General features: G+C 36.1%; 46 protein-coding genes (1 of these 46 cut by a window edge). 21 read left to right on the top strand and 25 right to left on the bottom strand.

The genetic code is table 11. The features are described from left to right. Positions 1-63 precede the first annotated feature (63 nt). The 9 genes from IIF7_RS17225 to IIF7_RS17185 all read right to left on the bottom strand — a co-directional run bounded on the left by IIF7_RS17225 (position 64) and on the right by IIF7_RS17185 (position 10,351). On the bottom strand, positions 64-285 hold the full coding sequence (locus IIF7_RS17225; protein WP_084842927.1) for a DUF6095 family protein: 222 nt from the start codon (positions 283-285) through the stop codon (positions 64-66). A 72-nt stretch (positions 286-357) separates the two neighbouring features. Next, positions 358-1,575 (bottom strand): multidrug effflux MFS transporter, encoded by a 1,218-nt coding sequence (locus IIF7_RS17220; protein ID WP_084842926.1) that lies wholly within the window; start codon positions 1,573-1,575, stop codon positions 358-360. 259 nt (positions 1,576-1,834) lie between these two features. Continuing rightward, the gene (locus IIF7_RS17215) at positions 1,835-4,057 is read right to left on the bottom strand and encodes an NADP-dependent isocitrate dehydrogenase (protein ID WP_084842925.1); all 2,223 of its coding nucleotides are present in this window, start codon (positions 4,055-4,057) and stop codon (positions 1,835-1,837) included. Positions 4,058-4,253: 196 nt separating this feature from the next. Continuing rightward, the gene (rplS, locus tag IIF7_RS17210; RefSeq protein WP_013073002.1) at positions 4,254-4,607 is read right to left on the bottom strand and encodes a 50S ribosomal protein L19; all 354 of its coding nucleotides are present in this window, start codon (positions 4,605-4,607) and stop codon (positions 4,254-4,256) included. A 118-nt stretch (positions 4,608-4,725) separates the two neighbouring features. Next, entirely contained in the window at positions 4,726-5,406 is a 681-nt protein-coding gene (gene trmD, locus IIF7_RS17205; RefSeq protein ID WP_084842924.1) for a tRNA (guanosine(37)-N1)-methyltransferase TrmD, read from the bottom strand. A gap of 45 nt (positions 5,407-5,451) precedes the next feature. Beyond that, complete coding sequence (locus IIF7_RS17200; RefSeq protein ID WP_084842923.1) at positions 5,452-6,042, bottom strand: hypothetical protein; 591 nt, start codon at positions 6,040-6,042, stop codon at positions 5,452-5,454. A gap of 133 nt (positions 6,043-6,175) precedes the next feature. Beyond that, positions 6,176-7,270, bottom strand: a complete 1,095-nt coding sequence (locus IIF7_RS17195; RefSeq protein ID WP_084842922.1) for a DUF748 domain-containing protein — start codon at positions 7,268-7,270, stop codon at positions 6,176-6,178. A gap of 108 nt (positions 7,271-7,378) precedes the next feature. Beyond that, positions 7,379-8,827, bottom strand: coding sequence for a glyceraldehyde-3-phosphate dehydrogenase (locus IIF7_RS17190; protein ID WP_084842921.1), 1,449 nt, complete (start codon positions 8,825-8,827; stop codon positions 7,379-7,381). A 126-nt stretch (positions 8,828-8,953) separates the two neighbouring features. Further along, positions 8,954-10,351, bottom strand: a complete 1,398-nt coding sequence (locus IIF7_RS17185) for a S1C family serine protease (RefSeq protein ID WP_084842920.1) — start codon at positions 10,349-10,351, stop codon at positions 8,954-8,956. Between the two features lie 139 nt (positions 10,352-10,490). Here IIF7_RS17185 and dapF point away from each other — a divergent pair, with 139 nt between their 5' ends. The 4 genes from dapF to IIF7_RS17165 all read left to right on the top strand — a co-directional run bounded on the left by dapF (position 10,491) and on the right by IIF7_RS17165 (position 13,730). Next, positions 10,491-11,282 carry a diaminopimelate epimerase gene (dapF, locus tag IIF7_RS17180; protein ID WP_084842919.1) on the top strand — a complete coding sequence of 264 codons (792 nt, stop codon included), beginning with the start codon at positions 10,491-10,493 and terminating at the stop codon, positions 11,280-11,282. Beyond that, positions 11,276-11,809: a GNAT family N-acetyltransferase gene (locus IIF7_RS17175; protein ID WP_084842918.1), complete on the top strand. Its 534-nt coding sequence runs from the start codon at positions 11,276-11,278 to the stop codon at positions 11,807-11,809. The genes dapF and IIF7_RS17175 overlap by 7 nt, the downstream gene beginning before the upstream one ends. Beyond that, positions 11,799-12,842: an endolytic transglycosylase MltG gene (mltG, locus tag IIF7_RS17170; protein ID WP_084842917.1), complete on the top strand. Its 1,044-nt coding sequence runs from the start codon at positions 11,799-11,801 to the stop codon at positions 12,840-12,842. Before IIF7_RS17175 ends, mltG begins: the two co-directional genes overlap by 11 nt. Before the next feature lie 210 nt (positions 12,843-13,052). After that, entirely contained in the window at positions 13,053-13,730 is a 678-nt protein-coding gene (locus tag IIF7_RS17165) for a peptidoglycan-binding protein LysM (RefSeq protein ID WP_084842916.1), read from the top strand. An 8-nt stretch (positions 13,731-13,738) separates the two neighbouring features. Here the strand turns inward: IIF7_RS17165 and IIF7_RS17160 are convergent, their stop codons facing one another. Genes IIF7_RS17160 through dnaA form a run of 3 tightly spaced genes read right to left on the bottom strand, consistent with a single transcriptional unit; the run spans position 13,739 to position 16,415 of the window. Continuing rightward, the gene (locus IIF7_RS17160) at positions 13,739-14,464 is read right to left on the bottom strand and encodes an SAM-dependent methyltransferase (protein WP_084842915.1); all 726 of its coding nucleotides are present in this window, start codon (positions 14,462-14,464) and stop codon (positions 13,739-13,741) included. Then, positions 14,464-14,934, bottom strand: a complete 471-nt coding sequence (locus IIF7_RS17155; RefSeq protein ID WP_084842914.1) for a low molecular weight protein-tyrosine-phosphatase — start codon at positions 14,932-14,934, stop codon at positions 14,464-14,466. Before IIF7_RS17155 ends, IIF7_RS17160 begins: the two co-directional genes overlap by 1 nt. Before the next feature lie 53 nt (positions 14,935-14,987). Next, positions 14,988-16,415 carry a chromosomal replication initiator protein DnaA gene (dnaA, locus tag IIF7_RS17150; RefSeq protein ID WP_084842913.1) on the bottom strand — a complete coding sequence of 476 codons (1,428 nt, stop codon included), beginning with the start codon at positions 16,413-16,415 and terminating at the stop codon, positions 14,988-14,990. Positions 16,416-16,623: 208 nt separating this feature from the next. Between dnaA and IIF7_RS17145 the strand changes: the two genes are divergently transcribed. Further along, entirely contained in the window at positions 16,624-17,016 is a 393-nt protein-coding gene (locus IIF7_RS17145) for an acyl-CoA thioesterase (RefSeq protein ID WP_084842912.1), read from the top strand. A gap of 272 nt (positions 17,017-17,288) precedes the next feature. Here the strand turns inward: IIF7_RS17145 and IIF7_RS17140 are convergent, their stop codons facing one another. Genes IIF7_RS17140 through ribD form a run of 3 tightly spaced genes read right to left on the bottom strand, consistent with a single transcriptional unit; the run spans position 17,289 to position 19,583 of the window. Further along, complete coding sequence (locus tag IIF7_RS17140) at positions 17,289-17,903, bottom strand: IMPACT family protein (protein ID WP_084842911.1); 615 nt, start codon at positions 17,901-17,903, stop codon at positions 17,289-17,291. 35 nt (positions 17,904-17,938) lie between these two features. Further along, complete coding sequence (locus tag IIF7_RS17135; RefSeq protein WP_084842910.1) at positions 17,939-18,550, bottom strand: HAD family hydrolase; 612 nt, start codon at positions 18,548-18,550, stop codon at positions 17,939-17,941. Then, positions 18,543-19,583 (bottom strand): bifunctional diaminohydroxyphosphoribosylaminopyrimidine deaminase/5-amino-6-(5-phosphoribosylamino)uracil reductase RibD, encoded by a 1,041-nt coding sequence (gene ribD, locus IIF7_RS17130; protein WP_176218986.1) that lies wholly within the window; start codon positions 19,581-19,583, stop codon positions 18,543-18,545. The genes IIF7_RS17135 and ribD overlap by 8 nt, the downstream gene beginning before the upstream one ends. Positions 19,584-19,612: 29 nt before the next feature. Here ribD and IIF7_RS17125 point away from each other — a divergent pair, with 29 nt between their 5' ends. The 5 genes from IIF7_RS17125 (at position 19,613) to IIF7_RS17100 (ending at position 25,586) form a co-directional block, all read left to right on the top strand. After that, the gene (locus IIF7_RS17125; protein WP_084842908.1) at positions 19,613-20,098 is read left to right on the top strand and encodes a GNAT family N-acetyltransferase; all 486 of its coding nucleotides are present in this window, start codon (positions 19,613-19,615) and stop codon (positions 20,096-20,098) included. Between the two features lie 379 nt (positions 20,099-20,477). Next, positions 20,478-21,329, top strand: a complete 852-nt coding sequence (gene prmC / locus IIF7_RS17115) for a peptide chain release factor N(5)-glutamine methyltransferase (RefSeq protein ID WP_084842906.1) — start codon at positions 20,478-20,480, stop codon at positions 21,327-21,329. A gap of 13 nt (positions 21,330-21,342) precedes the next feature. Further along, positions 21,343-21,951, top strand: coding sequence for an LOG family protein (locus IIF7_RS17110; RefSeq protein WP_084842905.1), 609 nt, complete (start codon positions 21,343-21,345; stop codon positions 21,949-21,951). A gap of 351 nt (positions 21,952-22,302) precedes the next feature. Continuing rightward, positions 22,303-24,741, top strand: coding sequence for an NAD-dependent DNA ligase LigA (gene ligA / locus IIF7_RS17105; protein ID WP_084842904.1), 2,439 nt, complete (start codon positions 22,303-22,305; stop codon positions 24,739-24,741). Next, positions 24,738-25,586 (top strand): exonuclease domain-containing protein, encoded by an 849-nt coding sequence (locus IIF7_RS17100; protein WP_084842903.1) that lies wholly within the window; start codon positions 24,738-24,740, stop codon positions 25,584-25,586. The genes ligA and IIF7_RS17100 overlap by 4 nt, the downstream gene beginning before the upstream one ends. A 25-nt stretch (positions 25,587-25,611) precedes the next feature. Here the strand turns inward: IIF7_RS17100 and IIF7_RS17095 are convergent, their stop codons facing one another. After that, positions 25,612-26,256 (bottom strand): helix-turn-helix transcriptional regulator, encoded by a 645-nt coding sequence (locus tag IIF7_RS17095; RefSeq protein ID WP_084842902.1) that lies wholly within the window; start codon positions 26,254-26,256, stop codon positions 25,612-25,614. A gap of 87 nt (positions 26,257-26,343) precedes the next feature. Here IIF7_RS17095 and IIF7_RS17090 point away from each other — a divergent pair, with 87 nt between their 5' ends. The 11 genes from IIF7_RS17090 (at position 26,344) to IIF7_RS17040 (ending at position 41,330) form a co-directional block, all read left to right on the top strand. Then, positions 26,344-26,955 carry a superoxide dismutase gene (locus tag IIF7_RS17090; protein ID WP_084842901.1) on the top strand — a complete coding sequence of 204 codons (612 nt, stop codon included), beginning with the start codon at positions 26,344-26,346 and terminating at the stop codon, positions 26,953-26,955. A 148-nt stretch (positions 26,956-27,103) separates the two neighbouring features. After that, positions 27,104-28,195 (top strand): efflux RND transporter periplasmic adaptor subunit, encoded by a 1,092-nt coding sequence (locus IIF7_RS17085; protein WP_139801351.1) that lies wholly within the window; start codon positions 27,104-27,106, stop codon positions 28,193-28,195. An 83-nt stretch (positions 28,196-28,278) separates the two neighbouring features. Next, positions 28,279-31,410 carry an efflux RND transporter permease subunit gene (locus tag IIF7_RS17080; protein WP_084842899.1) on the top strand — a complete coding sequence of 1,044 codons (3,132 nt, stop codon included), beginning with the start codon at positions 28,279-28,281 and terminating at the stop codon, positions 31,408-31,410. Beyond that, positions 31,400-32,863: an efflux transporter outer membrane subunit gene (locus tag IIF7_RS17075; RefSeq protein ID WP_084842898.1), complete on the top strand. Its 1,464-nt coding sequence runs from the start codon at positions 31,400-31,402 to the stop codon at positions 32,861-32,863. Before IIF7_RS17080 ends, IIF7_RS17075 begins: the two co-directional genes overlap by 11 nt. A gap of 33 nt (positions 32,864-32,896) precedes the next feature. After that, on the top strand, positions 32,897-33,838 hold the full coding sequence (locus IIF7_RS17070) for an adenylate/guanylate cyclase domain-containing protein (protein WP_084842897.1): 942 nt from the start codon (positions 32,897-32,899) through the stop codon (positions 33,836-33,838). Positions 33,839-33,883: 45 nt separating this feature from the next. Then, positions 33,884-34,426, top strand: a complete 543-nt coding sequence (locus IIF7_RS17065) for an NADPH-dependent FMN reductase (protein WP_084842896.1) — start codon at positions 33,884-33,886, stop codon at positions 34,424-34,426. Continuing rightward, a complete protein-coding gene (locus IIF7_RS17060) occupies positions 34,423-34,899 on the top strand; it encodes a hypothetical protein (protein ID WP_084842895.1) in 477 nt (158 codons plus the stop codon). The genes IIF7_RS17065 and IIF7_RS17060 overlap by 4 nt, the downstream gene beginning before the upstream one ends. A gap of 181 nt (positions 34,900-35,080) precedes the next feature. Then, positions 35,081-35,497 (top strand): hypothetical protein, encoded by a 417-nt coding sequence (locus IIF7_RS17055; RefSeq protein ID WP_084842894.1) that lies wholly within the window; start codon positions 35,081-35,083, stop codon positions 35,495-35,497. Positions 35,498-35,835: 338 nt separating this feature from the next. Continuing rightward, positions 35,836-38,082: a TonB-dependent receptor gene (locus IIF7_RS17050; protein WP_084842893.1), complete on the top strand. Its 2,247-nt coding sequence runs from the start codon at positions 35,836-35,838 to the stop codon at positions 38,080-38,082. 11 nt (positions 38,083-38,093) lie between these two features. Further along, complete coding sequence (locus IIF7_RS17045) at positions 38,094-38,981, top strand: alpha/beta hydrolase (RefSeq protein WP_084842892.1); 888 nt, start codon at positions 38,094-38,096, stop codon at positions 38,979-38,981. 3 nt (positions 38,982-38,984) lie between these two features. Beyond that, complete coding sequence (locus IIF7_RS17040) at positions 38,985-41,330, top strand: beta-glucosidase family protein (RefSeq protein ID WP_084842891.1); 2,346 nt, start codon at positions 38,985-38,987, stop codon at positions 41,328-41,330. Between the two features lie 582 nt (positions 41,331-41,912). On the opposite strand, the gene IIF7_RS17035 is transcribed toward IIF7_RS17040, so the two are convergent. The 9 genes from IIF7_RS17035 to IIF7_RS16995 all read right to left on the bottom strand — a co-directional run. Continuing rightward, on the bottom strand, positions 41,913-42,632 hold the full coding sequence (locus IIF7_RS17035) for a LytR/AlgR family response regulator transcription factor (RefSeq protein WP_084842890.1): 720 nt from the start codon (positions 42,630-42,632) through the stop codon (positions 41,913-41,915). Positions 42,633-42,642: 10 nt separating this feature from the next. Beyond that, the gene (locus IIF7_RS17030; protein WP_084842889.1) at positions 42,643-42,969 is read right to left on the bottom strand and encodes a histidine kinase; all 327 of its coding nucleotides are present in this window, start codon (positions 42,967-42,969) and stop codon (positions 42,643-42,645) included. A 6-nt stretch (positions 42,970-42,975) separates the two neighbouring features. Beyond that, positions 42,976-44,022 carry a sensor histidine kinase gene (locus IIF7_RS17025; protein ID WP_084842888.1) on the bottom strand — a complete coding sequence of 349 codons (1,047 nt, stop codon included), beginning with the start codon at positions 44,020-44,022 and terminating at the stop codon, positions 42,976-42,978. A 1-nt stretch (position 44,023) separates the two neighbouring features. Then, positions 44,024-45,160 carry an FIST signal transduction protein gene (locus tag IIF7_RS17020; RefSeq protein ID WP_084842887.1) on the bottom strand — a complete coding sequence of 379 codons (1,137 nt, stop codon included), beginning with the start codon at positions 45,158-45,160 and terminating at the stop codon, positions 44,024-44,026. Beyond that, the gene (locus IIF7_RS17015; protein ID WP_084842886.1) at positions 45,157-47,526 is read right to left on the bottom strand and encodes a PAS domain S-box protein; all 2,370 of its coding nucleotides are present in this window, start codon (positions 47,524-47,526) and stop codon (positions 45,157-45,159) included. Before IIF7_RS17015 ends, IIF7_RS17020 begins: the two co-directional genes overlap by 4 nt. Continuing rightward, positions 47,504-48,064, bottom strand: a complete 561-nt coding sequence (locus IIF7_RS17010) for a heme NO-binding domain-containing protein (RefSeq protein ID WP_084842885.1) — start codon at positions 48,062-48,064, stop codon at positions 47,504-47,506. The genes IIF7_RS17015 and IIF7_RS17010 overlap by 23 nt, the downstream gene beginning before the upstream one ends. A gap of 6 nt (positions 48,065-48,070) precedes the next feature. Continuing rightward, a complete protein-coding gene (locus IIF7_RS17005; RefSeq protein WP_013072970.1) occupies positions 48,071-48,484 on the bottom strand; it encodes a response regulator in 414 nt (137 codons plus the stop codon). 210 nt (positions 48,485-48,694) lie between these two features. Further along, the gene (locus IIF7_RS17000; protein ID WP_084842884.1) at positions 48,695-50,290 is read right to left on the bottom strand and encodes an MDR family MFS transporter; all 1,596 of its coding nucleotides are present in this window, start codon (positions 50,288-50,290) and stop codon (positions 48,695-48,697) included. Positions 50,291-50,293: 3 nt separating this feature from the next. Then, positions 50,294-50,412, bottom strand: the 3' portion of a protein-coding gene (locus tag IIF7_RS16995; RefSeq protein ID WP_084842883.1) for an HlyD family secretion protein. Its footprint extends 964 nt past the window's final position; the window shows 119 of its 1,083 coding nt (coding positions 965-1,083); the start codon falls outside the window, past its right edge — the gene reads right to left on this strand; it ends in the stop codon at positions 50,294-50,296.

Genomic DNA, 50,412 nt, shown 5'->3' with positions numbered 1-50,412 from the left:
CTGCTGCCCATTAAGTATTTATCTACGTGGTAAATTGCGTTGTAAGAATGAAGTTTTTATTTCTTAATCGAAAATAGCTTTCATAACGATCATAATTCCGCGGAAAATTAAGAAGATGGCTGTAATCATTGCTATGATGCCTAAAGTTAAGATTGGAATGAATAATGGCTTGTCCTGATTCTGAAAAGAACTGGTTATAATTACTGGTCCTGCTACCGCAAGCGGTAAGGAACCCGCTAAATGTTTTATTCCTTTTCCTAGAAGTCTGCGATCTGTATGTTTCATTATTAAAATGGATTCAGATGATTTTTGTGCAAATTTAAGGAATCTATAGCCTATCAAGTTCAATTTATAAAACTAGTATTCTTTTATCTGTTTATTTTTTGCAGAATATTGAAAAAGTAAAAGGCTACTAATTCCGAGAGAAACTAATAAAATTATTCCTAAAGGAACTATGCTGTCGCTATGGAATAAACTTACAACAAATGAAGCTAAGGCTCCCAGGATCATCTTCATGCTTCCTATTAGTGCAGAAGCTCTTCCTGCTCGCTTTGTAAACGGAGTAAGGGATAAAGCTGTTGTGTTAGGGTTTTGAAATCCCAGCAGGAATAATATTAAAAATATAAGAATTACGATCACATAGAAGTTTGGATCAAAACTTCCGGCAATTAAAAAAAGAAAGGATAATATAACTAATAACACACTGTTGATTATTGTAATCTTCAGTATGTTGAATTTCTTAAGAACGAAACGATTAATCTGACTTCCCAGAATTAAGCCTCCTGCGTTTATTCCGAATAAAATTCCAAACTCACTCTGACTAAGATCAAAGATATTCATGAATAATTTAGGTGCAGAAGAGATGTATGAGAACATTGCTCCAATTGCAAAACTCCCTGCAAAGGCAAAATTCCTAAATTTAGGATGAATTAGAATTCCGTAGTAATTTTTTAAAACACTTTTTGGAGTAAGCTGAACTTTATTATCTGGTGTGATACTTTCCGGTAAAAAACTAGAAACACTAATAAGCATCAATACTGCAAAACCTCCCATAAATAAAAATACAATAGGCCAGCCATAAGATTGTATGATAAAGCCTCCAATGGTGGGCGCAATAATTGGTGCTCCACCCATTATTAGCATTAAGATTGAAATAGCACCGGCAACTTCCTCAACAGGAAAAATATCCCTTACTATGGCTTTAGATGCAACCATTCCTGCTGATGCTCCTAAAGCTAAAAAGAACCTTGAAATTATTAAGAAAGTTAAGTTTGGTGAATAGTAGCAGGCTAAAGCTGCAAGAATATAAATCACTAAACCAATCTGTAATGGTCGTTTTCTACCGAATTTATCCATTATTGGTCCGTAAGCCATTTGACCTAGTGAAATCCCAATAAAATAAGAGGTAAGAGTTAAGCCAACTTTTGCAACGCTAATATTGAAATCTTCAGCTATATTTTCAAAACCTGGTAGGTAGGAATCTATGGAGAATGGACCTAAAGCTATTAGGGTTCCCAAAACCAATAAAATAATGTATTCTTTTTTCTTGTTTCTTTCGCCGGGCGTATAATTCATTCTGCAAATTTCGGTAAGAAAATACTTTTTGAAACTACGAAAATGAGGTTTAACCTAAGATTAATAGAATTATTGTGTGGATTTGAAGCAATAATACTAAGACTTAAAAAAGAAAGGCCGAAATTATACAATTTCGGCCTTTAATAAAATTTATTGGCACCGCCAACGGGTGTAATACTCCGAGGCTTGCCTCGAAATTAAAAAAAATTCTAGTGAATGTCTCGTGGGCTTGCCCCGAGATAGTTTACTTTTTCAGGATTTAGTTTCCTAAAATCTTATTTAGCGTTTCACTAGGTAGCATCGCACTGCTAGTTTTTTGATCGTCCATTTTGTAATATCCACCGATATCCTGAGGAGATCCCTGTGCGCCATTCAACTCTTCCATAATTTTAGCTTCATTCGCTTCAAGTTCTGAGGCTATCTTACCAAAATGGTCTTTTAAATCGGCATCTTTATCTTGACTTGCTAAAGCTTCAGCCCAATATAAAGCAAGATAAAAATGACTTCCGCGGTTATCAATTTCATTTACCTTTCTGGAAGGAGATTTTCCGTTTTCAAGGAATTTTTCAGTAGCCTTATCTAAGGTGTCTGCTAGTACAAGAGCTCTTTCGTTGTTGTATTTATTTCCTAAGTGCTCTAAAGAAACCGCTAATGCAAGAAACTCTCCTAAAGAATCCCATCTTAAGTGTCCTTCTTCAATAAATTGTTGTACGTGCTTTGGTGCAGATCCACCAGCACCAGTTTCAAATAAACCTCCGCCATTCATTAAAGGAACAATAGAGAGCATTTTTGCACTGGTTCCTAATTCTAGAATTGGGAATAAATCGGTTAAATAATCTCTAAGTACGTTACCAGTTACAGAGATGGTATCTTTTCCTTCTTTTACTCTTTTTAGAGTAAATTCAGTTGCTTTTACTGGAGACATGATCTCGATCTGAAGTCCTTCAGTATCATGCTGTGGAAGATACTTTTGTACTTTTTCAATTAATTGTGCATCATGAGCTCTCTCGTTATCTAACCAGAATACGATTGGCATTCCACTATCTTTTGCACGATTAACTGCTAATTTTATCCAATCTTGGATAGGAGCATCTTTTACCTGGCACATTCTCCAAATATCGCCTGCTTCAACTTCGTGTTCGATTAAATTTTCGCCTTTAAGGTCTACAACTTTTACAGTACCAGCTTCAGGTAATTCGAAAGTTTTATCGTGAGAACCGTATTCTTCAGCTTTTTGAGCCATAAGACCTACGTTAGGAACAGTTCCCATTGTAGTAGGATCAAAAGCACCGTGTTCTTTACAGAATTCGATAGTGGCCTGGTAAATTCCGGCGTAACTACTATCTGGAATTACCGCTTTAGTGTCCTGAGTTTTATTGTCTTTGTTCCACATTTGCCCAGAAGTTCTAATCATTGCTGGCATAGAAGCATCAATAATTACATCACTAGGTACGTGTAGATTGGTAATTCCTTTATCTGAATTTACCATTGCCATATCTGGACCGTTATCTATAGCGGTTTGAATAGCATCACTAATTTCTTTGCTTTTATCTTCAGGAAGTGTTTCAATAGCACTTAAGATATCTCCAAGACCACTATTTGGATTTCCTCCTGCTTTTTTAATATCGTCACCATATTTTTCGAAAACATCAGCAAAAAATACTTTTACAGCATGCCCAAAAATAATAGGATCTGAAACCTTCATCATGGTTGCTTTCATATGAAGGGAGAAAAGAACTCCTTTGTCTTTAGCATCCTGAACCTGCTCTTTTAAGAATTTTTCTAATTGAGCAACATGCATTACTGTACCATCGATAATTTCGCCAGCAAGTAATTTAATTCCCTTTTTAAGAACAGTCTCTTCTCCAGAAGCTGAAGTGAATACGATATCTACGCTATCGTCTTCGTTAAGAGTAACAGATTTTTCGTTATGGCAAAAATCTCCGCTATCCATAGTTGAAACGTGAGATTTAGAGTCGGCACTCCATGCTCCCATCGAGTGTGGATTCTTTTTTGCAAAATTCTTTACCGCTTTTGGAGCTCTACGATCTGAGTTTCCTTCACGTAAAACCGGGTTTACCGCACTACCTTTTACTTTATCGTACTTAGCTCTAATTTCTTTTTCTTCCTCAGTTGCTGGTTCATCTGGATATTCAGGAAGTTTGTATCCTTTTTCCTGAAGTTCTTTAATTGCTGCTTTTAACTGTGGGATAGAAGCACTAATATTAGGTAGTTTAATAATATTTGCTTCTGGTTTTTTTGCTAGTTCACCAAGTTCAGTCAATGCATCTGCAACTTTTTGATCTTCTTCTAGAAATTCTGGGAATTGAGAAAGTATACGTCCCGCTAGAGAAATATCTTTTGTTTCTAAAATTACATCTGCTGCTTTGGTATAAGTCTGTACAATTGGAAGTAATGAGTATGTGGCTAAAGCCGGAGCTTCATCTGTTTTTGTGTAAAAAATCTTGGTGTTTTCTGCCATTATTCAATTTTTTTGATTTGTCAATTTTTGCAAAAACCCTGTAAAGACACAGGGTTTGAAGCCTCCGCAATATACTATTTTTTAGGCATTTTAGCTAGTGAAATATAGGTAAAGCCTGTTAAGAAATATTAAAAATAGGGTATAAAAAAACTCCGTTGGAAACGGAGTTTTTAAATTGTATTGTAAAAAGTAAAAATTAAGCTCTTTTTGCTTCTTTAATACGAGCTTTTTTACCAGTAAGTTCTCTAAAGTAGAAAATTCTAGCTCTTCTAACGCTACCTCTTTTGTTGATCTCGATCTTTTGGATCGCAGGAAGGTTTACTGGGAAGATACGCTCTACACCAACAGTACCACTCATTTTTCTAATGGTGAATGTTTGTGAGCTACCTGTTCCTCTTTTTTGGATTACAACTCCACGGAAGAACTGAGTTCGGGTTTTTTGCCCCTCTTTAATTTCGTAATAAACTGTAATAGTATCTCCAGCTGAAAATTCAGGAAGATCTTTCTTAGTAACGAATTCGTCTTGAACGTATTTAATTAACGATTCCATAGTTAAATATTTAAGATACAAGCTAAAACAACGTTCACGGTTCTCGCCAGAGGTTATTTTAGAACGGATGCAAAATTATAAATTTTATTTTTATAAATATAAGTTTTGTTGAAGAATTTTAATCTTCATCTAAAAGATCTGGTCTAAGTCTTTTTGTACGTTTAAATGCTTCATTTTCACGCCACTCTTCGATCTTTGGGAAATTACCTGTAGTTAAGATTTCAGGTACTTTCCATCCTTTATATTCTGCAGGTCTTGTGTAAACAGGAGGAGCTAATAAATTATCCTGAAACGAATCTGTTAATGCTGAAGTTTCATTCCCTAGAACTCCCGGGATAAGCCTTATTACTGCATCGCACAAAATTGCTGCGCCTAATTCTCCGCCAGAAAGTACATAATCTCCAACTGAAATTTCTTTGGTGATAAAATGATCCCTCACACGCTGATCTACTCCTTTATAATGGCCGCAAAGAATGATAATGTTTTCCATCATCGAAACTCTGTTTGCCATTTTTTGATTTAATGTTACACCATCTGGGGTCATGTAAATTACTTCGTCGTAATTTCGTTCAGACTTCAGCTTAGTGATACACTTATCAATCGGCTCGATCATCATTACCATGCCTGCGCCGCCTCCAAATTGATAATCGTCAATTTGCTTATAGTTATCGGTTACATAATCTCTTAAATTATGTAAATGGATTTCTACATGCCCTTTTTCGATAGCGCGTTTAAGAATCGAAGCTTCAAACGGACTTTTTAGAATATCTGGAACAACAGTGATAATGTCTATTCGCATGGCGGTTTATTTTTAGGACTGCAAAGATGCGAATAATTGCAGAATTTAGCTGTTCATTCTATTTACCTTATTTTTTTCATCCTGAAGTAATCGACCAAGACGTTGCTCTTTCTCCAGTGCCTTTTTCTTGTAGGCATCAAACTCCCTTTCGGTGTCATCAAGGCGTTTTTTAGCCTCTTTAGTAACCGAATTAGAATTTTTAAACTTATAAATAAAGAAAAGCAAAGCTAAAATTAGAATAGCAACAATTCCCCACATCATGGCCATATAGGTTCCTTTAGTGAGTGGTAAGCCTAAGAAGACAATATTGTCCTTTTCTTCGGTTACTTTTTGAAGATCTTGTTGCGTGGTTTTTAATTCACCTTCTAAATTAGCAATTTCGTCTTCCTGTTGGTCTGCAGTATTTTTACCAACCGTAATCTGGTCTTTTAACTTCTGAATATAATCATTGGTATTATCCCGAAGATCGATTAGGTCGTCGTAATTTACCACTTTATATTCCTGGTAGTTGTTAGAAGACTCAATTAACTCCTGAAATTCCTGTTGAATAGGATTTGTTGTAGAAATACTGTCTTGTGCATTACTTTGAAGTGTAAATGCTGTAAAAATTAATAGTGTAATTAGTAGCTTGTTCATTTTAAAATGAAGTTTTCAAGTTTGTTAGTACCAACGTAACCTGTAAAATGATATTTTATTGTGCAGGCTTCATTTTTTTTGGTCTGCAAATTTCAGAAGAAACTATCGCCAAAACAACGAATATTAAGTTTAATTAATCTTCTCGCTTTGCATCTTCAAAATTAATTTCTTCGTTTACGCTATTTTTAAATGCGTTGATCCAGGCATTTTCGAATATATTTAGAATGGTGGGAAGGATGCCACTTTTTACATTATTAAGATCGCCTTCTATAGGTACTTTTGTTGCTAAAGTATCGGTGCCTTGGTTTTTCAGAATAAATTTGAATACTCCAACAAATCCTTCCCAGAGTTTTTTTAATAGCCCGCCTTCATCATTTTTTCCAATCAGTTTAGTGTTAATAAACATGGGTTTTATATAACCCTTCATATAGGCATCGTTAATGGCTACTTCGCTATAAAGCTCGAAGGTTCCGCTTTCAAAATCTACACCGGCGTATTGCCTTGTAAGATCATTGATTCCGGTAGCGTTTGCTTTTTCAAGAGAAAAGTCAAGATCCATATCTGGAATCTCTTTGAGTAAATTCAGATTACCGTTTAAATGCACATTGCCATTACCAATAGAAACTGCTGTGGCTTTAATATTTGAAGGTAATTTTTTTTCGGTGTTTACCACATTACTAAGATTCGTTGCCTGCAGGTTTATTTTTTGCATAAACATATCAAGCTCTGGATCTGTAGAAAGCTGAACAAAATTTGCCGCACCATTATAGATCTGGAGTCGGTTAATATCTATGGGCACTAGATCTGTCAGCGCTTTTGTCCAATCCTCGGCATCTGCATTTTCTGCGGAAGTAGAATCTTGCTGATCTTCAAAAATATAATTAAATTTAGGGCTTTGCATCTCGATCTCGCTTACCACTTTCCCTTTTAAAAGTGATTTCCATTCTATTGAAATATCTGTTTTTGGGAAATCGAGTAGGGGAGTATCGGTTTGGGCTTCTTCATTGATCAGGATCAAACCGTCGATGGTATAAGCACCTCTCCATAAAGCAAGGTCGATATCTTCTACGTGGCCGTTGTAACCGGGAATATTATTTAGTGTTTTGTTGACGTAATTTTTAACGATCAGTGGAAGAAATAATCTAAAAATGATAAGTGCAAAGATTATAGAAACGGGAATGATGTATCGTTTCTTCTTAAGATGTCGTCTTTTTCTTTTAGCATTCATGCTTTATTTTTTACAAAATTGCACAAAGCCTTTAAATCAACAGGTTAAGTTTATCACAAAAAAGATACCCGCCATTGGCGGGTATCGGGGATTGGAAAAAATACAGGTTTAGTAGTAAGTATATCGCCTAACTTTAGCAATATACTTTGCTAGCCTGATTACCTGATGGCTATAGCCATACTCATTATCATACCAAATGTATAGTACGATGTTTTTTCCATGATTGGCAACGATCGTTGCTTTACTGTCATAAATTGATGGTGCAGAAGAGCCAATAATATCAGATGAAACCAGTTCGTTATCGATCGAGAATTTAATTTGCTCTACCAAATCGCCTTCCAGCGCATATTTTTTTAAGACCGAGTTTACACCTACTACAGAAGTTTCATTTTCTACCTCTAAATGTAAAATAGCTAAAGATCCATTTGGTACAGGAACTCGTATAGCGTTAGAAGTTAATTTCCCTTCTAATTGAGGTAAGCATTTGGCAACTGCTTTACCGGCACCGGTTTCAGTAATAACCATATTTAAACTCGCTGCCCTGCCACGGCGATATTTGCTATGCATATTGTCTACCAGGTTTTGATCGTTGGTGTATGCATGGATGGTCTCTAAATGACCATGGACGATCCCTAAGGATTCATCGATAGCTTTTAAAACCGGAGTGATCGCATTTGTGGTACAGCTGGCAGCCGAATAAATGTCGTTTTCGTCTGGCTTAAATAACGTGTGGTTTGCCCCGTGAACGATATTAGGAATTCCTTTTCCCGGTGCGGTAAGCAATACTTTTGAAGCTCCTTTAGAACTTAAATGTCGTTTCAATGCTTCCTGGTCTCGAAAAGCACCAGTATTATCGATAATTAGAGCTTCATTTATACCAAATTTTATGTAGTCTACATCTTCGGGTTTTGCAGCACTAATTACATGAACCGTAGTTCCGTTGATTAGAAGTGCAGATTTTTCAAGGTTATAAGAAACCGTTCCTGCAAATTCACCATGAATAGAATCATTCATTAAAAGTGAAGCTCTTTTAGCTAAAACTTCTTCTGAAATTTTATCTCTGGTTACGATAGCTCTTAATCTAAGTTGATTGCCTTTGCCAGTTTTTGTCATCAATTCTCGAGCAACCAATCGGCCAATTCTTCCGAAGCCATATAACACCACATCTTTAGGAGTTACAGCTTCTACTTTTTTTGCTCCTTTTAATTTATCTGAAACGAAAGCCAGCGCATTGGTATATTCGTCATCTTCTAAATGATACTCGTAGGTAAGTTTTCCGATATCTAATTTCGCCGGAGGAAGATCCAGGTTTTTAATTGCTTTTGCGATTTCAACCGAATCAAATATTGAGATCGGTTTTTGAACAAAAGCGCCTGCATATTCATGAAGGTTTAAAATGTCACTAACATTTTTATTGATTAGCTGATTTCTGAAAAGTACAAGCTCGATAGATTTGTCATACCATAGGTCACTCAGGATATTTATAAATTCTACTGTTGCACGTCTTCGATCTGCCTGAAATGCCAGTTCTCTTTCGTAAACTTTATTTAAGCTCATTTTGTGTAAATGTGTGGTTGAATTTATTACAAAAGTACATATTTCAAACGTTTTCGTAAAATATTTAAAACATAAAAAAACTCCCGTAAATACAGGAGTTTTAAGTGTATTTTCAACGTTTATTGCCTATCTAAAGATCACACGCTGTTTTTGCCCGGTTTTATCAATAAATGTCATTGTTAAACCTTGACCTCTTTCTAAAGATTTAAAAGCTTCATCTGCATCACGAATATCGTAGATCTTCTCACCGTTAATTTCAGTAATTATAGAGCCTACAAATTCTTCTTCAGAATATTGATCACTTAAGGTCTTACTAATTTTTACGCCATTTTCGGTTTGATAAAACTTTAATTCGTCTTTAGTAGCATTAGTAACTTCTAAACCAATTGGAAGCTGTGTAACACTAAGTTTTGTTAATTTAACGGCTATTTCTTTTTCAACACCATCTCTTAAAACAGTTACGTTTACCGTATCATTTGGTCGTTTAGTGTTAATATAACCAGTAAGATCTGAAAATTTATTTACGCTAATGTTATCAACTTTTCGAATTACATCTTTCGCTTTTATTCCGGCTTTCTCTGCACCACTTCCAGAGGTTACTTCACTAACATAAACTCCTTGCGAAGTACCATATTCTTCACTAAGCTCTGGAGTTCTGTTAAAATCACTTCCTCTAATACCAAGAATTCCCTGTTGGATATCTCCATATTCCATAATATCCTCAACAATTTTTCTGGCATTATTAGATGGTACAGCAAAGGCGTAACCAACATAACTACCCGTCATCGAGGTAATTGCAGTGTTAATTCCAATTAATTCTCCATTAATATTTACAAGCGCACCACCGCTATTTCCTGGGTTTATCGCAGCATCGGTCTGGATAAAGGATTGTCCTGTAGCATTAGGATTTAAGTTTCTGGATTTTGCACTTACAATACCAGCAGTTACGGTAGATTTTAAGTTGAAGGGATTCCCAACAGCTAAAACCCATTCACCAACTTTTACATTGTTAGAGTTACCAAAAGGAATATATTCCAACTCTTCTTCAGGTTCTACTTTTATTAATGCAATATCTGAAATCGCATCGGCGCCTATCACTTTCGCTTTGTAAGTTTTGTTATTATTTAGGGTAACTTCCAACTCGTTAGCTCCTTCAATAACATGATTGTTGGTTACAATGTAGCCATCTGGAGTGATAATCACACCAGATCCAGTTCCTCGTAAAGCTTTGCTAGATTCAGTTTTTCCCTGCATAACGTCTGCCCAACTTCTTGGGCCACTATAAACGGCAACATTTTTAACGTGAACCACAGCATGTACTGTTTTTTCGGCAGCAGCTGTAAAATCTACATTCGTACCATACGTACGATTGGCATCATAATTTGCTTGAATAAGGCTTTGGGTAGCATCTTGCTTTTCTTGCAAGAAGGAAACATTTTCTTCTTCAAAAAATAGCTTGTAGCTACCTAATGTTAATGCTCCACCAAGGATGGAAACAATAAGTAAACTTGCTAATTTTCTCATCTTCTTTTGAAAAATTTTATTAATTAAACTTTTAAATTATACTAAATAGATTCTATTTTCCTGTTTGTCAGCTAATAGTTAAAAACGCAGAAGTCAGTTCTAAAATTGTATATTTGAGCCGTTAAAATCTGCTAAAAAAATGAGACTTCAGTTTTTCAAATATCAGGGAACAGGAAACGATTTTGTTATGATCGATAATCGTGATAAAACAGTATCCAAAAACGATACCAAATTGATCAACAGGCTTTGTGACCGTAAATTTGGCATAGGAGCAGATGGATTAATTCTTTTAGAACACCCGGATGTTGAAGGAGACGATTTTAAAATGGTTTACTTTAATGCTGATGGAAATGAAAGTAGCATGTGTGGTAATGGTGGTCGATGTTTAGTAGCTTTTGCAAAAATGCTAGGAATCATCGAAACTGAAGCTAATTTTACCGCCATCGATGGCCCTCATAAAGCTTCTGTAGATAAAGACGGTATTGTAAATTTACAGATGCAAAATGTATCTGATATTTACCAATCTGGTAATATTGCATTTCTAGATACAGGTTCACCACATCATATTGTTTTTACTGAAAATGTAAAAGAGCTGGATGTGAAAGAAGAAGGAGCGGCTATACGATATTCTACAGATTATAAGGAAAAAGGAACTAACGTTAATTTTGTCGAGAAAACTGAAGCTGATGATACTTTTATTGTGCGAACGTATGAACGCGGCGTAGAAGATGAAACTTTAGCTTGTGGAACCGGAGTAACCGCAGTGGCGATTGCAGCGCATAATAGTAATAGAACCAAGGCAAGCGAGGTGAAATTGCAGGTTCCGGGAGGGAATTTATCTGTAAGTTTCAAAGCAGATGGCAATAATTATAGTGATGTTTGGTTAAAGGGTCCTGCAAAACTTGTTTTTAAAGGAGAGATCGAATGCTAACATTAAAAGGAGAGAAATTATATCTGCGCGCATTAGAGCCTGAAGACCTCGAGTTTCTTCATGAATTGGAGAATAACGAGGAATTTTGGGAAGTAAGTGCTACGCAAGCTCCTTTTTCAAAATATGTCCTGAAAAAATATCTTGAAAATTCACATTTAGATATTTACGAAATAAAACAATTGCGTCTTGTAATTTGTAATCTTAAAGATCAGCCCATTGGTTTGATCGATATTTTCGATTTCGAACCAAGAGATCGAAGGGCTGCCATTGGGATTCTAATTGCAAATCCAGAAGAACGACAAAAAGGTTTTGGAGCTGAAAGTTTAGCGCTTGTTTGTAAATACTGCTTCAAACATTTAGGATTACATCAGGTATATGCAAATATCACCGCAGATAACGAGCGTAGCTTGCGACTATTCGAAAATCGCGGATTCACGCAGGCAGGTTTAAAAAAGGAATGGACGTTTGTAAATGGTCGTTTTAAAGACGAATATTTATATCAACTAATAAATAAGAATGTACATTAAAAAGATTTTAGTAGCCATTGCAATTTTAGGATTGGTGGCCGTAGGAGGATTCAGTTATTATATTTATCAAAGTATTTTTGGGGAAAATACCGCATTTTCTTCCGAAGAAAAAGTAGTGTTAATTCCTACAAATTCGGCTTATCCAGCGGTGATTGATAGCCTAAGACCGCTCATTAAAGATCTTAATAGCTTTAATATCGTTGCAGAAAAGAAGCAATATCCAAATAATATAAAAGCTGGAAGGTTTATTCTGAAAAAAGGAATGAATAATAACGAGATCATCAATACACTTAGAAGCAGGAATGCGCCGATTAATGTAACTTTTAATAATCAGGAGCGTATCGAAGATCTTGCAGGACGTGTGTCCACTCAAATCGAAGCAGATAGTCTTAGTTTACTTGAAGCGATGAGAAGTGAGGATTTTCTTGCTGAAAATGATTTTAACGAGGCAACAGCTTTAGGAATGTATATTCCTAATAAGTATGAATTTTTTTGGAATACCTCTGCTGAAGAATTTATAGGCAGAATGAAAAAGGAATACGATCGTTTTTGGACGGCCGAGAAATTAAAGAAAGCCGAAGAGATTGGTTTAACACCGGCGCAGGTAATTACTATAGCTTCTATTGTGCAAAAAGAAACCGCAAAGGTAGACGAGCGTCCAAGAGTTGCCGGAGTGTACATGAATCGTTATAAGAATGGCTGGAAATTGGATGCTGATCCTACAGTGATTTATGCAATTAAAGAAAAAACACAGAATTTCGATACGATCATAAAAAGAGTGCTTTATAAGGATCTTGAATTAGATTCTCCTTACAATACTTATAAATATGCTACAATTCCCCCCGGCCCAATTAGTATGCCCGATATTTCTTCAATTAATGCAGTATTAAATTATGAGGATCATGATTACTTCTATTTTGTAGCCAACGTAGAAAATTTCGGGTATCATAAATTTGCTAAAACCCTTGCTCAGCATAATAGAAACAAGCAGGAATACGTACGCTGGATTAATAAACAGGGTATAAAAAGATAAAAAATCTAAAATTAAGGAAAGTGTAACTTGTTGATATACTTTATGTTATCTTTTTGCTAAAGTTTAAATAGCTTTGTGAAAGGTTTAACAGTCTGAATTTCAGATTATTAAAAATTGTCTTACATTTGCATCCGCAAATTTGAAGATAAATCAAGTTTATAAATATAGAAATAAAATTTGATTTAACAAAGTCTTCAGAAAAAAAATGTAATGAGTAAGAAAATTGTTAAACTTTCCTGGTTACCAGTTCTTGCTGGATCTGTGTTTTTTAGTTTCAGCACCAAGAAGGCAGCCGATTTAGAGATTGAAGGTTTTACTACTCCAAATCTTGAATTAGATTATACGGTATCGCTAGATACGTTGCCGTTAGAATCTACAGAAGTTGCTGTAAAAGCACTTCCGAAATTAGGTAAGTCTTATATAGGGTTTAAAGAAGCAATTGGCTTTAAAGAATCTCGTGGAGACTACAAGAGTATTAACGAGTATGGTTATATGGGGAAATACCAGTTTGGTAAAGGAACACTTAATTTATTAGGTGTTTACAACACGCAGGAATTCCTTAATACTCCAGAACTTCAGGAAGCAACGTTTTATACCAATGCTTCCCGTAACAAATGGATTTTGATTCGTGATATCAAACGCTTTGTTGGTAAAACAATAAACGGAGTTGAAGTTACCGAATCTGGTATTCTGGCAGCTGCACATCTTGCAGGGCCTGGTAGTGTGAAAAAATATTTAAGAAGCTACGGCGCACAAATGTTCAACGATGCATTTGGTACCAGTATTAAATATTATATGAAGCGTTTTGCAGGCTATGATACTTCGTTTATCAAACCTGTTAAAAATCCGCGTGTAGATTTTTCTAAAATAAACATCGCTAATTCCTAATTTTAGGTTTAGTCTTTTTGAATAATAAAAATGGTAGGTCTTTTATGAAGATCTACCTTTTTTTGTTTCCACTCATTTATAGGAAGCGTTAGGATAAATTCTGAAGCTAATGTGATATCGCAAGCAATACATAAGCGGGTAGAAGGGTGTAAAGTCTGTATAAGATCTTCTAAAAGCTTGTTATTACGGTATGGCGTTTCAATAAAAACCTGAGCCATATTTTTTTCAGCCGAAATACGTTCAAGATTCTTCAATTCCTGCTTCTTTTCTTTTTTATCGATAGGTAAGTAGCCATTAAAACTAAAAGCCTGGCCGTTCATTCCGCTACCCATCATGGCAAGTAAGATCGAGGAAGGACCAACTAAAGGAATTACCTGTATTCCATTTTGATGAGCCAGCTTTACAATTTCGGCACCGGGATCGGCAACTCCGGGAACACCAGCTTCACTTATAAGTCCCATATCAAATCCCTCTTTACAGGCATCTAAAAAGTTAGGGATTTCAGTAACTTCAGTAAACTTGTTTAGAGTTTTGAATTTTAGAATCTGCTGTTTTTTCTGCGGAACAAGTTTTTTTATGGCTCTACGGGCAGTTTTTTCGTTTTCAGCAATATAATGATCTATGCGTTCTACGTGTTTTTTTACCGTTAATGGTAAAACATCTATAGGGTTAGATTCTCCCAATGTCGTTGGGATTAAATAAAGTTTTCCTGAAAATGAAAAGTTTGCTGCCATTAGTAGGTTCCGTTGTTTAATTTTTCAATGATCTTATCGGTAGCTTCATCCAGCATTTGATATACATTTTCGAAGCCCTGATCTCCGCCATAATAAGGATCTGGAACATCTACATTTTCACCGGGAAAGATCTCGTTTAAGATCAATTTTATTTTTTCTTTTTCTTCTACGGAATTAGTTAAAGAAACCGCATCGCGATAATTTGAATTATCCATCACAAAAATATGGTCAAAATCTTTCAAATCTTGCTTTGTAAGTTGTCGTCCGCGTTGATCGGTAATATCAAGATTGTGTTTTCTAGCAGTAGCAATAGATCTGCGATCGGGTAGATCGTCAATATGATAATTGCTTGTTCCGGCCGAATCTACATAAACTTGGCTCGTATCTACTTTTGCCTTTAAAACTCCTTCAGCAAGAGGCGAGCGGCAAATATTACCAAGGCAAACCATAAGGATCTTTTTCTTTTCCATATTCAGTAGCTATTTTAAAGCAAAAAAGCTCTTTTAAAAGAGCTTTTTGAAACTTAGATCGTTAATTTTTTATTGAGGTCTTCTACAAATTTTTTGAATTGCTTATCTGTAGAAGCAAGATTATCTACCGTTTTGCAAGCGTGTAAAACAGTGGCATGGTCCCGACTTCCAATTTGTGAGCCGATGCTGGCTAAAGAAGCTTTTGTGAATTTCTTCGCAAAGAACATGGCCAGTTGTCTCGCCTGTACAATGTGTCGCTTTCTGGTTTTAGATTGCAAAGTTTCTACATCCATCTGGAAATAATCACTTACTACTTTTTGAATGTAATCGATACTTACTTCACGTTTGGTGTTCTTAACGTAATTATCGACGATCTTCTTTGCAAGTTCTAAAGTAACATCCTTTTTGTTGAAAGAAGAGTGAGCGATCAAAGAAATAATTGCTCCTTCTAATTCACGAATATTAGCTTTAATGTTGTTCGCTAAGAACTCAACGATATCTTCAGGCATTTCTACACCATCACGATAAAGCTTATTCTTAATTATTGAAACACGAGTTTCGAAATCTGGATGTTGTAATTCAGCCGAAAGCCCCCATTTAAATCGAGAAAGTAAACGCTGCTCGATATCCTGCATATCTACCGGAGCTTTATCACTGGTAAGAATTACCTGTTTTCCGTTTTGATGCAAGTGGTTAAAGATGTGGAAAAATACATCCTGAGTTCCTGCTTTACCCGATAATAATTGAATATCATCTACAATTAGAACATCAATAATCTGGTAGAAATGAATAAAGTCGTTTCGATTATTTTTCTTAACAGATTCGATATACTGTTGCGTAAATTTTTCCGCAGAAATATAAAGAACCGTTTTCTCTGGATATTTGTCTTTTATTTCTACTCCAATGGCGTGTGCCAAATGAGTTTTTCCAAGACCAACGCCTCCAAAAATAAGAAGCGGATTAAAAGATGTTCCTCCCGGTTTGTTTGCCACCGCTAAACCAGCAGATCTGGCTAGTCGGTTAGAGTCTCCTTCAAGGAAATTCTCAAAGTTATAACTTGGGTTTAACTGAGATTCGATCTTTACATTTCTAATCCCCGGAATCACAAAAGGATTCTTTAATTCAGGATTTTTATTCTTTACAGGAACATCTACTTCCTGTGAAGCCATATTAGCTCGTTGTGTACTAGGAATCTTTTCGGTAAAAGGTAACTTATTACCGTAGGTGTTTTCCATCTTTATAACGTACACCAATTTTGCTTTCTCCCCAAGCTCGCGGGTTAAACTAACTTTTAAAAGTTTAACATAGTGTTCTTCCAACCACTCGTAGAAAAACTTAGACGGTACCTGTATGCTTAATGCACAATCGGTAAGCTTTACTGCTTGTATTGGCTCGAACCAGGTTTTATAAGCCTGTGGCGAAATGTTATCTTTTATAAAAGCTAGACAGCTATTCCAAACTGATTGCGCAGTTTTCGACATGCTACGTGTGACGTTATTTGTTGGTTACTAGATTGTTCGATTTAACTCCTGATAAGAGTGCCCCTTTCCAAAAGAAGGGCAACAAAGATGTGAACAAAATATGTAAAAAAAAAACCGTTTTGGTATTGAATTTTTGGAATATTTTACCCATACTTATAATGAACCGAAACTCAAAATTTATTTTATTTTCAAGCCTTAAATTTCAACAATGACAGACCATGTATCCATACTAAAAGTACGATATGCAGAAACAGACCAAATGGGTGTTGTGCATCACGGCAATTATGCTCAGTATCTTGAGATTGCGCGAATTGAGTGGCTTGAAAAAATTGGAATCTCCTATAAAAGTATGGAAAAAAATGGGATTATGCTACCAGTTTATGAAATGAATTTTAAGTTTAAGAAATCGGCATTTTTTGACGATGAATTAAAGATTATTACCAGTTTACGGCAGACTCCCGATGTTAAAATCATATTCGATTATAAAATATATAATCAGGATGAAGAATTGTTAACAACGGCCAACACCACTTTGGTTTTTATGGATGCCGAAACAAGACGCCCAATTCGATGTCCTGAATATGTTTTGGAAAAACTTTAGAAGCTAGAACTTAGATCGATTTGTTTTAAATTTTAGACTCTAGACTTTTTATTTTGAATTCTAAATGTTGAATTTTGAATAAAATCAGAATCAAGATTAAGGAGGAAAGATGATGTTGATTATCTAAGTAAAGATTTTTTTATTCTGAATTTGGATTGCAGACAAAAAGAATAGCTTATTATGCTGAATGCTGAATGCTGAATGCTGAATGCTGAATGCTGAATGCTGAATGCTGATTGCAAACTGCCCACTGCGACCGCCTACTGATTTTGTTATTTTTCTACTCTTTTTATTTCCACCTTATAAGTAGTGTCGAATTTATCGAAAATCGCCTCAGCTTCTTTTTTCCTTACCGATAAATAGATCTTGCAATCTAACTCGAGCTTTTGTTCGATAATATTTAGATTGTTTTCTTTGATGAGTCGCATTACGATATTCATTTCAGGATAATCAAAATGAACTTCAAAAATTTCGTCGATGGTACGCTTAACGATATTCGAATTTTCCAGCGCCATCTGGGCTGCGGTTTTATAAGCGCTTATGAGTCCGCCTACACCTAATTTCACACCACCAAAATATCGAACAACTACAATTAGAACATTGGTAACGTCAAACGACTGAATTTGTCCATAAATTGGCATCCCGGCTGAATTTGATGGTTCGCCATCGTCGTTAGCACGATAATAAATATCCTGTTCTTCCTTTCCCGTTTGCCAGGAGTAACACCAGTGCCTTGCTTTATGGTGTTTAGATCTTAATTCTTCCAGGTAAAGATTGGCTTCCTCTTCATTTTTAATAGGAAAAGCATAGCCAAAAAACTTCGAATTTCGGTGTTTAAATAAAACTTCTTCAGATGCTTTGGTTATGGTTTTGTAGGTGTCCTTCATTTTGGCAAACTAAGGAATTTTAACGAAAATCAGCTTTAAGAGAATAATTCTTTCTTGGTAGTAAATAGATCGATCACATCTTCTCGCGTAGGTTCCAAATTCCAAACATTGATTCCTAAAGCTGCCGCAGCATCAGTGTTTTCCTTGGTATCGTCTATAAAAAGACACTCTTCGGGCTTTAAATCATGCTGCTTAAGCACATATTCGTAGATATTGGCGTCTGGCTTTCTAAAATTAATCTCGTAAGACAAATAAAACGCATCAAAACATTGCTGAAATTCGTTAAAAAACGACACATTTTCTTTTACCCAATCAATATGAATTTCATTGGTGTTACTCAATAGTAAAAGCTGATAATCTTTCTCTGCAGCCAGTTTCTTTATAAATTCTAATCGATATTCGGGAAAATCTACCAAAATAGCGTTCCAGGCATCAAGAAATTGGTCTTTTTCGACCGTACTGAACTCCTTTTTATAGCTGTTGAAGAATTCTTCAGAAGAAATTAGACCTTTTTCATATTCCTGATTGATAGCAACGATCGATTCTGGTAAATTTTTAATGCCGAATTTCTCTAATTGAGCCGGCGTAGCCGATTTGTCAAGATTGATAAAAATATCGCCAAAATCGAAAATTATGGTTTTAATCATTTAAATAGGTCTTTAAAATATTGTCTTCTATTTTTTCTTCGGAAATTAATTTTCCCTGAAACTTTGGAGCTAAAATTCCTTCTTTAAGCTGAACATTTCCGGTAAAAACCCGGGCTTCATCCCATAATTCAGCATCAATAAAACTTTGAAGCGTTTGCAAGCCGCCTTCAATAATAACCGATTGTAAATTTTCCTGAAATAAGATCTTTCCAATTTGTTCAGGTAAATTTTCAGTAAAATCAGCTTGCCGATATTCGATGTTTTTAGCCTCTTTTTTTGGAATACTTTCAGTAATAACAATCGTTTTTATACTTCCATCGAAAATAGCAGAATCTGCCGGGATTTTTCCAGAGCGATCGATTACTATTCGCACGGGATTGTTTCCGGCGTGTAATCTGGTGTTCAGTTTTGGATTATCGTCGATCGCGGTTTTTGTACCTACTAAGATCGATTGTTCTTCAGCTCGCCATTTATGCACTAATTGCTTCGAGTAGCGATTACTTATCCAAACGGGAGCACGATCTTCACGTTTAAACGGCGCGATAAAACCATCTTCGGTTTGCGCCCATTTCAATATAATATAAGGACGCTTTTTATTGTGAAAAGTGAAAAATCGCTTGTTTAGATCCTGCGCTTCTTTTTCTAGAACGCCAAGCATCACATCGCAACCGGCTTCCATTAATTTTTTAATGCCTCGCCCGGCAACTTCAGCAAAAGGATCTACCGTGGCAACCACCACTTTTTTAATGCCTTTGGCGATGATAAGGTCACTGCAAGGCGGCGTTTTTCCAAAATGGCTGCAAGGTTCTAAACTTACATAAATGGTCGATTTCTTTAAAAGCTCTGGATCTTTAACCGAATTTACCGCATTTACCTCGGCATGTGCTTCGCCTGCTTTTTGATGCCAGCCTTCGCCAATGATCTTGTCTTCGTAAACAATAACGCTACCTACCATGGGATTTGGATAGGTGCTTCCCAGTCCGTTTTCGGCTAGTTGCAAACAGCGTTTTATATATTTTTCGTGTATATTCACAGCCACAAAAATAGGATTAATTAGTAAGAATGAGCACTCTTAAAATTAGGGAAATTCAGCAGCAAGACAATCAGCAGGTTAAAAACGTTATTCAGGAAGTTTTGGTAGAATTAGGTGTTCCAAAAGTAGGGACCGCTTACGAGGATAAAGCTTTGGAGGATATGACTGCCGAATATGATGCGGAACGTAAAGCATATTTTGTGATTGAAGAAGATAGTAAGATTATTGGCTGTTGCGGGATTGGCCCATTACCCGGATTCGAAACCGAAATTTGCGAATTACAAAAGATGTATTTTTTACCTGAAGCTCGCGGGAAAGGCCTTGGCGCCCAAATGATGGATACCTGTTTAAAATTTGCCAAAAGTCAGGATTACAAAAAATGCTATATCGAGACTTTACCATACATGAAAGATGCTTGTAAACTGTATAAGAAAACCGGTTTTGAGGAATTAGAAAAACCACTTGGAAATACAGGACATTATAATTGTACGGTTTGGATGATAAAAGATCTTTAGTTAGAAGTTAGATTTTAGATCGCTTCGCTGTTAGAGTTTAGAGATTAGACTTTTTATTTTGAATTCTAAATGTTGAATTTTGAATTAAAATTTTTAGAAGTCATCTCGACCCTGCCTCGCCGGCAGGCAGGCGAAGTAGAGAGATCTTATAGAGTTTGAGATTAGAATGAAGAAAATAGAGAAGAAACTTTTTTATTCTGAATCTGAATCTGGTTCGCAAAAATAATGAATAGCTTATTATGCTGAACGCTGAACGCTGAACGCTGAACGCTGAACGCTGAACGCTGAACGCTGAACGCTGAACGCTGAATGCTGAATGCTGACAGCTAAAAGCTAAAAAAAACAGTAAACCGTCAACTGTCAACAGTAAACTAAAACCATGACTATCACTCAACTTAAAAATAAATTCTTAGAAGATCTTGGTGACAATTATCCAAAAGAGGAAATTCTGTCCTTTTTTTATTTGTTGGCAGCGCATTTTTTAGAAATGAGTAGGTTGCAGATGGCTCTAGAGCCTAACAAAGAATTAAGTGAAGCTGAAATTGGCGATTTTGAGCAGGCTTTAGAAAAACTCGCTTCTTTTGAACCTATTCAATACATCATCGGGGAAACCGAATTTTTTAGTCTGAATTTTAAAGTCGCACCCGGAGTTTTAATTCCGCGGCCAGAGACCGAAGAATTGGTGCAATGGATCTTAGATGAGGTTTCGCTTCAGCAAAAATCAGATCTAAAGATTTTGGATATTGGGACGGGTAGTGGTTGTATCCCGATTAGTTTAAAAAAACACTTACCAAAAGCTCAAATTTCAGCAATAGATATTTCAGAAGAAGCTTTAAAAATCGCTAAAATTAATGCGGAACAAAATGAAGTTTCAGTCGATTTTATACAACAGGATATTCTTTCCGCAGAAAAACTTCCGCAGCAATTTGACATTATCGTTTCGAATCCGCCGTATGTTCGCGAATTAGAGAAAGCCGAAATGCAGCAAAATGTGTTACAACATGAGCCGGAAACTGCACTTTATGTAAAAGACGAAAATCCTTTACTTTTCTATAAGAAAATCACGAAATTAGCACAAGAAGGGCTTGCCAAAAATGGTATGTTGTTTTTTGAAATTAACCAATACCTGGGCGAAGAAACAAAAGCTATGGTTGAAGATCATGGTTTTAATGCTGAACTTCGCAAGGATATGTTTGGAAATTTTAGAATGCTAAAAGCCCAAAAACGCTAAAAAATCTGCTATTTTGGAAGAAAATAACCTACAGAATTCTCTAAAAAGTATTGCTGTTTTTTGTGCCAGCAGCGATGGTATCGATTCAGAAATTATAGAAACCTCTAAAAAATTGGGCTCGTTTTTGGCCAAAAACGATATTCGTTTGATCTACGGCGGTAGTAAACGCGGATTGATGGGGCATGTGGCAGCTGGAGTTCAGGAAAACGGAGGAAAAGTTACCGGTGTGATTCCAGAATTTCTTAAGATCAAAGAAGTGGTGCATACCAGTTTGGATGAATTGATCACGACGCAGGATATGCACGAGCGTAAACTTACTATGCATCGATTAAGCGATGGTTTTATCACTCTTCCCGGAGGTTTTGGAACTTTTGAAGAGCTTTTTGAGATTATTACCTGGGCGCAGTTGGGCTTGCATCAAAAACCCATTGGATTGCTGAATATTGATGGTTTTTATGATGATTTGATTAGTATGCTCCGCAAGATGGTCGATAAAGGGCTGCTGAAAAAAGAGAATTTCGATTTGCTGATCATTGCTGAAACTATCGAAGAATTGTACGAAAAAATGAAGTTTTTTAAACCACTCCCCACACCAAAGTGGATTACTAAGAATCAGACGTAGCATAATTAAAAGTATAGAACGATTAGGGACTAATTTGGCCTACTTTTTCTAGTCGTAGTAAAAGCACTGAAAAATAAAGCGGCTGGCAGTGGAGTTCTGCCTAGCGAAGCGGTTGCAGAACGCATGGAGAGGTTTTTCAGTAGCTTTTCAAGATTAGAAAATTAAGTCTAGATTTTTTGTTTCTTTTTCATCAATGGAAAAAGAAAGGATAAAATTCATTTTAAGTCTCTTTAACCAAAATTACCAATTGTCCAATTATTAATAAACCAATATTTTATTAGGTTTGGAATCTAAACTTATCAGAAGAAAAAATACGATCATTTTTTAATGATTCTCTATTTATAAAAGCACATGGAAATCGAGAAGAAAATTACCGCGCTTCGGGAAGAATTGCAGCATCATAATTACCAGTATTACGTTTTGGATAATCCTGAAATCAGTGATTATGATTTTGATATGAAGCTGAAAGAGCTTCAGGAATTAGAAGAAAAGCATCCCGAATTTAACGATCCTAACTCGCCAACGCAGCGTGTAGGTGGCGCGGTAACCAAGAATTTTGCGACGATTGTGCACGAATATCGTATGTATTCGCTTTCTAACTCGTATTCTAAAGAAGAATTGCAAGATTGGGAAACGCGTATCCGCAAGTTGGTGGATGGCGATATAAAATATACCTGTGAGTTAAAGTACGATGGCGCTTCGATGAGCCTTACGTACGAGAAAGGAGAACTGGTGCAGGCGGTAACTCGTGGTGATGGTTTTCAGGGCGATGATGTGACTAATAATGTGAAAACCATTCGATCTGTGCCTTTGAAATTGCGAGGTGATTATCCGGAGAAATTCCATATTCGTGGAGAGATCGTATTGCCATTTGAAGGTTTTGCAAAACTGAATGCAGAGCGTGTAGAAAATGGAGAAGAACCTTATGCGAATCCGCGTAATACGGCTTCTGGAAGTTTGAAATTACAAGATAGCGCTGAAGTTTCTAAGCGACCTTTAGATTGTTTGCTTTACAATATTGCAGGCGAAAATCTTCCAATTTCGTCTCAGTATGAAAGTTTAGAAAAAGCTCGTGATTGGGGCTTTAAAGTTCCGGCAGAAAGTGAATTGAAAAATAATATCGACGAGGTTTTAGAATATATCAATTATTGGGATATTCATCGCCACGATCTGCCTTACGAGACAGATGGCGTGGTGGTAAAGGTGAACGACTTTAGCCAGCAGGAAGAATTAGGTTATACGGCAAAATCGCCACGTTGGGCGATGGCTTATAAATTTAAAGCCGAGCAGGAAACAACTAAGCTGAATAAGATCACTTACCAGGTTGGCCGAACGGGAGCGATCACTCCGGTGGCGAATTTAGAACCCGTGCAATTGGCGGGAACTATTGTAAAGCGTGCCTCTTTGCATAATGCCGATCAAATTGAAAAGCTTGATATTCGTGAAGGAGACAAGGTTTTTGTTGAAAAAGGTGGGGAAATTATTCCGAAGATCGTTGGTGTAGATTTTAAACAACGTGATCCAGAATCAGAGCCTACTGTTTATGCAACGCATTGCCCGGAGTGCGGAACCGAATTAGAACGAAACGAAGGCGAAGCACAGCATTTTTGCCCAAATTACGTGGGCTGCCCACCGCAAATTATTGGCCGAATGGAACATTTTGTTTCCAGAAAGGCCATGGATATCGACGGACTGGGAAAAGGAACGATTGAAATTCTATATTATAATGGAATAATTAATAATTACTCCGATTTCTATTACCTCACTTACGATGATATTATTGGGCAGGAGCGTTGGCTGGATAACGAGGAAGCCGGAATCAAAAAAGAAGGTGAACTTCAGGTAAAACTTGGTCAGGCGATTTATGCGTTGAGCCAGGGTTGGGGAAGTATCACGCGAGCAGATTCAGAAAAAATAGGAGCCGAAATTGTACAATTAGAAGATCTTTTTAGTTTGAATATTGCTGAAGTTGAAGCTGTTGACGAAAAGAAATTTAAGCGTTTTCTGAATGAATTGAATTCCGCCATGCAGCGTGTCGATGTTTCAGCATATACTTCCATGGAAGATTGTGTTTCGGTGAATTTATTGATTGATCTTAAGTTTCCAGATCATCAGGAAAACCAACCGGCGAAAGAAGCACTTAAAAATGCCGATTATATCGATGAATTACTTCGGAACAAAAGCTTTCAGCATTACCCGAAATTTGATGATTTTATCACTAAAATTTCAGATCGAAGCCGAATTAGTATTCAGAAGAAGACCACAGAAAATATATTGAATTCCGTAGAGGAATCTAAAAAAAGAACTTTCGATAAAGTCTTGTTTGCTTTGGGAATTCGAGATGTTGGAGAAGTAAGTGCGCGAAAAATAGCCGAACATTTTGGGAATATCGACAAACTGATGGAAGCGAGTGTAGAAGAACTTATCGAGCTTCGTGATGTTGGCGAGCGTGTGGCGGCAAGTATTACCGAATTTTTTACTGATGAAGAAAATCTGAAGATTGTAAATCGTTTACGTGAAAAAGATTTACAGTTCGAAATGGAAGAAAAAGAAACTGCTTCGAACAAGTTAGAAGGACTGAGTTTTGTGGTTTCCGGAACCTTTTCTATTTCTAGAAATGAGCTGAAAAAACATATTGAAGAGAACGGTGGAAAGAATTTAGGTTCTTTATCTAAAAGCACTTCTTATCTTATCGTTGGTGAAAAAATGGGGCCAAGTAAAAAGGTGAAAGCTGAAAAAGAAGGCATCAAAATGATAAGTGAAAAAGAATTTTTTAAAATGATCGAATGATTGAAGATTTTGTAGCTTTTGATTTTGAAACCGCCAGCGGAAAAAATCCCTGTTCGCTTGGAATGGTGGAATATAAAAATGGTAAAAAATATCGCGAATTTTACGAATTAATAAATCCTGAAGTCGCCTATTTTAATCCGTTTGCGGTACAAATTCATGGAATTAGGTATGAAGATGTTCAGCACGAAAAGAATTTTGCTGAGCGATGGGAAGAGATGAGCTCTTTTATTGAAGGAAAAACTTTAGTGGCGCATAATGCGAAATTCGATAATTCTGTGCTACTTTATTCTTTGCAGCGCTACGGAATAGAATTGCCACAGTTTAATAGTTTTTGCACGCTGCAACGCGCCAGAAAACTGGTAAGATTACCAAGTTATAAACTTAGTTCCTTAGCTAACTTTTTTGAAGTTCCGCAGTTTCACCATCACAATGCTTTAGAAGATGCTTTTGTTTGTGGCGAATTGTTCTTAAAACTGAATAGGCTAGAGCAAGAACTACAATTGCAGCAGGAGCATGGCGTTGAATTTCCGTCCAGTTATTTAGATTGGATTGCAGAAAAGCAAGGCCAAAACGTGCAAATTCGGCGTAAAGCTTTGGCTAGTTTTAGTCAGTTATTTGGTGGTTTGCGATTTGTGATCTCCGGAAATTTCCAGAATTTCTCGAGAACTGAAATGCAAAAGATCATAACCCAGAATGGTGGTCGTGTGACAGGATCTGTTTCAGGATTAACCAATTATCTGGTTTGCGGCACAGAACCAGGCCAGGCAAAACTTGGTAAAGCAAGATCTACCGGAACCAGGGTGCTTTCAGAAAATGATTTTTTAAAGATACTTCGGGTTTTGTAATATTCTATGTTTTAATGCTTAGTTTTTAAACTTTTGCTGGTTCTTCTTCAATTTTATAGGCACAACGGCGTGCACCGGCCAAAATGTGATTTACTCTTTTTATTTGAATATTCTCCCCAAGAACTTTCTTGAAAGTGTTTAATTCAGATTTGCAGAATCCCTGGCAGGTTTTTGCAGCTTCACAAATTGGGCAGTGATTTTCGATAAGCATAAAACTACCATCCTCCTCTTTTTCAAACCTTGCCATATAACCTTCCTTGGTACGAATTTCAGCCAATTGCTCCAATTTATTTTCCAGGCTATCTGTGCTGTCAATATTTTCTTTGTATCGAACAATATTATCTTCCCCAGCGGCAAAAATGATCTGGTTAAGCGCTTCTTCGCCAAGGTTTTGTTTAATTTTTTCAATCAATTTTACGGTAAGACCAGAATGCGTGTCAGGAAAACGTGCATGACCTTTTGCAGTAAGTGACCAAACCTGTTGAGGTCTACCGCGCCCTTTAGATCTACTTTCAGATTTTACAAACCCCTCATTAGACAATTTTAGAAGCTGAAAACGAGCACCTTCCGTAGTGACTTTAAGTTCCTGAGCCAATTCTTTAATTGTCTGTTCTCCTTTATTTTTAAGTATCGAAACCGCTCTTTCGTTATCTGAAATATTATTTTCCATAATAAACAAAGTAATTATTTGGTTTATTAATCAAAAGTACTACATTTGTAGTGTAATAAAAAGTTTAATTTTTAAAACTACAAAGATATGAGTTACGAATTGCCAAAATTACCATACGCATACGATGCTTTAGAACCTCAAATTGATGCAACAACTATGGAAATTCACCATACAAAACATCACCAGGGTTATACGACTAAATTAAATGCAGCTTTAGAAGATGCAGGGTTAGCCGATAAAGATTTAGAAAGTCTTTTCTCAAATATCTCTGAATTATCTGGAGGAATTAGAAACAATGGCGGTGGTTATTTTAACCACAATTTATTCTGGACAATTTTGAGTCCGAATGGTGGTGGCCAGCCAACTGGAGAAGTAGCAAAAGCAATTACCGACGCTTACGGTTCTTTTGAAGCGTTTAAAGAAGCTTTTGATAATGCCGCAGCTACACGTTTTGGTTCTGGATGGGCATGGTTAATCGTAGGTGAAGATAACAAAGTAAAAGTGACTTCTACTCCTAACCAGGACAACCCGTTAATGGACGTTGCTGATGATAAAGGAACTCCAATTTTAGGATTAGACGTTTGGGAGCATGCTTACTATTTAAACTATCAAAATAAGCGACCTGAGTATATTGGCGCGTTCTGGAATCTTGTAAACTGGGACGAAGTAGAAAAGCGCTACCAGGCAGCTAAAAAATAATTTTTCTTACCATTCCAACTGCTAAATCCGGTGAGTTTTATTGCCGGGTTTAGCTCTTTTAACTTCCGAAAAACATTTTAATCAAAAAACAGCTCGGTTTTTTGACAGCCACTCCTATGTGTTTTTCGAATCAAAATACCTTACAGACATGCAAAATTATCACAAGGAGATAAGGATTATGGTGATAATCCTTTTTGGAGGTTTATTGTCTTCATGTAAAAATGAAAGCAGTCAGAATATGGCGCAGGCTGCTCCGCAATATCCGGTTTTAAAAATTACAGAAGCGCCAACTACACTTCAGCGAAAATATCCTGCAGTTATTCAAGGGGAAGAAGATATAGAAATTCGTCCTAGAATCGATGGCTATTTACAGAAGATCTATGTTGAAGAAGGAAGCCGAGTAAAAAAGGGAGATCTTCTCTTCAAAATTGATGCTCCGCAGTACAATGAAGTAGTAAAAGCTGCACAATCTGCTGTGAAGAATGCCGAATTAAAAGTTCAAAAAGCTACTCCGCTGGTTGAAGAAGGCATTATAAATCAATACGAACTAGATGCCGCTAAACTCGATCTGGAAGCACAAAGAGCTTCTTTAGCTCAGGCGCAGGCCAATCAGGGATATACGTTTATTAAAAGTCCGGTTGATGGAGTTGTTGGTGCAATTCCGTATCGTACAGGAAGTTTGGTGAGTCCGCAAGTCGTAGCGCCGTTAACCGTAGTTTCTGATATCGATAATGTGAAAGTCTATTTTTCTATGGACGAAAAAGAATATTTAGAATTTTACGCTGATCACGAAGGAAACTCGGTTGATGATAAACTGAAATCTTTCCCTAAAGTGAAGCTTCAACTTTCAGACGGTAGTATTTTAGAAAGTGAAGGTGAAATTACAGCGATTGGTGGATTATTAAATCAGCAAACGGGATCGGCACGTCTTACGGCTGTTTTTCCAAATGCCAATCAAAGAATACGTAGTGGTGGTAGCGGTAAAATCCTTATTCCGCAGTCATTTTCTTCAGCAATAATGGTTCCGCAGAAATCAACTTTCGAACTTCAGGATAAACGAATGGTCTATAAAGTAAAAGACGATCGCGTTTTTACTTCAGAAATTAAAACAATGCCAACTACCGTAGACAACAAATTTGTGGTAACCGAAGGACTTTCAGAAGGAGATATCATCGTTTTTGAAGGCGCCGGAACACTTCGCGACAGCCTTCAAATTAAACCGAATATCATTACCCAGTAAATTATTTGAAATGCGATTAAGTGTTTGATTGCTATGTTTTTACATAGTCGATCCTGGATACTTATTGTCTTAAATTAAAAAATATGTTACAAAAATTTATAAGTAAACCAGTGCTTTCTACGGTGATATCGATCATCATCGTGATCCTGGGATTGCTGGGATTGTTTACCCTTCCTATCTCGCAATATCCAGACATTGCACCGCCCACGGTAGAAGTGACTGCTTCTTATCAGGGAGCGAATGCAGACGTGGTTAGAAATAGTGTTTTAATCCCATTAGAAGAACAAATTAATGGGGTAGAAAATATGCAGTATATGACCTCTACCGCCGGTAACGATGGTAGTGCAACGATCACGATCTATTTCGATTTGGGTACAGATCCAGACCTGGCAGCGATGAACGTTCAAAACCGGGTAAATAAAGCCAATAGTTTATTGCCAGAAGAAGTGATTAGAGCGGGAGTTTCTACCAGTAAAAAGCAAACCAGCTTGGTGTATATTTTTAGTTTGCACAGTACCAAAGACACCTACGATCAAAACTTTTTGCAGAATTATGTAAACCTGAATATCCTTCCAAAACTGAAACGTGTAAACGGAATTGGCGATGCCTTTATCTACGGGGCTCGTGATTACTCGATGCGAATTTGGCTGAAGCCAGATGCGATGGCTTCTTATGGTTTAGTACCTAATGATGTAATTGCAAAATTACGTCAGCAAAACATTGAAGCTGCTCCGGGTAAATTTGGAGTTAATGGAGACCAAGCTTTTCAATACACCATTAAATATAAAGGACGATTACAAACCGCTTCAGAGTTTGGGAATATCATTATAAAAGCCGATAAAGATGGGCATATTTTGCGATTAGACGATATCGCAAAAGTAGAACTGGGCGCTTTGAGTTATGGCAGTAGCACCACAACTCAGGGTTATCCAAGTACTTCGATCGCAGTGAGCCAGACGGCAGGTTCAAATGCTTATGAATTGATCAACGAATGTCAGCGAATTATTGAAGAAAGTTCTAAAGATTTTCCTTCAGGAATTGAATATTCACCGTTCCTAAACGCCAATGAGTTTTTAAATGCTTCCATAGAAAAAGTAGAGCACACACTTATCGAAGCCTTTATTCTTGTATTTATCGTGGTGTTTATCTTTTTACAGGATTTTAGATCTACGTTAATTCCGGCGATCTCGGTTCCGGTGGCAATTATAGGAACCTTTTTCTTCCTAAAAGTTTTTGGATTTACGATCAACCTACTTACACTTTTTGCGTTAGTGCTCGCTATTGGTATTGTTGTGGATGATGCAATTGTGGTCGTTGAGGCAGTTCACGCCAAGTTAGATGAAGGAGCAAAATCGGCTAGAAAAGCAACGCTGAGTGCAATGAGCGAAATTAGCAGCGCTATCGTTTCGATCACACTTGTGATGGCTGCTGTGTTTGTTCCGGTATCTTTTATTGGTGGTTCGGCTGGAGTTTTTTATAAGCAATTTGGTCTTACACTGGCAATCGCCATTGTGATTTCCGCAGTAAATGCCTTAACGCTGAGTCCCGCTTTGTGTGCGATTTTCTTAAAACCGCATTCTGAGGATCATCATAAAAAGAAAACCGGAATTCAACGTTTTTATGCAGGATTTAATATAGCCTTTAATGCGATCACCGCAAAATATGTAAAAGGAGTTCAGTTTTTACTGAAAAGAAAATGGCTGGCTTTGGGAAGTATTGCGGCATTTTCTGTGCTTTCGTGGTTCCTGATCAAAAATACACCTACAGGATTTGTTCCTGCGGAAGATAGTAGAGCCATCTTTGGAAATGTAATCTTACCACCTTCAGCATCTTTAGAAAGAACCGAAGCTTTAACCGATCAAATTGATAGTATTATTAGAACGGTTCCTGAAGTTGAATCTTCAACCAGAATGGCGGGGCAGGATCTTATTAGTGGTGCCGGTGGTTCTTACGGTGCATTTTTCATTCGTTTAAAAGATTGGGATGAACGTGCTGGTGAAGGCCAGGATATCGAAAGTGTGGTAAACAATTTATTCTATAAAACATCTGGAATAAAAGGAGCCAATATCATCTTCTTTGCAGCGCCTACGCTACAGGGATTTGGTAATACCAACGGTTTCGAGTTCAATCTTCAGGATAGAACAGCAAACGATATGGATCAGTTTAGCGGTGTGGTGCAAAATTATCTGGGAGCCATAAATCAACGTCCCGAGATCTTATATGCGACCACTTCATTTAATAACAATTTCCCCCAATTTGAGCTGGAAGTTGACATCGCTAAATGCGAAATGGCAGGGATCACGCCAGATCAGGTTTTAGCTGTGATGCAAGGTTATTATGGCGGAATTTACGCTTCAGATTTTAACCGATTTAATAAGCAATATCGTGTTATGGTACAATCTGATCCTGTATTTAGTGCCAAACCAGAAGATCTTCACGCTGTGATGGTAAAAACCGTTCAGGGAGAAATGGTGCCTATTACGCAGTTTGTAACACTTAAAAAAGTCTATGGATCTGAATTTATTAGACGATTTAACTTATATACTTCAGCAAATGTAACGGGTGTTCCGGCGCCGGGTTACAGTTCTGGTGATGCGGTAAAAGCGATTCAGGAAGTTGCCGATGAGAATCTGCCAAAACAATTTGGATACGAGTTTGCCGGTTTAAGTAGGGAAGAGGTAAGCAGTGGTAGTCAGACGGTTTACATATTTATACTTTGTCTGGTGTTTGTGTACTTTTTATTGGCTGCACAATACGAGAGCTATATTTTACCATTTTCGGTATTGTTGCCTTTACCTTTCGGACTTTCAGGAGCCTTTCTCTTCGCAAAATTATTCGGGATCGATAACAATATTTTCCTTCAGATCAGTTTGATAATGCTTATTGGTCTGCTCGCAAAAAACTCGATCCTAATTGTCGAATTTGCCCTTATGCACCGTAAAAATGGGGAAAGTTTATTTACCTCGGCAGTAGAAGGAGCACGCGCACGTTTACGACCTATTTTAATGACTTCATTCGCTTTTATTTTCGGATTAGTGCCGTTGATGTTAGCCTCTGGAGCAGGAGCAGTGAGTAACCGATCTATCGGTACCGCCGCAGTTGGCGGAATGCTTACAGGGACTTTATTCGGAATTTTTGTGATCCCGGCGCTCTTTATGCTCTTCCAGTCTTTACAGGAAAAAGTAAGTGGTAAACCTGCAACTAATGAAGAATAAATTTAATGTTATGAGATCTAATATCATTTATATATACGCCTTCAGTCTTAGTTTTCTTTTGGTTTCCTGCGGAGTAACCAAAGATTATGAAAAACCGGAAGCAGATACCGAAGCACTTTTCAGAAAAGAAAAAACTGCTGAAGTTGAAATGTCAGAAGTACCTTTGATGCAGTGGGATCAATTCTTTGCAGATCCTTATTTGTTGGACTATATCGAAGAAGGTTTAACTGAAAATTATAGCCTAAAGAATGCGGTACAGCGTGTAAACAGCGCCAATGCGTTGCTGAAACAAAGTAAAAAAGCATTCTTGCCCAGTTTGGAAGGAAATGCATCTGTGGCTAAATCTCGGTTATCTTACACACAGGGATTCGGATTTATTAAAGATGTAACGCAATACGACCTTGGGATTTCGACTTCCTGGGAAGCGGATGTTTGGGGGAAATTGAGTAGTGCTAAACGTGCCAGTTTAGCTGCACTTTTGCAAACTCAGGCTTCTAAACAGGCGATCGAATCACAACTCGTAGCTAATATTGCGATAAATTATTATCAATTAATAGCGCTGGATAAGCAACTGGAAACTTTAGAGGAAACTGCGGAAAACCGAAAGTTTTACGTAGCAACGATGAAGAAGCTTAAAAGCTCAAATATGGTAAATGGCGCTGCCGTTGTGCAAAGTGAAGCCAATCAATATGAAGCCGAACTTTTAATTCCTGATGTGAAACAGCAAATTAGAGAAATTGAAAATGCGTTGTCGATTTTACTGGCTAGAAAGCCAGGTGAAATTCAACGTAGTGGTTTTGATGATCTTACTGAAATGAATATGCCTGAACTTTCGATAGGAGATCCTGCAGATCTAATGGCCAATCGCCCAGATGTAATGCAGGCCGAACTGGAGTATCGTCGTGCGTTTGAATTAACGAATGTTGCGAGAACACAGTTTTATCCTTCATTTGGACTTTCTGGAAGTGCTGGGTTTTCGAGTTTTGAGTGGGACGATCTTTTTACTAAAAACATAGGACTTTTTGGGAATATCGCCGCTGGTTTAATGCAGCCGATATTCAATAAAGGCATCAATAAAGCGAACTTAGCAACGGCCAAAGCCGAGCAACAAATTGCCTTTAATAATTTTCAGAACGCTTTGTTGAATGCCGGGAAAGAAGTTTCAGATGCAGTGTTTGCATTTAAAACAGCAAACTCTAAGATTAGTAAACGTGCTTTGCAGTTAGAAGCCTTGAATAAGTCGGTTGATTATACGAAGAAGTTGCTGCAGTATAATTCGCAAACCAATTATACCGATGTGCTAACGGCCGAGCAAAGTTTGCTGCGTGCCGAGATCAATAATATCAATGATGTTCTGGCGGAAAAACTGGCGCTGATCGATCTTTACAAAGCACTGGGCGGTGGTTGGAATCGCAAAAATGCCGAGATTACTTCCGAAGAAAATAAAAATTAGGGTAAAAATTAACCAATATAAACTTGATGTGGGATGGTAAAATCTTATCACCATATTAACCTTGTTAATGATGCCTCATTTTTGATCAATTCTAAAGAATCAATCTTAGAGGCATCATTAAAAAAAGAAATTCCATTTTGCTGCGAATGCGGGGGCAAAGCCAGGTGTTCTACCTGCAGGATTTTAATTGTAAAGGGCGAAGAAAATCTTTCAGAAATTAACGCTGCGGAAGCAAAACTGCGAACCTACTTTGAGCTTCCTAAAAATGTTCGATTGGCTTGCCAGACCTATGTAAAATCGGGTTCAGTAAAAATAAAACGGATTATGAACGACGAAAGTGATTACCCGTTATACCTTAGAAATAAGCTGAATAAAAACGAGAATATTGGTAGAGAATTACGCTTGTGTTTACTGTTTTTAGACGTTCGGAATTTTACGCCATTTGCCGAGCAGCATTTGGCTTTTGATGTGATACATATCATACGGAAACTGTTCTTTAATTTCGAAAAGATCATTCAGCAATTTGAAGGTAGAATTATTGAAACAAATGGCGACGGATTGTATGTTGCTTTTGGATTTGAAAAAACGACCAAAGCTAGTGTTCTTGATACCGTAAACTGCGGTTTTGCGATCCTGAAGGAATTAAAACGCCTAAATACTGAATATTTTCAGCGCTATTTTAATGAAGAGATCGAAGTTGGGATTGGCGCACATCTGGGAAAAGTTGCCACCGGTGATTTGTTGTTGGAAAATAGACCGCATCAAATCGTGATGGGCTATGCGGTAAATGTTGCTGCCAGAATTCAGGAATTAACCAAAAAGCTAGACAATAGTTTTGTGATTTCTGAAGCAGTTTATGAACTATTGGATGTTCCTCCAGAAGCTGAAGTATCTAGCGAGAAGATGAAAGGTGTAAAAGAAGCCTTCAGGTTGTATAAAATAGGAGAACATTTTAAGTATAAAAAGGAGAAATGAAAAGTTGATTCAGAAGAATTAACCAGTTAAAACGAATGCTAAAAAATGAAAGTTTTAATATTTAACGGCACACTCAATAAGGCAAACGATACGTCGCAGGAAATTGCGAATTATTTAAAGGAATATTTGCTACAGCTGGGAGCAACGCCCGTAATTTTTAATTTATCTGAATATGATATTCCCTTTTTTGAGGAAGATTTTTCAGAAGTTCCAGATTCAGTGACAAAAATGCTGCAAGTTTTTAAAGAATACGATCGGCATATTTGGCTTAGTCCGTTATATCATGGCGGAATGGTTGGCGCGATGAAAAATTGCCTGGACTGGTTAATTTTGAGTTCGAAAGACGAAAATCCATATTTAACCCATAAAATTATTGCGCTCATTTGCTGGGGTTATGGCGCAAATGCTTCAACCGGGATCGATAGTTTAAGAAATATTGTGGCCACTTTGCGTGCCTGGGCATTGCCGTATAGTGTTCCCATTGCGAGAGAATATTTATATGAAGAAGATCGATTTTCGATAATTTATGAAGAGAAATTTCAGCGCATAAGTGAGCTTTTGCTTCAACCAAAAATCAGCATACTATGAAAAATGAAGAAATTTCTAATTATTTAGAGTCGGTAATTAGTGAGATCATTCTATATCCTTCGCTGGGTACGTTGCCGTATACAATTTTGGTTTTTCCTGCTGAAGATGTTCCACAGAAACATGAATTTCAGCAAAATATATCACATTATGTAGGTTTTTATTTTTGGCATCAGTTTAGTACTGAAGATTTACAGGATTTTTTAATAAACTCTAAAGAGGCCTTAGGATTGGAAGAAAAAGACAGGCTTTTTTATATTGAAAAGATGATGGAAAAGTATAAAAATCCCGAAGAATATGAGTTTTGGTTATCAAAACAGGCAGCAATGGCGGTAGGAATCTTTAGTGGTAAAGTAGGAGAAAAGCTTAGCATAAGAATTGCTAATCCTGAAGAATTGGCTATTGTAGAATTTGATAATATTATTCCCAGAAAGCAGGGATTAAGTTTAGTTTCGATGATTTTTGTTGAAAATTAAGGCTTATTTTATCTAATATTGGCTGAATTCTTTAAGCAGTATGCGAATTTATTAATGCAAAATTCATCTTAAATTGTTTTCTGGATTTTTTAGGTTTCGAGCGACTGCTTACATTTGGCTTACCCTAGAAACCTACTTTTATTTATGGTATTGAACCCCAAAAATTAAAATTCAATACCCTATGAAATTAATTTGTGATAGCAAGAATTTAAAAACTTATCGTATTGTAAGCCGGGCTAATCATTTAGTTGTTAGTCCCTTTTTTAAGAGTGAAGTAAACAGGCTTATTTCTTCGAAAAAAAAAGATGCTAATATTATCGAATTTGAGCAACTGCTGGAAAGTGAATGTGAGATTCCTGTCAAAACTCATATAAATCTATTTTCTAAAAGCAGCATGACATCTAAAATGAATATTATTTATGTGAATAAGTTAAAGTTGAAATCTTCTCACCGAGATTTGTTGGCAGAATTGCTAACCAGAAGCCTGGAAATTATGGATATAGAAGGGAAAGTTTCAAAATTGCTCCATTTACAAGATGCTGATGAAAGAAGTACTTTTTTTAACGAATTTGGAGCTATTTCTAAAAGTTATATTTAAATATTTTCCCTAGTATAGTTTTATGGAAAAGAAAATTAATTCTTAAAATATAGTTTCGAAAACATTTTCCTAAAGCTTTTTAATGATATATCATATAAGATTTGATTCATTGGTTTTTTGAGAAAATCAGGGTTTTATTTTTGTTAAATTTCAATGCTTCATTTTGAAGCTTCGTTGAAATTATATAATATTGTCTCATAATGAAACAATATTAGCTGCTAACGAAAAGGTTTGCACTTGTTTAGGTTTGCTTTTAAAAATGTAGCCTATTTTTTGAATGTTTTTTTGTTAAAACGCTAAATGTTTCATTTTGAAACATAAAGACTCAAAATAAAAACATGAAATTAAATTACTTTAAATTTTTTACTCTTCTTCCTTTAGTCCTGGGTGCAAAGAGCGTTCTGGCACAGGAAGAAAATTTAAGTTCTAAAGATTCTATTCAGATTCAGCAGGAATTAAAGGATTCAGATTTAAAAGAAGAAGGTTCGGATAGAAATGTGATGCTTAATGCAGCAAATAATTCGGGGCCACGTGATGTAAATATTGGTCTTCCCGCTACCGTGGGTGGTATTACCATTCTCGAAAACGATTTACCTGTAGTTTATTTTTATTGGCCAGAATTACCAAATAAAACCTGGAGACAAAGTGTTGGACTTAAAAACACAGGTCTTCTTAAGATGGAAGATTTAGCTACAACAATGGGAGATTTAGGTTTTGCCGTTAATTCTTATACGCAAAATGGGACTAAAGAATTTCAGGGTAAATTAAATCTTACAGGAAGTCATTTTGGTTGGTTTCAAGGTGATGTTAATGTCTCTGGTCCTATCTCAGACAATGGGTGGACCTATTCTGCAGGAGTATTTGTCAATTTTGATCCCAGTACGTATGATCTTGGTTTTAATAATTATGTAGATCAAACTAAGATTTTTAGAGTAGGTCTTACCAAGTATTTTAAAGAAGATAAAGGAGAGTTTAATGTTTATTATAAGTACGCAGATTCCTATGTAAATACAAATTATGCTGTTTTTGAATATGGACCTAATGGTGAAGCTAATGAAATAGATGGTTTCGAAATCGGTAATGATTCCTATATTGTTCGTGACGGTCGTATGCGATTTAGAGATATTCGCAACGGTGAATATTATTTTGGAGAATTAGATGGTGCAGCAAATACCAATACTTCTCACAATGTAGATATTTTTGGTAACTATAAATTAGACAACGGTTGGAATTTTAAATATTCGACCAGACTTCATTTAGCTAAAGCTTCCTTATTATATGGTATACCGCTAAGTATTTTTGAAGCAGGAGCTCAAGACGGATATACGATCGCAAGCACAGGAGAAGCTTACACGGGCAGAGTAGGTACTCAATTAGGTTTGAGTACACCAGAAATTCCGGTCACTTCAGTAATGGGAAGGTTTTCTATTAATAAACAGTTAGATAATCATAACGTTACCTTAGGAATTCTAGAACAATACTACCATATAGATAAGTATGTTTCTAACCGATCTTTATATTTTCAAACGGTAGAAAATCAGCCACAACGATTAATTGGGCCAAATACCGATGAATATGGTTTTTACGGTTACAATACCAGCGCAGAATATTTTAACGGAACAGAAAACAAATTGGCAGTTTATGCGAACGATACTTGGAAGGTTTCAGATAAACTAAATGTAAAGGCCGGTTTAATGTTAAGACATCATTTAATAGATGGTGATTTTACAAGGACGCCACGATCAGAAGGTTTTACCTTAGCCGATGCTGAACTTACAGATATAGATGAAAGCTATTTTCACGTTGCAGGTAATTTAAACGCAAGTTATAATATCACTAAAAATTTCGGAGTATTAGGTAACTTTTTATATACAGAAGAAAACGGTCGTTTAGAAAATTTTTCGACGGCTATCGATCCTAGTGTTGTAAAAAGTAGAAGCCCACTTGCCGGTTTAGGAGTGTTCTGGAATACCGATTATTTTAGTTTAGTTTCACAAGCAACTTACCTTACCAAGAACAATTATTTAACACGTTATAACTTAGTAAATCCTGCAGATAATACAGAATCTCAACAAACTTCTGTGTTCTACAACATTCAGACTTTAGGTTGGACAACAGATATGATGATCACTCCATTTAAAGGATTCAATCTTCATTATTTAATTACACTTCAGGATCCGGTTTATAAAGATTTTACTTTCGATGCCTTTGGAGAAAATTACGATTATAGTGATAAAACTGTTCTTGAAATCTCTAATGTCCTAATGGAAATTGATCCTAGCTATACCTACAAAGATTGGAGAATTTGGGCAAGCTTTAGATACTTTAGCAAGCAATATGCTAATATTAATAATGCCTTGTTCTTTGCTCCGAGATGGGAGAATTTTGGAGGAGTAAATTATAAATATAATGACCATATTAGTTTTGGAGCAACCGTGGTTAACTTCTTAAACCAAACAGGAGCAAAAGGAACTATCAATGGAGCCGAGTTGATTAATGATGCCAGCCAATTCTACGGGAGCACATTATCTGGATCTTACATACGACCATTTACCGTACAGGCTTCAGTAAATATTAATTTCTAAGAAAGCTAAGAATGTATAATTTAAGCCGTCTTTTTTTTGTAGTATTTCTGTTTTCCATAACTAAGATAAATGCACAGGATAAGACTATAGCACTTTATGAAGGCAAAGCTCCAGGTTCAGAAAACTGGACCTGGGTTGAAGCCGAGATGTATTCAGAGCTTTTTAAAACTGAAGTTGTTTACAATGTCGTAAATCCTGAAGTGCTGATTTTTAAACCTGAAAATCCTAACGGAACTTCTATAATTATAGCTCCTGGTGGTGGTTTTCAAACTTTATCGATACACAAAGAAGGAACTAAACTAGCGGAATACCTGGCATCTAAAGGTATTACCGCTTTTGTTTTAAAATATCGATTAATTCATTCTAAAACTAATGATCCCGCAAAAGAGCTCATTGCAAATTTACAGGATAGAGATGCGCATTACGAGCGAACCACTGCCGTACAAAAGCTGGCAGGCCAGGATTGTATAAAAGCAATAGAATTTGTTAGAAAAAATGCTTCAGATTATCATTTAGATCCTAATAAAATTGGTGTTATAGGTTTTTCTGCCGGTGGAACAGTAATATTAGAAAGTATATTGAACAATTCTTCCGAAGAAAAATTACCAGATTTTGCAGCTGCGATCTATGCTGGCCCTACACAAGATTTGTTAGAAGCTAAAATTCCACAAAAACAGCTGCCTTTATTTATTGTTGCTGCCAGTGACGATCAATTAAAGTTAGCCCCCAAAAGTATTTCACTTTATAATAAATGGCTTGCAGCCAATTATCCGGTAGAGCTTCATATGTATGCTAATGGAGGTCATGGTTTTGGAATGTCTAAGCAGAATTTGCCAGTAGATAACTGGTTTAAAAGGTTTGAAGATTGGTTGATTCAATTTAAATATATAAAAGAGTAAAAAATGAAAAGGAAAATGAGTATGGTAGTTATTTTAGCTTTATTAAGCTTTAAAACAGCTACCGCACAAAAAGCACCACAGTACGAAAAAGCTTCTATAGAAGAGTTAATTAAGGCAATGACGCCTAGAGAAAAAGCTAATTTATTAGTTGGTCCTGGTATGCCTGGATATGCTGGATTAGTACCTTTAGAGGGCGAGCCAGATGTTAGAGTTTTAGGAGAAGCCGGTGGAAACGATGAAATACCAAGATTAGGCATTCCTGAAACTGTTTTTGCAGATGGTCCTGCGGGATTACGTATAGAACCAAAACGTAAAAACGATCCTAATACCTATTATGCAACTGCATTTCCTGTAGGGACGGCATTGGCTTCAACCTGGAATACAGATTTAATTGAAGCTGTAGGAGAAGCCATGGGGGAAGAAGTGAAGGAATACGGAGTTGATGTTTTATTAGCACCTGCCTTAAATATTCATAGAAATCCGCTTAACGGAAGAAACTTTGAATATTATTCTGAAGATCCTTTAGTTGCCGGTAAAATTGCCAGTGCTTATATTAAAGGTATTCAGTCTCACGATGTGGGAACTTCTATAAAGCATTTCGCGGCAAACAACCAGGAAACAAATCGTCTGGCGGTAAACGCGCATATTAGCGAGCGTGCAATGAGAGAGATCTATTTACGTGGTTTCGAAATTGCGATAAAGGAGTCTAAACCATGGACGGTGATGACGGCTTATAATAAACTAAATGGAACTTATGCTTCTGCAAACAAAGATCTATTAACCACTATTCTTAGAGATGAGTGGGGATACGAAGGTTTGGTTATGACCGATTGGTTTGGTGGTTATCCAGGATTCGAATCTATTTTGGAAGAAGGATCTGTGAGTGATGTTGTCGCTCAGATCAATGCAGGTAATGATCTATTGATGCCTGGAACTGAAGCGCAGCGTGATGCATTGGCTAAAGCCATTGAAGAAGGAAATGTAAACGAAGAAGCGGTAAATGCCAGTCTAAGACGTATTTTAGAATACATCCGTAAATCACCAACTACAGATAAGTATAAATTCAGCAATAAACCAGATCTAGAAGCGCATGCACAGGTAACAAGAAAAGCTGCTGCTGAAGGAATGATTTTATTGAAAAATGACGATAACGTATTACCATTTACTGATAAATCTGGAAGCATCGCTGTTTTTGGTGATCACTCTTATAGCTTTATTGCTGGTGGTACCGGGAGTGGAGATGTAAACGAAGCCTATAGTATTTCGCTGCTACAAGGATTAGATAACGCAGGTTACACTGTAGATAAAGAATTACAGAACTTATATGAGCCATTTGTAGCACAAGCGGTAGAAAATGAAAATAAGCGACGTGAAGAAATTGGTTTGTTAGCCGATAATAAGCGTTTGCCTGAAATGTTACCAGAGGATGAATTAGTAGAAGCTAAAGCAAAATCTGCAGATGTTGCGGTTATTACTTTAGGAAGAAATTCAGGTGAGCAGTTCGATAGAAAGATAGATGATGACTTCTATTTAGGTCAGGACGAGGTTAAATTGATTAACACTGTAACTAAAGCTTTTCATGCTGAAGGTAAAAAAGTTATCGTGATTCTTAATATTGGTGGTGTTATTGAAACGGCATCATGGAAAGATAAAGTTGATGCTATTTTATTAGCATGGCAGCCAGGCCAGGAAGGCGGAAACTCTGTAGCCGATGTTTTTAGTGGCGAAGTAAACCCAAGTGGTAAATTAACCATGACTTTCCCTATTGATTATAACCATCATGCTTCAGCAGCAAACTGGTTAGGAGAGCCGGTACAAAAACCAACTGATGTTTATTATAAAGAAGGAATTTATATTGGGTATCGTTACTTTAATACCTTCGATGTAAAATCGTCTTACGAATTTGGTTACGGGAACTCGTATACTACTTTTGAGTATTCAGATTTAAAACTTAGTTCTTCTAATTTTAATGATGAAGTAGAAGTTTCTGTAAAAGTGACCAATACTGGTAAAGTTGCCGGGAAAGAAGTGGTACAATTATATGTAAATGCACCTGCAAATATGGTAGATAAACCTGTACAGGAATTAAAAGCCTTTGGGAAAACCAAAATCTTAAAACCAGGTAAAAGTGAAAGCTTAAAGTTTACATTAAAAGCAAAAGATCTTGCTTCTTTTGTAGACGAGCAAAGTGCATGGATTGTTGAAGAAGGAACCTACACCATAAAAGTTGGGGCGTCTTCTTTAGATATAAAACTTAAAGAGAACCTTGAAGTTTCTTCTAATATCACTGCAGAAAAAGTAAATAACACCTTCGATTTAGATACTGAAATGCCAGTACTGAAGAATTAATCTAGCCTAATGATTAAGAAAAAAGCCCGGCAATTGCCGGGCTTTTTGTTTTCTAAACCTAATAAAAAGAAAATGCCGGGTAACCACTCCCGGCATTTTCAACCTAACCTAACCAACTAACTAACCAATCTTATAATCCAACTATATGTATTAGCCTAAAAATCTTATATCATATTCTTTTTGGTAAACTTCCCTTTTCTTTTTTCTAGAAAAGGGAAATACCTTATCCAATCCCAATTTCATTTGTTTAAAAAGGCAATATTTCAGTCACAACAATTCAATTATCATTCTTCTACCGAGGAGGTTTTTCTCCCGGACTGATTAATGCCTGCTCAGTACCAACCTATAATCTAATTAGTAGGGCTCTTAGCTTTATAGGAAAGGCGCTGAGCGAATAAACTCAAAACTCAAAAACAAAAAATTATGTCAAACATCTAGTAGTTATGGTGATATGTTTATCTCTTAACTACATGACAAATATAGGGCAGCATTAAAGCTGAAATTAGAAGAAATCGTTGAGGATTTTTAAAGTGTAGATGGGCGGTAATTAAGTACCGACGAATTGTAATTTTTCACGCTTAACTATAAAAGATTTAAGCGTTTCATAAGTTCCGGGCGGTTAGAACGGCTCACAGGAATTACATCTTTTTCAATAAGAACGCTATTATCTTCAATATCAATAATTTTATCAACGTTTATAATAAAAGATCTGTGGATTTTTAAAAAGAGGTTTTCAGGTAATTTTTCTTCAATTTTTTTCATGGTAGAGTGTACCGTGTAATTTTTACCAGATGTTTTAATTAGAATATAATCGCCTCTGGCTTCAATTAAATAAATGCTTGGAATATCGATTTTAATTAATCTACGATCGATATTTACGTAAAGATCATTGCCAGACTCTTTTATGTTCGTATCTACTTTTTCAGAAGAAGTATCTTTTTCATCTTTTGGAGTAAAACTTAAAGCTTTTTTTATGGCTTTATCAAATCGCTCCTGTGTAATAGGTTTAACGATGTAATCTACGATACAATCGTATTCAAAAGCTTCAATAGCAAAATTTCTATCTGAAGTTGATAATATAATTTTTGGAGGATTTTTTATGGTTTGAATAAAATCGAAACCTGTAAAATCTGGCATGTGTATATCAAGGAAAATAAGCTCTACCTCATGTTGGTTAAGATGCTTAATGGCCTGTAAGGCATTAGAAAATTCTGCCTGTACTTCTAGATTTTCGTTATTAGAAGCAAGTTTTTTTAAGATGGTTCTTGCTGCTGCTTCGTCATCTACAATTATACACTGCATAGGTTAGGTTTTAGGCTTTTTCGATAAACTTGGTCATTGCATTAAGAATTTCTTCAAATCGCTTATAAAGATCATCATCTAAAACACCTTCTCTTAAGTTGTCTTCGTGATCTATAGCCACCTGGTAACTCTTTTCTAAGCCTAAAATACTAATTTTATGTTTAATTTTATGAACATCGTCACCGGCGCGCATAAAATTATCTATTTCCAAATGATTTTTGTAATTCTCAATCTCCTGTGGCAGCTCTAGTCGAACTACATCAAGTAATTGCTCTTCAAAGTCTTTGTCTCCACCAGAAAGCTGGCTTATGTAAGAGTAGTTAGGTTTCTCTTCCATATCGATTTATTTAGGTAAAGTAAAGTAGAAAATGGTGCCTTTTGATAATTCACTTTCTAACCAGATTTTCCCACCATAAAAATCGATGATTTTTTTTACGATAGATAATCCAATTCCGGTAGAAGTAAAATCATTATCAATTTTTTCAAATATCTGAAAAATTTTATTGAAATGCTCTTTATCGATGCCTTTTCCGTTATCTTTTACAGAATATTTCCAGAATTTCCCATTTTCTTCTACATTAATTAAAATGATACCTTCAGGTTTATCAATACTTTTTACAGCATTTTGAATTAAATTCTGAAATAATTGTTGCAGCCTGAATTTATCCCCGTTTATTACAGGAAGTTTCTCTGAAATTTCAATTTTTATATGCTCAGGTTTATAGATAATCTGAATGATTTCGTTTACAAGATGATCTATGTCTACCTCGTAAGCAGCTACTACTTCCTGGTCTATAGTAGAGTAATTTAAAATACCGCTAATTAGTGCATCCATTTTCTCTACACTTTTTAAAATCATATTTAGCTGTTTAATAGCGTCTTCATCTATTTTGCCAGCATAGTCTTGTTTAAGCCAGGTAACAAGGCTGTTGATGCTTCTTAGAGGGGATTTTAAATCGTGAGAAACCATATGCGCATAATCTGAAAGTACCTGGTTTTTCTTCTCCAGGTTTAACAAAAGCTCTTCCTGCTCTTTATTGATTTTAGCGATTTCCCAGGATTGTTTTTCGATATATGTTGCAAGGTCTGAAACATTCAACTCTTCATTAGACTGATCTTTGTTGGCTGAATTTTTTATATCTAATGTTGCAATTACAGATTTTAATCGATCTAAGATTTCTTTTTGGCTATGTGCTTCTATTCGTAACTTTCGGTTAGCGCTAAATAATTCGTCTGAGCTTATATTCATAGCTCGCTGAATCATATTTAGTTGATCGTCGTTTGTTTTATAAGATTCCTCTATGGCTTTAAAAAATTCAGTAAATCGTTGGTCGTTGCTAAATTCTTCAGGGAAGTATTTCCTTATTTGCCGTTTTAATAGAGGGTTCATGCTATTCGCTAATTAAAGTTAGTGTCATGGTTTGATTGTGCAGATTACATTCTATACTTGTTGAGAATGGTGCAATTTCTCCGTAAGAATAAAAGCCGGCTATTTTGGCCTGTTTACCTAAAATTTCAGAGACTTCTTCTATCTCTTCTTCAACTCTTTGATCCATAACAATACGCCTCCCAATACAACTAACTAATAAAGCCAGTTGGGGTAGGGTAGCGTGTTTTTTCATCGCTCGCGACGCAGCGGTTGCAGCTCCCTGTGCTATGCCATCTACGGTAGCCATCATTAATTGTGCATGTGCGCCTTCAGGAACGTCACCTGCCAGGATCATCGATTTGTTCTTTACGTCTATATTCAGGATTGTTCGTACCAGGCTATAGGGTTTACCTTTTTCAGTAACATTTAAAGGATATAAAAGAGCGGCCTGGGGAAGTTCATTTGCTTTTTCTCCAAGATATTTAGAATAAAGGTCTAAAGCGGGTAAATCATCTAATTCTATAAGTACGTTATCCTTAGATTTGGTAATTATACGTTCTGGACCAAAAGGAATCCAACCGCCATAACTGGCATAACTAACCTGAAGGCTTTCACCATATAGGCCAATTATTACAATTTCTCCTTCTTTTGGATTTTCGTTATAAGAGGCCAAGGTTTTTTTAAATCTTGCACCATCACCACATAATCCTCCGGTTAGGGTGATTTTTTGATCGGTATATTTTTCTACCCCTTTAATTAAAGCGCTGCCATTAACAAAACTGCCTTCTGAAATTACAAAGAAATGTTTTAAATTTTCTTTTTTAAATTGGCTTGCCAGATTATATCCCAAAGCTTCACCATTTTTATTAAAGTCCAGGATATTTGCAGTTTTAACCTCGAAAGTAGATTTTTCGAATTCAATTAAGGTCACTGCGATAGAATTTTCAGTAACCTTTTCTCCAATAATTTCTCCGGCAGAACTCCCAAAAATAAGGTGGCGATAAGGGAATTCTTCGCGTATATCTTCTAAAATTTCAGGGTTTTGCAATAGTTTTCTTTCGGCAAAAATTAAAACCAGTGGATTATTTAAATCTTCTTTATGGTCACCCTTATATTGCCAGGGAGAATCTATTGTTTTTAATGCCTGAATTATTTTCATGATTGCTTTTTTAAACTGAAAAAGAACACTGTGCCTTTACCAACTTCACTATCTAGCCAGATTTCTCCATCATATAAATCGATTACTTTTTTAACGATACTTAAACCAACACCAGTAGATTTTTCATGAGTTCCCAGGGCATTGAAAATTTTAAAGATTCGTTGATGATGTTCTTTTTCTATACCCACACCATTATCTTTTATACTGAAAATGTAGTGCGTCGTATTTTCGGTATAATCAATTTCTACAAAGCCCTTTTCTTTGTCGATATAATTAACAGCATTACTTAAAAGATTTTGGAATACCTGCTGAATCCTTGTGCGATCACCATAAATTATAGGTAGCTTGTTTATGATGCTAACTTTAATATGATCTGGAATATAAATTAGTTCTAAAATATCTAAAACCAGCTCCTGCAAGTCTAGTTCCTGATTTTGGATATTACCATCTTCGATGCTAGAGTATCTTAAGATGTTTTCGATAAGATGATCCATCTTCTCTACTTTTCCCTGCATAAGATCCAGATTCATCATACTTTCCTCTCCTAGTTTTTCTCTAAAATCTTCTTTGGTCCAACTTAAAAGGGCAGAGATATTTCTTAATGGCGATTTTAAATCGTGAGAAACAATGTGTGCATATTCGTTAAGATGCTCGTTTTGTTGTTCAAGGTTTTTAAGTAGTTGCTCTTTTTGTGCCTCTAAGAGTTTCATCTCAGTAATATCCAGATGTATACCTATAGAACCAATCATTTTTCCGTTTAAATCGTAATTAGGGGCACCACTAACCAACCAATACTTAAGTTTATTGTTTTTGGTTTTTACTCTAACTTCGTAAGAATTGGAAATTCCTTTTCGTCTAACCTTGTCGTGTTTATTAAACTCAGCTTTAGATTCGGGAATTAAAAATATATCAGATGCGGTTTTACCAATAAGTTCTTCTTCATGGTAGCCACTCATTTCAGTAAAACTTTGGTTCGCCATTAGAATATGATCATTAAGATCTACTTCTAAAAGTCCCAGGTTCATATTAGCGATTATACTACTATATTTTTCTTTTTGAGCTTTAAGACTTTCCTTATAATTTTTCTGAATAGTGATATCGTCGTAGCTCCAAAGATGGCCTTTATATCTGCCTTCGTGATAAATAGGGATATAGCTTCGCTCGTATATACTGCCATTTACAAGTTCTAACTCTTCTGCAATTACAATTTCTTTTTTCTCCAGTAACTCATCAATTCTATTTACAAATTGTTCTGGATTTTTAAAATACATTTTATTCTCCTCTGCCGCATTAGAGCAATCTGCACCTTTAAACTCCTCAGGTGGTGTGTCTAGCCCAAAAAGATTACAGAATTTCTTATTGGTAAGCAGTATTTTTCGATTCTCATCTTCTAATAAAATCCCGGTTTGTAAATTAACAATTAAGGTTGAAAGTCGGTTTTCAGACTCTTCGATTTTTTCTTTTGCTATCTTTTCTTTCGTAATATCTTCTACTGTTGCTACCTGGTATAGGATATTGTTATCCTCATCCCTAATGGCAGCAACTCTTGTTCTGGCCCATAATGTTTCGCCACTTTTTTTAATGTAACGTTTATTAATGGTATAAGAATCTATTTCACCTTCAATCATTTGCCTTAGCTGTTCACTGCTATCATCATCATCTGGATGGGATACATCCTTAATGCTAAGATTGTTAAATTCTTCAAGAGAATATCCAAACATGCTTACTAAAGCTCTATTTACTTTAATAAGGTCTTTAAAATTTGTTCGGGTAAGAGAGATTCCAATAGGGGAGTTATCGAAAATTAAATCTAGCTGTTTATTCTGGGATTCCAGCTGTTTTTTAATAGCTATTTCTTCAGTAATATCTCTGGCAACACCTTGTGCAGCGGTTGGTTTGCCATCACGGTCATAGATAATACTTGCGTTAATTTGTACGATCTTTTCAGTACCGTCTTTAGTTATAATTCTGGCTTTATAATCGTTATAGCTACCGGTATGATATAATTGTTTAAAAGCCGCTGCCGTATATTCCACATATTCAGAATGTACTAATTTTAGAAGGTTTACAGGCTCATTTTCATTATCGTAACCAAGCATTTCTTTGGCTGCCTGGTTCATTTTTAGAACATTCCCATCGATGTCCATAACAATATAAGCGTCGATAATATTTACAAAAACACCTTCTAATTGTGAGGTTTTTTGGTTTAGAAGTTCCTGTAGGCGGTTGTTGGATTGGCGAAGTGCTTCAGAGACTTCAAATAGTTCGGTCGATTTTTCTTCAAGGATTTTTTCGGCAAGTTTCCTGGCCTTTTTTTCTCTCTCCAGCGCTCGTTCTAATATTTCAATCTTTTTGGTAGGTTCCATATTTTTTTGATATCAGGAATCTGACCTTTGTTCCATTATTTTCGATTTTTTCTAACCGAATTTTGGAAGCCTGGTCGTAGTGTTCAAAAGTTTTTTCCATTAGGGCTTTGGCGAACATGTACATTGCTCTTTCTGAAAAATACAAAATTTCCAGTTGATCTTCAGTCTTTTTCTCAATTTTAAACGTTGGAAGCTCTGCTCCTGGATATAATTTTCTAACCTGAACATGAATATGATTTTCTATGGAAGAAAGTAGCTCTATAGGATCTTTATAAAGTGCAAAGATCCCGGGATGTACTTTTGTAAGTGTATTAAAAAAATAGAGTCCGTAGCTATAAATAAGATCATCTAAAGGAATAGCGACCTTTTTGCTTAGATTTATTAAGAGGCTTTGCATTTCTATAAAATCGTAGGTGCCTACAGAGGTATAAATACCTTCAGATTGAAGTTTAGATTCATTTAAAATATGATCTACCACTTCAATACCGAATTTTTCCTCGACCATCTCGAGGAATTCAGTAAATACTATGCCTTTCATAATATATTATCCTTTAATCAATTCATTCTGACTCCAATAATCCAGGGCGCTACTAAGTTTAGATACATAATCCTCGTATTTTAGAGGTTTAATAATGTATCCTGCAATACCAATTTTGTAGCACTCCAGTAGATCTCTTCGGTTACTAGAAGTGGTTAGGATAATAGTTGGGATGTACTTTAAAATATCATCTGCTTTTAATATTTTAAGAAACTCTATGCCGTTCATTTTAGGCATGTTAAGATCTAAAAATATAATATCTGGCAAGCGATCTTTTTTGTTTAAAATAGTTAGGGCTTCTTCACCATTTTTAGCTTCAATGATATGGTGAGGTAGGGATAGTGAAGAAATTGTTCTGTTCAATTTCATCACTTCAATCATATCGTCCTCGATAAAAAGGATTGTTAGCTTATTTTTCATTTTAATTTTAGTGTCTTATGTAAACAAAATTCAGATAATCTTAGGGAAAATAAAATTGTATTCGTTTAATTAAAAATTAGTGTCGTTAAACGGTTGTTTTTGATAGTTAAGTGGGGTTGGAAGGTAAAAAAAATAAAAAAGCCACCGCAAGTTGGGGAGCTTGCGATGGCTTATAAAATGCCAATATTTGGCATTTGGGGTAGCAATTTTTTAATGTACAGAACTAGTATCTACTTTTCCTGAACCTTTTTTAATTAAGAGTACAAATGGAACACATATTAAAAATAGAATTCCCAGATAAAGAAATACATCCATATATGAAAGAACAGTAGCCTGTCTCATGATATTTGCATCTAATAAGCTATATGCTTTGTCCAAAGATTCATTAATGCTAAATCCCCTTTGAATAAAATTTTGCTGTAACGCATGGATCCTTTGCTGTACCTGAAAATTAATGGGACTTATATTTGGAATTAATTCTACCCGGTGTTGTTGCGTAAATCTTGAAACAAAGGTGGTAATAATAGCAATCCCAAAAGAACCACCAAGTTGGCGCATCATTCCTGTAAATGCAGCACCATCACCAATATCTTTACCTTTTAAAGTTGAAAGTGATAAGGTGGTAATAGGTACAAATAATAATCCTAATCCAACTCCGCGTACAACCAATGGCCAAAACATATGTTCAGATCCTGTATCTGGCGTCATTAACAAATACATCCATAAACTGTATAAAAAGAATATGCCAAATCCTGCGGCTGCAAGTATTTTTTGAGGCACACCTCGTTCTAATAGTTTACCAATAACCGGCATCATTAATCCTGTGGTAATCGAACTTGGGATAAGTAAAAGTCCGGCATCGGTTGCCGTCCACCCCAAGATAGATTGTGTGTAAATAGGAATAATAAATGTAGATCCAAAAAGACCAAAACCAAGAATAAAAGTAAGTATGGTACCTATGCTTAAATTAGCATCCTTAAGTACTCTTAAGTTCACTACAGGGTATTTATACGTAAGTTCTCGCCAGATAAATAAAACCAGTCCAAAAACCGCCATTATTGATAAAGTTACAATGGTGCCATCTTCAAACCAGTCGTCCTGTTGCCCATGTTCTAATACAAATTGTAATGATCCTATAAAGGTTGCCAGTAAGATAATTCCCCACCAGTCTACCTGATTTGCTTTAAGTTTATCACCATATTTAGGGCTTCTTACAAAAAGAATAGTAAGGAAAGTCGCAATAATACCAAGTGGTATATTAATGTAAAAAATATAAGGCCACGAAAAATGATCTACTAAGTATCCACCCAATGGTGGTCCCAAAGTAGGCCCTACAATTACACCCATACCATAAATAGCTTGAGCCATACCACGTTTCGCTACCGGGTAACTTTCAGTAATAATAGTTTGGGCGGTTACCAAAAGAGCACCACCACCCATTCCCTGAATAAACCTGAAGGCTACCAGCTCCCAGATATTTGTTGCATTTCCGCAGAGAAAAGAGGAAATGGTAAAAACAATGATAGAAGCCGCAAAGTAATTTCGGCGTCCAAACTGTTTAGAAAGCCAACTCGTCATTGGGATAATGATAACGTTGGCAATAGCATAGGCGGTAATTACCCATGCTATATCTGTTAATGTAGCACCAAGACTCCCGCGCATATCGTTAAGCGCAACATTTACAATCGTAGTATCAATAATTTCCAGAAGCGCACATAAAACCGCAGTAATAGTAATGATTACCCTTCTAAAACCATATTCAACCAGGCTGTCTTCGTCTTGTATTTGAGCTTTTTCTTCAGCCATAATTTATTTTAAATGCACGTCTACCAGAACGTTCATTCCAGAGCGTAGACGCTCTAATTTTTCTTTATCATTTTTATCTGAAAATTCTATTTTAACCGGTAATCTTTGTACTGTTTTTACAA

Source organism: Zunongwangia atlantica 22II14-10F7, from assembly GCF_002094855.1.
Lineage (GTDB): Bacteria > Bacteroidota > Bacteroidia > Flavobacteriales > Flavobacteriaceae > Zunongwangia > Zunongwangia atlantica.
This window is presented reverse-complemented; position numbering and strand designations above follow the sequence as displayed.

Excerpts from the sequence above, each read along its gene's own strand:
- IIF7_RS17225 (WP_084842927.1), bottom strand. The coding sequence starts at position 285 with ATGAAACATACAGATCGCAGACTTCTAGGAAAAGGAATAAAACATTTA.
- IIF7_RS17220 (WP_084842926.1), bottom strand. The coding sequence starts at position 1,575 with ATGAATTATACGCCCGGCGAAAGAAACAAGAAAAAAGAATACATTATT.
- IIF7_RS17215 (WP_084842925.1), bottom strand. The coding sequence starts at position 4,057 with ATGGCAGAAAACACCAAGATTTTTTACACAAAAACAGATGAAGCTCCG.
- rplS (WP_013073002.1), bottom strand. The coding sequence starts at position 4,607 with ATGGAATCGTTAATTAAATACGTTCAAGACGAATTCGTTACTAAGAAA.
- trmD (WP_084842924.1), bottom strand. The coding sequence starts at position 5,406 with ATGCGAATAGACATTATCACTGTTGTTCCAGATATTCTAAAAAGTCCG.
- IIF7_RS17200 (WP_084842923.1), bottom strand. The coding sequence starts at position 6,042 with ATGAACAAGCTACTAATTACACTATTAATTTTTACAGCATTTACACTT.
- IIF7_RS17195 (WP_084842922.1), bottom strand. The coding sequence starts at position 7,270 with ATGAATGCTAAAAGAAAAAGACGACATCTTAAGAAGAAACGATACATC.
- IIF7_RS17190 (WP_084842921.1), bottom strand. The coding sequence starts at position 8,827 with ATGAGCTTAAATAAAGTTTACGAAAGAGAACTGGCATTTCAGGCAGAT.
- IIF7_RS17185 (WP_084842920.1), bottom strand. The coding sequence starts at position 10,351 with ATGAGAAAATTAGCAAGTTTACTTATTGTTTCCATCCTTGGTGGAGCA.
- dapF (WP_084842919.1), top strand. The coding sequence starts at position 10,491 with ATGAGACTTCAGTTTTTCAAATATCAGGGAACAGGAAACGATTTTGTT.
- IIF7_RS17175 (WP_084842918.1), top strand. The coding sequence starts at position 11,276 with ATGCTAACATTAAAAGGAGAGAAATTATATCTGCGCGCATTAGAGCCT.
- mltG (WP_084842917.1), top strand. The coding sequence starts at position 11,799 with ATGTACATTAAAAAGATTTTAGTAGCCATTGCAATTTTAGGATTGGTG.
- IIF7_RS17165 (WP_084842916.1), top strand. The coding sequence starts at position 13,053 with ATGAGTAAGAAAATTGTTAAACTTTCCTGGTTACCAGTTCTTGCTGGA.
- IIF7_RS17160 (WP_084842915.1), bottom strand. The coding sequence starts at position 14,464 with ATGGCAGCAAACTTTTCATTTTCAGGAAAACTTTATTTAATCCCAACG.
- IIF7_RS17155 (WP_084842914.1), bottom strand. The coding sequence starts at position 14,934 with ATGGAAAAGAAAAAGATCCTTATGGTTTGCCTTGGTAATATTTGCCGC.
- dnaA (WP_084842913.1), bottom strand. The coding sequence starts at position 16,415 with ATGTCGAAAACTGCGCAATCAGTTTGGAATAGCTGTCTAGCTTTTATA.
- IIF7_RS17145 (WP_084842912.1), top strand. The coding sequence starts at position 16,624 with ATGACAGACCATGTATCCATACTAAAAGTACGATATGCAGAAACAGAC.
- IIF7_RS17140 (WP_084842911.1), bottom strand. The coding sequence starts at position 17,903 with ATGAAGGACACCTACAAAACCATAACCAAAGCATCTGAAGAAGTTTTA.
- IIF7_RS17135 (WP_084842910.1), bottom strand. The coding sequence starts at position 18,550 with ATGATTAAAACCATAATTTTCGATTTTGGCGATATTTTTATCAATCTT.
- IIF7_RS17125 (WP_084842908.1), top strand. The coding sequence starts at position 19,613 with ATGAGCACTCTTAAAATTAGGGAAATTCAGCAGCAAGACAATCAGCAG.
- prmC (WP_084842906.1), top strand. The coding sequence starts at position 20,478 with ATGACTATCACTCAACTTAAAAATAAATTCTTAGAAGATCTTGGTGAC.
- ligA (WP_084842904.1), top strand. The coding sequence starts at position 22,303 with ATGGAAATCGAGAAGAAAATTACCGCGCTTCGGGAAGAATTGCAGCAT.
- IIF7_RS17100 (WP_084842903.1), top strand. The coding sequence starts at position 24,738 with ATGATTGAAGATTTTGTAGCTTTTGATTTTGAAACCGCCAGCGGAAAA.
- IIF7_RS17095 (WP_084842902.1), bottom strand. The coding sequence starts at position 26,256 with ATGGAAAATAATATTTCAGATAACGAAAGAGCGGTTTCGATACTTAAA.
- IIF7_RS17090 (WP_084842901.1), top strand. The coding sequence starts at position 26,344 with ATGAGTTACGAATTGCCAAAATTACCATACGCATACGATGCTTTAGAA.
- IIF7_RS17085 (WP_139801351.1), top strand. The coding sequence starts at position 27,104 with ATGCAAAATTATCACAAGGAGATAAGGATTATGGTGATAATCCTTTTT.
- IIF7_RS17080 (WP_084842899.1), top strand. The coding sequence starts at position 28,279 with ATGTTACAAAAATTTATAAGTAAACCAGTGCTTTCTACGGTGATATCG.
- IIF7_RS17075 (WP_084842898.1), top strand. The coding sequence starts at position 31,400 with ATGAAGAATAAATTTAATGTTATGAGATCTAATATCATTTATATATAC.
- IIF7_RS17070 (WP_084842897.1), top strand. The coding sequence starts at position 32,897 with ATGGTAAAATCTTATCACCATATTAACCTTGTTAATGATGCCTCATTT.
- IIF7_RS17065 (WP_084842896.1), top strand. The coding sequence starts at position 33,884 with ATGAAAGTTTTAATATTTAACGGCACACTCAATAAGGCAAACGATACG.
- IIF7_RS17060 (WP_084842895.1), top strand. The coding sequence starts at position 34,423 with ATGAAAAATGAAGAAATTTCTAATTATTTAGAGTCGGTAATTAGTGAG.
- IIF7_RS17055 (WP_084842894.1), top strand. The coding sequence starts at position 35,081 with ATGAAATTAATTTGTGATAGCAAGAATTTAAAAACTTATCGTATTGTA.
- IIF7_RS17050 (WP_084842893.1), top strand. The coding sequence starts at position 35,836 with ATGAAATTAAATTACTTTAAATTTTTTACTCTTCTTCCTTTAGTCCTG.
- IIF7_RS17045 (WP_084842892.1), top strand. The coding sequence starts at position 38,094 with ATGTATAATTTAAGCCGTCTTTTTTTTGTAGTATTTCTGTTTTCCATA.
- IIF7_RS17040 (WP_084842891.1), top strand. The coding sequence starts at position 38,985 with ATGAAAAGGAAAATGAGTATGGTAGTTATTTTAGCTTTATTAAGCTTT.
- IIF7_RS17035 (WP_084842890.1), bottom strand. The coding sequence starts at position 42,632 with ATGCAGTGTATAATTGTAGATGACGAAGCAGCAGCAAGAACCATCTTA.
- IIF7_RS17030 (WP_084842889.1), bottom strand. The coding sequence starts at position 42,969 with ATGGAAGAGAAACCTAACTACTCTTACATAAGCCAGCTTTCTGGTGGA.
- IIF7_RS17025 (WP_084842888.1), bottom strand. The coding sequence starts at position 44,022 with ATGAACCCTCTATTAAAACGGCAAATAAGGAAATACTTCCCTGAAGAA.
- IIF7_RS17020 (WP_084842887.1), bottom strand. The coding sequence starts at position 45,160 with ATGAAAATAATTCAGGCATTAAAAACAATAGATTCTCCCTGGCAATAT.
- IIF7_RS17015 (WP_084842886.1), bottom strand. The coding sequence starts at position 47,526 with ATGGAACCTACCAAAAAGATTGAAATATTAGAACGAGCGCTGGAGAGA.
- IIF7_RS17010 (WP_084842885.1), bottom strand. The coding sequence starts at position 48,064 with ATGAAAGGCATAGTATTTACTGAATTCCTCGAGATGGTCGAGGAAAAA.
- IIF7_RS17005 (WP_013072970.1), bottom strand. The coding sequence starts at position 48,484 with ATGAAAAATAAGCTAACAATCCTTTTTATCGAGGACGATATGATTGAA.
- IIF7_RS17000 (WP_084842884.1), bottom strand. The coding sequence starts at position 50,290 with ATGGCTGAAGAAAAAGCTCAAATACAAGACGAAGACAGCCTGGTTGAA.